Source organism: Bacillus sp. EA-CB0995 (assembly GCF_055814245.1).
The window spans coordinates 3,535,467-3,593,137 of sequence record NZ_CP169269.1; the positions used below are offsets into that span (position 1 = coordinate 3,535,467).

41 protein-coding genes, 1 tRNA gene, 9 pseudogenes and 2 other annotated features (1 of these 53 only partly in view) are annotated in these 57,671 nt (G+C 35.3%); of the genes and pseudogenes, 16 read left to right on the forward strand and 35 right to left on the reverse strand.

The window, feature by feature from the left end; translation table 11 throughout:
* Positions 1–55: 55 nt before the first annotated feature.
* Positions 56–379: a helix-turn-helix domain-containing protein gene (locus ACEWFJ_RS18270; RefSeq protein WP_473689438.1), complete on the forward strand. Its 324-nt coding sequence runs from the start codon at positions 56–58 to the stop codon at positions 377–379.
* A gap of 101 nt (positions 380–480) precedes the next feature.
* Here ACEWFJ_RS18270 and ACEWFJ_RS18275 read toward each other — a convergent pair whose 3' ends face one another.
* The 5 genes and pseudogenes from ACEWFJ_RS18275 to ACEWFJ_RS18295 form a co-directional block, all read right to left on the reverse strand.
* A complete protein-coding gene (locus ACEWFJ_RS18275) occupies positions 481–1,074 on the reverse strand; it encodes a CalY family protein (protein ID WP_098310935.1) in 594 nt (197 codons plus the stop codon).
* Positions 1,075–1,582: 508 nt separating this feature from the next.
* Positions 1,583–2,353 carry a DUF4047 domain-containing protein gene (locus ACEWFJ_RS18280; RefSeq protein WP_473689439.1) on the reverse strand — a complete coding sequence of 257 codons (771 nt, stop codon included), beginning with the start codon at positions 2,351–2,353 and terminating at the stop codon, positions 1,583–1,585.
* Positions 2,354–2,640: 287 nt separating this feature from the next.
* Positions 2,641–3,213 carry a signal peptidase I SipW gene (gene sipW, locus ACEWFJ_RS18285; protein WP_473689440.1) on the reverse strand — a complete coding sequence of 191 codons (573 nt, stop codon included), beginning with the start codon at positions 3,211–3,213 and terminating at the stop codon, positions 2,641–2,643.
* A gap of 81 nt (positions 3,214–3,294) precedes the next feature.
* Positions 3,295–4,592: pseudogene (locus ACEWFJ_RS18290) on the reverse strand (D-alanyl-D-alanine carboxypeptidase family protein).
* 135 nt (positions 4,593–4,727) lie between these two features.
* A complete protein-coding gene (locus tag ACEWFJ_RS18295) occupies positions 4,728–4,952 on the reverse strand; it encodes a hypothetical protein (protein WP_473689441.1) in 225 nt (74 codons plus the stop codon).
* Positions 4,953–5,152: 200 nt separating this feature from the next.
* On the opposite strand from ACEWFJ_RS18295, the gene ACEWFJ_RS18300 reads away from it, so the two are divergent.
* Positions 5,153–5,225, forward strand: a tRNA-Val gene (locus tag ACEWFJ_RS18300).
* 167 nt (positions 5,226–5,392) lie between these two features.
* On the forward strand, positions 5,393–6,412 hold the full coding sequence (locus tag ACEWFJ_RS18305; RefSeq protein ID WP_473689442.1) for a tyrosine-type recombinase/integrase: 1,020 nt from the start codon (positions 5,393–5,395) through the stop codon (positions 6,410–6,412).
* Between the two features lie 356 nt (positions 6,413–6,768).
* On the opposite strand, the gene ACEWFJ_RS18310 is transcribed toward ACEWFJ_RS18305, so the two are convergent.
* The gene (locus tag ACEWFJ_RS18310) at positions 6,769–7,500 is read right to left on the reverse strand and encodes a hypothetical protein (RefSeq protein ID WP_473689443.1); all 732 of its coding nucleotides are present in this window, start codon (positions 7,498–7,500) and stop codon (positions 6,769–6,771) included.
* Positions 7,501–7,865: 365 nt separating this feature from the next.
* Positions 7,866–8,432, reverse strand: coding sequence for a recombinase family protein (locus ACEWFJ_RS18315; RefSeq protein WP_473692584.1), 567 nt, complete (start codon positions 8,430–8,432; stop codon positions 7,866–7,868).
* Between the two features lie 343 nt (positions 8,433–8,775).
* Here ACEWFJ_RS18315 and ACEWFJ_RS18320 point away from each other — a divergent pair, with 343 nt between their 5' ends.
* Both ACEWFJ_RS18320 and ACEWFJ_RS18325 read left to right on the forward strand, forming a co-directional pair.
* On the forward strand, positions 8,776–9,315 hold the full coding sequence (locus ACEWFJ_RS18320) for a hypothetical protein (RefSeq protein ID WP_473689444.1): 540 nt from the start codon (positions 8,776–8,778) through the stop codon (positions 9,313–9,315).
* Positions 9,315–10,274 carry a reverse transcriptase domain-containing protein gene (locus ACEWFJ_RS18325; RefSeq protein ID WP_473692586.1) on the forward strand — a complete coding sequence of 320 codons (960 nt, stop codon included), beginning with the start codon at positions 9,315–9,317 and terminating at the stop codon, positions 10,272–10,274. Before ACEWFJ_RS18320 ends, ACEWFJ_RS18325 begins: the two co-directional genes overlap by 1 nt.
* A 596-nt stretch (positions 10,275–10,870) precedes the next feature.
* Here the strand turns inward: ACEWFJ_RS18325 and ACEWFJ_RS18330 are convergent.
* The 7 genes from ACEWFJ_RS18330 to ACEWFJ_RS18360 form a co-directional block, all read right to left on the reverse strand.
* Positions 10,871–11,476 carry a hypothetical protein gene (locus tag ACEWFJ_RS18330; RefSeq protein ID WP_473689445.1) on the reverse strand — a complete coding sequence of 202 codons (606 nt, stop codon included), beginning with the start codon at positions 11,474–11,476 and terminating at the stop codon, positions 10,871–10,873.
* A gap of 717 nt (positions 11,477–12,193) precedes the next feature.
* A complete protein-coding gene (locus ACEWFJ_RS18335) occupies positions 12,194–13,357 on the reverse strand; it encodes a hypothetical protein (protein ID WP_473689446.1) in 1,164 nt (387 codons plus the stop codon).
* A gap of 479 nt (positions 13,358–13,836) precedes the next feature.
* Positions 13,837–14,430: a recombinase family protein gene (locus ACEWFJ_RS18340; RefSeq protein WP_473689447.1), complete on the reverse strand. Its 594-nt coding sequence runs from the start codon at positions 14,428–14,430 to the stop codon at positions 13,837–13,839.
* 769 nt (positions 14,431–15,199) lie between these two features.
* Complete coding sequence (locus tag ACEWFJ_RS18345) at positions 15,200–16,084, reverse strand: hypothetical protein (protein ID WP_473689448.1); 885 nt, start codon at positions 16,082–16,084, stop codon at positions 15,200–15,202.
* Between the two features lie 370 nt (positions 16,085–16,454).
* Positions 16,455–17,387: a hypothetical protein gene (locus ACEWFJ_RS18350; RefSeq protein ID WP_473689449.1), complete on the reverse strand. Its 933-nt coding sequence runs from the start codon at positions 17,385–17,387 to the stop codon at positions 16,455–16,457.
* Positions 17,388–17,430: 43 nt separating this feature from the next.
* Positions 17,431–17,607, reverse strand: coding sequence for a hypothetical protein (locus ACEWFJ_RS18355; RefSeq protein ID WP_473689450.1), 177 nt, complete (start codon positions 17,605–17,607; stop codon positions 17,431–17,433).
* Positions 17,608–18,473: 866 nt separating this feature from the next.
* A complete protein-coding gene (locus ACEWFJ_RS18360) occupies positions 18,474–19,424 on the reverse strand; it encodes a GIY-YIG nuclease family protein (protein WP_473689451.1) in 951 nt (316 codons plus the stop codon).
* A 557-nt stretch (positions 19,425–19,981) separates the two neighbouring features.
* Between ACEWFJ_RS18360 and ACEWFJ_RS18365 the strand changes: the two genes are divergently transcribed.
* Entirely contained in the window at positions 19,982–20,155 is a 174-nt protein-coding gene (locus ACEWFJ_RS18365; protein ID WP_473689452.1) for a hypothetical protein, read from the forward strand.
* A gap of 149 nt (positions 20,156–20,304) precedes the next feature.
* Here the strand turns inward: ACEWFJ_RS18365 and ACEWFJ_RS18370 are convergent, their stop codons facing one another.
* Positions 20,305–20,850, reverse strand: coding sequence for a dihydrofolate reductase family protein (locus tag ACEWFJ_RS18370; protein WP_473689453.1), 546 nt, complete (start codon positions 20,848–20,850; stop codon positions 20,305–20,307).
* Between the two features lie 1,199 nt (positions 20,851–22,049).
* On the opposite strand from ACEWFJ_RS18370, the gene ACEWFJ_RS18375 reads away from it, so the two are divergent.
* Entirely contained in the window at positions 22,050–22,439 is a 390-nt protein-coding gene (locus ACEWFJ_RS18375; RefSeq protein ID WP_154712467.1) for a DUF1259 domain-containing protein, read from the forward strand.
* 429 nt (positions 22,440–22,868) lie between these two features.
* On the opposite strand, the gene ACEWFJ_RS18380 is transcribed toward ACEWFJ_RS18375, so the two are convergent.
* The gene (locus ACEWFJ_RS18380) at positions 22,869–23,039 is read right to left on the reverse strand and encodes a hypothetical protein (RefSeq protein ID WP_473689454.1); all 171 of its coding nucleotides are present in this window, start codon (positions 23,037–23,039) and stop codon (positions 22,869–22,871) included.
* A 45-nt stretch (positions 23,040–23,084) separates the two neighbouring features.
* Positions 23,085–24,520, reverse strand: a pseudogene (locus ACEWFJ_RS18385) (glycoside hydrolase family 1 protein).
* Positions 24,521–24,788: 268 nt separating this feature from the next.
* Here ACEWFJ_RS18385 and ACEWFJ_RS18390 point away from each other — a divergent pair.
* The gene (locus tag ACEWFJ_RS18390) at positions 24,789–25,514 is read left to right on the forward strand and encodes a MurR/RpiR family transcriptional regulator (protein WP_473689455.1); all 726 of its coding nucleotides are present in this window, start codon (positions 24,789–24,791) and stop codon (positions 25,512–25,514) included.
* Between the two features lie 125 nt (positions 25,515–25,639).
* Here ACEWFJ_RS18390 and sstT read toward each other — a convergent pair whose 3' ends face one another.
* Positions 25,640–26,890, reverse strand: a complete 1,251-nt coding sequence (sstT, locus tag ACEWFJ_RS18395; RefSeq protein ID WP_473689456.1) for a serine/threonine transporter SstT — start codon at positions 26,888–26,890, stop codon at positions 25,640–25,642.
* A 701-nt stretch (positions 26,891–27,591) separates the two neighbouring features.
* Between sstT and ACEWFJ_RS18400 the strand changes: the two genes are divergently transcribed.
* On the forward strand, positions 27,592–28,035 hold the full coding sequence (locus tag ACEWFJ_RS18400) for a helical membrane plugin domain-containing protein (RefSeq protein WP_473689457.1): 444 nt from the start codon (positions 27,592–27,594) through the stop codon (positions 28,033–28,035).
* A gap of 40 nt (positions 28,036–28,075) precedes the next feature.
* Positions 28,076–29,253, forward strand: a pseudogene (locus tag ACEWFJ_RS18405) (NAD(P)/FAD-dependent oxidoreductase).
* Between the two features lie 559 nt (positions 29,254–29,812).
* Here the strand turns inward: ACEWFJ_RS18405 and ACEWFJ_RS18410 are convergent.
* Positions 29,813–30,535 (reverse strand): hypothetical protein, encoded by a 723-nt coding sequence (locus tag ACEWFJ_RS18410; RefSeq protein WP_473689458.1) that lies wholly within the window; start codon positions 30,533–30,535, stop codon positions 29,813–29,815.
* A 565-nt stretch (positions 30,536–31,100) separates the two neighbouring features.
* Here ACEWFJ_RS18410 and ACEWFJ_RS18415 point away from each other — a divergent pair.
* Complete coding sequence (locus ACEWFJ_RS18415) at positions 31,101–31,538, forward strand: BclA C-terminal domain-containing protein (RefSeq protein WP_473689459.1); 438 nt, start codon at positions 31,101–31,103, stop codon at positions 31,536–31,538.
* 153 nt (positions 31,539–31,691) lie between these two features.
* Here the strand turns inward: ACEWFJ_RS18415 and ACEWFJ_RS18420 are convergent.
* Positions 31,692–32,344: pseudogene (locus ACEWFJ_RS18420) on the reverse strand (YdeI/OmpD-associated family protein).
* A 769-nt stretch (positions 32,345–33,113) separates the two neighbouring features.
* Positions 33,114–34,439: an amino acid permease gene (locus ACEWFJ_RS18425; RefSeq protein ID WP_473689460.1), complete on the reverse strand. Its 1,326-nt coding sequence runs from the start codon at positions 34,437–34,439 to the stop codon at positions 33,114–33,116.
* A gap of 105 nt (positions 34,440–34,544) precedes the next feature.
* Positions 34,545–34,772: a binding site (T-box leader), on the reverse strand.
* Between the two features lie 46 nt (positions 34,773–34,818).
* Positions 34,819–35,047 (reverse strand) — a binding site (T-box leader).
* Between the two features lie 333 nt (positions 35,048–35,380).
* On the opposite strand from ACEWFJ_RS18425, the pseudogene ACEWFJ_RS18430 reads away from it, so the two are divergent.
* A pseudogene (locus ACEWFJ_RS18430) lies at positions 35,381–36,267 on the forward strand (DMT family transporter).
* A gap of 338 nt (positions 36,268–36,605) precedes the next feature.
* On the opposite strand, the gene ACEWFJ_RS18435 reads toward ACEWFJ_RS18430, so the two are convergent.
* The 3 genes and pseudogenes from ACEWFJ_RS18435 to ACEWFJ_RS18445 all read right to left on the reverse strand — a co-directional run bounded on the left by ACEWFJ_RS18435 (position 36,606) and on the right by ACEWFJ_RS18445 (position 40,776).
* Positions 36,606–37,238, reverse strand: coding sequence for a VC0807 family protein (locus tag ACEWFJ_RS18435; protein WP_473689461.1), 633 nt, complete (start codon positions 37,236–37,238; stop codon positions 36,606–36,608).
* A 1-nt stretch (position 37,239) separates the two neighbouring features.
* Positions 37,240–38,598, reverse strand: coding sequence for a carotenoid oxygenase family protein (locus ACEWFJ_RS18440; RefSeq protein WP_473689462.1), 1,359 nt, complete (start codon positions 38,596–38,598; stop codon positions 37,240–37,242).
* 676 nt (positions 38,599–39,274) lie between these two features.
* A pseudogene (locus ACEWFJ_RS18445) lies at positions 39,275–40,776 on the reverse strand (malate:quinone oxidoreductase).
* A gap of 1,152 nt (positions 40,777–41,928) precedes the next feature.
* Between ACEWFJ_RS18445 and ACEWFJ_RS18450 the strand changes: the two are divergent.
* Both ACEWFJ_RS18450 and odhB read left to right on the forward strand, forming a co-directional pair.
* The gene (locus ACEWFJ_RS18450; RefSeq protein ID WP_473689463.1) at positions 41,929–44,784 is read left to right on the forward strand and encodes a 2-oxoglutarate dehydrogenase E1 component; all 2,856 of its coding nucleotides are present in this window, start codon (positions 41,929–41,931) and stop codon (positions 44,782–44,784) included.
* 104 nt (positions 44,785–44,888) lie between these two features.
* Complete coding sequence (gene odhB / locus ACEWFJ_RS18455) at positions 44,889–46,136, forward strand: 2-oxoglutarate dehydrogenase complex dihydrolipoyllysine-residue succinyltransferase (protein WP_473689464.1); 1,248 nt, start codon at positions 44,889–44,891, stop codon at positions 46,134–46,136.
* Positions 46,137–46,183: 47 nt separating this feature from the next.
* Here odhB and ACEWFJ_RS18460 read toward each other — a convergent pair whose 3' ends face one another.
* Positions 46,184–46,753, reverse strand: a complete 570-nt coding sequence (locus ACEWFJ_RS18460; RefSeq protein WP_473689465.1) for a helix-turn-helix domain-containing protein — start codon at positions 46,751–46,753, stop codon at positions 46,184–46,186.
* Positions 46,754–46,964: 211 nt separating this feature from the next.
* Here ACEWFJ_RS18460 and ACEWFJ_RS18465 point away from each other — a divergent pair, with 211 nt between their 5' ends.
* Together ACEWFJ_RS18465 and ACEWFJ_RS18470 are read left to right on the forward strand one after the other, a co-directional pair.
* A complete protein-coding gene (locus ACEWFJ_RS18465) occupies positions 46,965–47,891 on the forward strand; it encodes a DMT family transporter (protein WP_473689466.1) in 927 nt (308 codons plus the stop codon).
* 58 nt (positions 47,892–47,949) lie between these two features.
* Positions 47,950–48,771, forward strand: a complete 822-nt coding sequence (locus ACEWFJ_RS18470; protein WP_473689467.1) for a hypothetical protein — start codon at positions 47,950–47,952, stop codon at positions 48,769–48,771.
* A gap of 34 nt (positions 48,772–48,805) precedes the next feature.
* On the opposite strand, the gene ACEWFJ_RS18475 is transcribed toward ACEWFJ_RS18470, so the two are convergent.
* The 10 genes and pseudogenes from ACEWFJ_RS18475 to trpE all read right to left on the reverse strand — a co-directional run.
* A complete protein-coding gene (locus ACEWFJ_RS18475; RefSeq protein ID WP_473689468.1) occupies positions 48,806–50,140 on the reverse strand; it encodes an FAD-dependent oxidoreductase in 1,335 nt (444 codons plus the stop codon).
* A gap of 207 nt (positions 50,141–50,347) precedes the next feature.
* Entirely contained in the window at positions 50,348–50,887 is a 540-nt protein-coding gene (locus tag ACEWFJ_RS18480; protein WP_473689469.1) for a GNAT family N-acetyltransferase, read from the reverse strand.
* A gap of 30 nt (positions 50,888–50,917) precedes the next feature.
* Positions 50,918–52,414 carry an L-lactate permease gene (locus ACEWFJ_RS18485; protein WP_473689470.1) on the reverse strand — a complete coding sequence of 499 codons (1,497 nt, stop codon included), beginning with the start codon at positions 52,412–52,414 and terminating at the stop codon, positions 50,918–50,920.
* Positions 52,415–52,597: 183 nt separating this feature from the next.
* A pseudogene (trpA, locus tag ACEWFJ_RS18490) lies at positions 52,598–53,349 on the reverse strand (tryptophan synthase subunit alpha).
* Between the two features lie 3 nt (positions 53,350–53,352).
* Entirely contained in the window at positions 53,353–54,546 is a 1,194-nt protein-coding gene (gene trpB, locus ACEWFJ_RS18495; protein ID WP_473689471.1) for a tryptophan synthase subunit beta, read from the reverse strand.
* A 2-nt stretch (positions 54,547–54,548) separates the two neighbouring features.
* Positions 54,549–55,150, reverse strand: a pseudogene (locus ACEWFJ_RS18500) (phosphoribosylanthranilate isomerase).
* A pseudogene (trpC, locus tag ACEWFJ_RS18505) lies at positions 55,147–55,907 on the reverse strand (indole-3-glycerol phosphate synthase TrpC). Before trpC ends, ACEWFJ_RS18500 begins: the two co-directional pseudogenes overlap by 4 nt.
* On the reverse strand, positions 55,908–56,933 hold the full coding sequence (trpD, locus tag ACEWFJ_RS18510) for an anthranilate phosphoribosyltransferase (protein WP_473689472.1): 1,026 nt from the start codon (positions 56,931–56,933) through the stop codon (positions 55,908–55,910).
* Positions 56,930–57,517: an anthranilate synthase component II gene (locus ACEWFJ_RS18515; protein WP_473689473.1), complete on the reverse strand. Its 588-nt coding sequence runs from the start codon at positions 57,515–57,517 to the stop codon at positions 56,930–56,932. The genes trpD and ACEWFJ_RS18515 overlap by 4 nt, the downstream gene beginning before the upstream one ends.
* Positions 57,514–57,671, reverse strand: the 3' end of a protein-coding gene (gene trpE, locus ACEWFJ_RS18520; RefSeq protein ID WP_473689474.1) for an anthranilate synthase component I. It continues 1,261 nt past the right edge of the window; 158 of the gene's 1,419 nt are visible here — the last part of the coding sequence; its start codon lies off the right edge, out of view — the gene reads right to left on this strand; its stop codon occupies positions 57,514–57,516. Before trpE ends, ACEWFJ_RS18515 begins: the two co-directional genes overlap by 4 nt.

A 57,671-nucleotide genomic window follows, 5' to 3' on the forward strand; every position in this document is an offset into this window, starting at 1 on the left:
GTTATAATAATTTACATCTTATGTCGACTACATACAGTAAGAAAGGTGCGCTAACATGATTGGAGAACGTATAAAACGACTGCGACTACAAAGAGGTATTTCCTTAACAGAACTTGCTGAAAAAGCAGGCGTTGCAAAATCATACATTAGCTCTATCGAACGAAACTTACAAAAAAATCCTTCAATTCAATTTCTCGAAAAAATTTCCAACGTTCTGCATGTTTCTGTTGATGTTCTTCTTCATGACGAGCCTACAGAAGAACAAGCAATGGACTCAGAATGGATAAATCTTGTTAAAGAAGCCATGCATTCTGGTGTTTCAAAAGAACAATTCCGCGAATTTTTAGAGTTTAATAAGTGGAAACAGCAACAAAAATAATGTTATGTAAGAAGAAGTGCTTTCTATGAAGGCACTCTTTTTTTTATTTGTACTACAAAAACTACAAAAGCGGGGAAGGACCCCCGCTTTTGTTATATCACTTATTTTTCTTCGCCTTCAGTTTGTGAAGCGTTGAATGTCCAGTTTAGTTTCAGTTTATCACCTTGGAATTTATTTTGATCTTGACCATTATCAACAAATTCAAATTCTACCCATAAGTAATCTTCAGATTTTGGAGCAAGTCCGCCTTCCTCAGCCCACTCTGGTGCGAATACGTCTTTACCTACTGCATCGGGGTTTTCTTTCTGTAATTCCGCTAATGTTTTAGAATAGATTGGCTCACTTTGTTTATCCCAGTTCCAGAAGAAGTTTACACGAATATGTTCACCAAGGTCTTCCCCATTGTTATCACCTTTCGCATCTAACACTTCGTATTTAGTTGCTAATTGCACATCTTTAATTGTTAAGGAACCTTTATTTTTCAATACAAATTCTCGCTTCATTGTATCGCCTGGTTTTAAATCCTTTACATCAACCAATACTTTTGGATTAACATTAAGATCTAATGTACCATTCGCAAATGTATTGTTTGTTTCTGCTTTATCACTAAAGAATGCAAACGTTCCTCCACCAATTAAAGATAACCCTAATGCTGCTGATGCTACTCCCATGCCTAACTTTTTCTTAATACCCATTCTAAGTTCCCCCAATTTTCTTTTTATTGTTAGCTCTTATGAAGATAAGAGATATAACTGGTTAAATAATTGCTTCGTTTCGACATAACTTTTGTAAATATACTTCCTCTTTCTCTCTATGTATGCTCTTTAATAAACTTACTTATGGTTCATTATAAAGAACGACAAGTGTATAAATGAAATTGCAAAAACTTCTAAATTTTCTGTTTTTGTTTTATTTTTTCCTGTTTTTCTTTCCTTTTCGCTATCTTTCTTACAAATTCTCTTTTTTTCATGCATATATGATATTTTCTACAAGAAAGGGTAAGGCACCTCTTATTTAATGTAGCAAATAAGAGGTGCCTTACCCTTTCTCTTTATCATCGTTTCTCTCGCTTTTGGTATACAAATAATCCAATAAGCATCATTCCGATTCAAATTGTATTCATAATATATATTCCAAATTCCTCTTGCAATATATTTTTTATATTAGTCTCTATTTATGTAGAAGGCATAACCGAAATATGCATTACTGCTTTGTTTCCACAGCAGTTGATGCTTCTTGCTTTACTTCTTCGTTACTTTTCTCAGATTGTGTAGATGCTAAATCGTCTTCTTGAACTTGTTTTTGTTGTTCTACATTCGCATTATTTTCCTGTTTTTTCTCTTCTTGTTTCGAAGATTGTTGTTCTTGCTGAGAAGGCGTTTTAGGTTGTTCAGACGTTTGTTTCTTTGCTTCGTTTGTTTGCTTCATCTTTTCTTCAGTGATTTGTTTTTCTAATGCTTGAATATGTTCATCGACTTTTTGTAAAATTTCTTGCTTGTCCATATCATTACGAATACTTTGAATTTGTGTAAAACCAGCTTGTACATATTTTAATATTTCTTGTGCTGATTCCCTGTTATTTACCTTTATATCTTCTACTACTTCGTTATAATATGATTCAATCTCAGTATAAATACTTTGCACTGCTGTTATTTCTACCTTGATTACTTCACGGTGTTGCTTCCATACAGCAAGCTTATCTTCTAATTCTGCAACAGTTCCATTTGAGTTTACTGCACTATTTATCACATTGTAATGAGTGAAAATAGCGTCCTTATGCTTCTTTGCTTCCTCTGTTAATTTTTCAATTGTTTTCGGAAAAACAATTGCAGTTGAGAGGTCCGATTGTACTGTTTGTTGATTTGAAAAAGATGCTTCTGTATATGTCACTACTTGAGAACCCATATAAAAGGCTACAGAACATATACACGGTAATATGAGCATTTTTCTTACTTTCTTTGAAAACTTTTTCATAACCACATCTCCCATTGTACACATTTAAGTTCTTTATAAAAAAATTTTTCATTATAATGAAAAGCTCAAAAAAGTGAACCTAAGTAAAAACGAAAGTGCTATGTATTCATGAAGAAATTTTTAGCATATTTTATATAAAACTATCGAAAAAAGTGGCGTTCCTATATATACCGAACTCTACAATCCTTTATATAGAACGAGACTATCTCATAAAGATAGCCTCCTCGTTTATTTCTTACTTATCTGTTCCATCAGTGGAGGATGCCCCCACTGATGAAAGTTTCACTTTATACAGATTGTCCTGCATTAGAAGACTTGTTTTTCTTCTCAGAGTCTATGCTACGTATTGCTCCAAAAATAGAAACTGCAGAGTACCCTAGTAATAAGACACCGGGAATTATTAATAATAATGCTGCTCCTGCTTTAGAATTTGCATAGCTTAGTAGATAACCAACATATGGAACAGTAATATCTGCATATTTTCCAACTACATTTTCAGCAGGAACTGGCTGTAAATCTGGACCATTGTTGTTATCCCCTTTTGTTTCATAGAACACTTTTCCATCTATATTTTGCACATCAATAATGCGGTGAGTAATCAGCTTGTTATCTTCTTTAAACGTGATGACATCACCTTTTTTATATTTTGAACCGTCTTTTGTTGGTTCAATTGCAATAATAGATCCTGTTAAAAATGTAGGTTCCATCGATCCTGATAATACTGTCTTAAATTGATATCCCATCACTGTTGGAGCGCCGCCACTTGCCTTCGATGAAATCGCTACAAACGCTAAGCAAACCATAATAGTAAACAAAACAAACGAAATGATATTACTAAAAATTTTCCAAACTAATTTCATGTGTCTCGCTCCCTTCCTTAGTCTCTATGCGAACGGAAGTAAAAATATTCAAATTTATCATTCTTTTCGAAGAACTCATAATTATATTATAACGAACATTAAAGAACCGCAATAAAAAAAATAGGCAAAATTCGTTTGCCTATTTTTACTGAGACACTGTCCGCTTTTTTTACGCTTCCAAAGAAATATTCCAATACTAATGACAGTAAGAATCCCTACACCAATTCCAACCGCTAGTACATATAAAGGAATTGAATTTGTTATTTTACTTTTTGACGGCTCCTCAAATGCAACATCTTCTTTCGAAAGAACCTTTACACTTTCTAACGTTTCATTATTTTTTTAATATCTACCGTCCCAACAACATCGCCGCGGTGAAGACCCGTTTTATATAATTGTGCTTCATCAATAGGATTTTCCTTAAAAACAGCTTGTACATTTTTTGCTTCACCTTGCTTTAATACAAGTTCAACGCTTCGTTCTAATTCACCATCTACTGATTTATTCAAGTAAGGCATTTCCTTTTTCCAATTGTTTTTATCAAGCACTTGTTGTTTTACAAGTTGAGGAAAAGCATAATCAGCAATTTGCCTCATATCTTCATAAATTTCTGGTTTTTGTGAAGCCATTACGACATTAATAATACGATTTCCATCTTTTTCATTTATTTCTACAAGCGTATTATGAGCTTCATTTGTAAAACCTGTTTTCCCGCCAATACAATTTGGATTTTCAAAATATCTTCCTTTATTAAAAATAGAAACTGTTTGCCTTGACGTTGTAACAGTTGTTCTCTTCGTATTCATTGCCGACATAATTTCTGGATACTTCATCGCACCTCTTGTAATCATTGCCATATCATAAGGTGTTGTATAATGATTTGGATCATGTAAACCATTTGGTGTGACAAAATGACTGTCCTTTGCACCTAACTGCAGCGCTTTCTCGTTCATCATCTTCGCAAAATTTTCTGTACTTCCTGCAACATGCTCAGCAATCGCATACGCCATATCATTTGCGCTCAACACCATTAAAATCATAAGTGCAGTATCTCGATCTACTGTCTCTCCTGGTTGAAATTCAATTTGATAATTACTTTTTTCTTGTTCGAGAGCTGTGGGAGAAAATGCAATTCTCTCTCCTGGCTTCACATGCTCCATCAATAAAATACTTGTTAATATTTTCGTTATACTAGCTGGATAAGCATGCTGATACGCGTTTTTATCATACAAAACATCACCTGTCTTCGCATCAATAGAAACCGCATACTGTCCAAACACATTTGGCGCTGGCGGAGTTTCTGCATAAAATTTAGCGGGGGCAATAAAAAATAAACCGCTTGCAATAATTAAAGCCAAAATTTTCTTTAAATTACCCATACAACTCTCCTTTTTTCTCTCTTTATATCTATATATTAAAATCACAATAAATTAATATATATTTTTTCACTCACTATCCTTCACTATATCATAACTTTATAAAAAAACACAGAACAGCATAAAAAGAAGGAGGAACTACTCCTCCTCCTCATCATCTTCTAATAAATCCATAAAAATTTTTTTAGCCTCCGCTTCTGTTATCTCTTCTGTTATCCCTAAAAATGCCCAGCCCTTTGATTCTAACCATTCTATTAACTCATCTATAAATTCATCATGAGATATATCTACATCAAGAACTGCTCCATTAATAGAAATCGTTCTATATCTTGGTACAAACATTTTAAAATTTTTTCTTACCATATATACCCCTTCATTTATACATTTTTATACAAAATATTACTTTTTCCTTTATATAATATATTAATAGAATCGTAAAAAATTAACACTCATTACGCCCTAAAATATCTAAAAATTAAAAATAATTACATATATTACTTGATTTTACTATAAGACTATCATACAATTAATTGCATACTAGTTTGTGTACATATAAATTTCCTGATCCCGTAGCTCAGCAGGGAGAGCGCCACCTTGACAGGGTGGAGGTCGCTGGTTCGAACCCAGTCGGGATCATTATCTTTTAAGAGACCGTATTCTACAAGGGTTTGTAAGTGTTAAGGTTTTATTCTTTACACACCAAAAATCACCCTAGTGTTGCGGTCATTTACTTTTTAGGGTGCAAGTCATTCACGTCTTCTTATGCGGTAAACCAAATTACCGATATAGGGAGGCGTTTTATTTTGTCCAGAACAGGTAAAAGAGGTAAAGCAAAGTTAGGTCGTACAAGTATTGAAGTTACAACAGTTGAAACTTACACGTTTCAAGAGTTATTCAATATCTATATCTTTGCAAAAGAAGCAGAAGGGCTTGCAAAAAGAACCCTTGAAAATAAGAAGGGATATTTCTTAGTATTTCATCGATATTTAGAAGAACGTCATGAAGACGTAACACCTAATACACTCGATACAAATACCATTAGAGAGTTTTTATATTACTTGAAGAATGATCACATTAAGCATAAAAATAACCATTGTGTAAAAGAAAAATATAAATCCATTGGTGTTTCAGTTTCTTATATAAATACTATCATGAAACATATGAGAGCATTCTATAGCTTCCTCGTTGAAGAGGAATATGTACAATTAAATCCTTTTACAAAAATTAAGTCATTAAAAGAAGCACAAGATAATATAGAAGCATTATCCGTTGATCAATTAAAAACTTTACTTAAACAGCCAAATCAACGAACATACGCAGGATTTAGGGACTATGTATTAATGATGTTACTTGCTGATACAGGTATGCGAATTAGTGAAGCGTTAAACCTTCAACAAGAGGATATTGATTTTAAAACGAATGTGATTGAATTAAAAGGTACTAACACAAAAAACCGTAAAACTCGATATGTACCTATTTCCCAAAAGACTAGTAAGCTACTGCGTGAATTACTAGTTGAAATTGAGGAATTTGATACCCTGCATATATTTGCTACTGTTTATGGAAATACCATTGATCCTGCACGTTTCAGACAGAGATTAAAAATGTATGGTAATAATTCTGGAATTAAAGGAGTAAGAGTCTCTCCTCACACTTTCAGACATACATTTGCAAAGTATTATTTGCTTAATAATGGTGATGTGATGACCCTTCAAAAAATTCTAGGACATTCAACAATTGAGATGGTTAGGAAATATGTCAATATGACGAGTAACGACATTTTAGTTCAACACAATAAATATAGTCCAATTAATAATTTATAATCAATACAATAAATATATCTGTTACTTTTTCAATACAAATAAAAGAAACGTTTAATTATTACTTAATTCATCGTAGAACATCTCCTAAAAAATATTGTACTACTTAAATATTAAAAGGTGACCTTCCTTATGCAGAAATGGTCACCTTTTAGTATTTTCATGCTACACACTTTTACAATTTTGTTAGATAAGAAATGTATTATGAACTAGATTTACATCATTAAGTGATTCAAGACTTCAACCACCCAAAACAAAGTTTTGAATAGTCATTTTATTAATCCGAATATGGCTTTGCCCATTAATTACTAAGCATAACTCTTCACTTCTTCTTTCAACATTCCCCACACAATATAATGCTAATACGTTACCATTATCGAAACTTTTTTCACCACTTCAAACATTGACCCAATATTTCTAGCCGACTTGGCAAAGAAATTTTCTTCAAAATATACTTTTGTTTTTTTATTGTTCTTTTTAAGTAAAATTATTATTCGGTTTTCCTCAATGCTAATTGAAGCTATGTTTTCATGTAATGCTACAGCAGTTCCTAAATCATCTTCAGTTAAAAACGAAATACTATGACGTCTCTTGACACTTGGAGACCTTTTACCCTCCGCTGTTTCATCCGCATCTTTACCAGTAGTAGGTCTAATATCCTCAATTCCATCACCTGTTTTATTTTTATCAACAGTTTTATTTATTTTCTTTTTTCGTTCCCTCTGCTTTTTAAGCCTTAATTCTTTCTCTTCTTCTGTTTCATCAATAGAGTTTATCAAATTTCTAAGAACATTATTTATATGTTTATCAGTCAATCCCATTGAACTATTAGCAAGTTTTTTCCGTCCTTCATTTTTTCGTTCCCTTTCAAAAAAATCAAGACAATCAGGTGAGTGGTTACTCTTCGGCCATGTTTTAAAGTATGCTGCTCTCTTACCTTTTGGTACATATTCAATCTTAGAATTGCAACCTTCAAATGCACAAAATATATTCTTTCTTATGATGTCATAGTCACTTCTGTTTTCAATACCTGCCAAAGTAATTTCTTCTGAAACATCATCGTTTTTATACAATACAACTTCAATTGCCATTTGCACCCCTCCTCACAGCTTAAACACATCCCTCTTTAAACTCAATTACCTTAAATCTATTTATTCAAAACTTAAAATTAATAAATATACTAGAAGAATTTTTCTTTCGAAATTTTCTCCATCTTACTATCCATATTATTACAATTTTTTACCTTTTTCAACATTCTTCTTATTGTTAAATGTTATTTTTTACTGAATTTTAAGCAAATTATATAAACTAGTACAAATATAATGTATACATACGTTTTTTATTTATCCAAAGTGGGGAGCTGATGTGCTCATACATTATTCAATATACAAATCTTCGAAACAGGTGATATGTTCCCCCCTTATCTCTCCACAATAACTTATCTTGGATATAATAATTATTCTGTTTTAGTTTCCCGCCTCCGCACTGCTCTATAAAGAGTCGCCCTACTTATCTTAGTTATCTCTTCAATCTCTTTCACTGTCATCTTATTAGTCGCTCTATTGCAGAATAAATCAAGAGCATATCGTAAACTTCTGTTGTTCTCTGTGTACTTCTTAGATCGTCCTTTATAGACACCTCTTCGCTTAGCTTCTTCAATGCCCTCTAGTTGTCGTTCCTTAATCATGTCTGCTTCAAATTCCGCTATACCAGATAGGATAGTAATCATTAGTTTTCCAATTGCCGTGCTTGTATCAAGCTTATCTCCACCCATGTTCAAGACAATTAGGGAAACACCTTTGCTATTTAAGTATTCAATGGTATTTAAAGCATCTTTTGTACTTCTGGCAAACCTATCTAACTTAGTAACAATAATAGTGTCACCTTCTTGTACTGTTTCAAGGAGCAGATTAAACTGCTCTCTATCTTCTTTCTTCCTACCACTGATCTTTTCTTTAAAAATAGTGTCACATCCTACTTCTTGTAGTTGTTTAATTTGTGTACTTAAATGATATATTTTTATTCATAACTGGTATATTTTCCACCTCCTTTCCACGCAATGTACTTAAAAAGTTTACACTTTAAATTGCTATAAGAACTATAAAATACCATATATCAATAAAAACAACCTTCCATTTAAATAAAGCAATTGTAAAGCTTCAATATTTACATAATATATAAAATATGGTAAAGTAAAATCATGTCATCAGGTGACGAACGGAGGCCATATGGTTCGAATTACATATTCGAAAATGGAGAACGAGGCTACTTCATGCTTAGTTCTAAGTGAGAACTTACTTTTAATTATGGTTTCCGTGGAAAGTCTTGCAAAAAAGCAAGACTTTTTTGTTTAGGGGGAATAAAACATGTTACTCGAAGATATAGAATTACACATAAATCAAATAGCAACTCGTAAAGCTGAAGAATTTCAAAAATATCATAATAACTTAGAATTAATCTACCAGAGGGAACAAAGAAGGATTAAAAACCCTGAGAAAAAAGAAATTAAAATTCCTGAAGAATGGAAAATTGACAAGAAGTATAACCCTTTCTATGTTTTAAAACATCAGAAACAAATTGCTAAGTCCATATTTAATAAGTTGATAAATGGGACTTACAAACCGTTTAAACCGTATTTAAAGCAACTTCCAAAGAAAAACAGCAATAAGACTAGGCCTGTACATATTTTTCAAATTCCAGACGAAGCAGTATCTAATTATTTCTATAATAGATTACTAAGCAAAAATAAACATAGATTTAGCTCCTTTTCCTATGCCTATAGAAACGATAGAAATGTTCATTATGCCATTCAAGACATTGCATTAGATATTAAGGCTAATCCAAGAATGTTTGTTGCTGAGTTTGACTTCAGGGATTTTTTGGCTCAATTAATCATGATTATTTAATTGAGCAACTTAATCAAAACGGCTTTTTAATAAGTGAATTTGAAAAAACAGGAATAAAAGTATTTCTTGATCACTTTCCAAAAGGCATTCCACAAGGTACTTCTATCTCTTTATTTTTAGCAAACATTGCCTGCTGGCGTCTAGATAAGAAATTAGAATTAGAAGGACTTAGATTTGCGAGATATGCTGATGATACCGTTATATGGTCAGAAAGTTACACAAAGATTTGCAAATCATTTGATATTATGCAAGACTTCTCTAGAGAAACAGGTGTTGAAATAAATTTTGATAAATCTCATGGAATAAGCCTACTATCAAAAAAAGGAATGCCTTCTGAATTTCACTCAGATAAAAATTCAATAGAATTTTTAGGTTATCAACTTTCTGGAGATACCGTTAGCATTAAACCAAATTCAGTAAACAAAATAAAGCAACATATTAGTTATCTATTATATAAGAACCTAATTCAACCATTAAATAAAACGCCTTTACAATCTGTAAAAATCCCTAGCGACAATAATGATAGTCACTTCGTTACCGCAATAATGCAAATAAGAAGATACTTATACGGCAATTTAAGTGAGTATATGTTAAAAAATTATTTAAACGGTTCTTATAAACGTTTAAATTTTAAAGGGGTTATGAGTTTTTATCCATTAATTGATGATGAAGAACAGATGAAACAACTTGATAGATGGTTATTATCTACTATTCTAAACTCATTAAACAAGAGAGCTAAACTACTTTTAAAACACGGGTTCAACCGTTACAACCAATTTCCCTTTAATTTAACTAAAAATAATTTAATTGAAGAATGTAAGAATAAAAAAGTTCATGGAAGAAAGGGTTTAGTTGAAATCCCTAGTTTCACAAGAATTTACCAAGCAATTAAAGAAGAAGTTTTAGTTAAGGGAATAGAAAAAACGATGCACCCAAAATCCAATGAGTATAGTTACTAAAAAACACCTTAGGGTGTTTTTTCTAGATATAATTATATTTTCGACGAAAGTTCCCATTCTTCTACACAATCTCTTATACCGTAACTTAAAGTAAAAGTGAAGATACACCTTTATATAATTTAATATTTACCTATTATAAGTTTCAAAAAATCCTCCCCTTATCGGGATTCTGAATATATGACCAATTGGCGGAATAAAAACAAGAAATAATTTATAAACTTTTATAAATTATTTTTTACACTTACAATCAACATGAACACCTAGTTTGATAAGCCTTTAAAGCTATATTTTTTTAAACTAACATTGATACTCTGTTCTTAAAGTAATTTTTGATAATACAAGTCTTATTTCACTTAAATGTATTAGTTTATCAAAGACATTTTTACATTTACTATGGCAAAGAAAAGTATTAAAAGCTCCTGTAAATAAAGGAGTTTTTAATACTTCTTAATTATCCCCTAAGATATTAACCAATTTTGGGATTTAAATAGCACATTCCCAAATAAAATTTAATGCTGAAGTTATATAGTCATCAAGTAGAATAGAATCAATAAAAATCATTCCATTTTCTTGACCTTGAATCTCTATAGTTGCTTTTAAATATTGTTCAAATTCTTTTTTCTCTGATTTGTTTCAATATTCTCTAAATTTCCATCATAATGAACCAATAAGTGTCTAAATTTACCTAATTCCAAAAATAGAGGACTTATTAATTTATTAATATCTCCTTTTGTTTCGTCAAAAAATCCGATAGGTCTTTCATCATACCCTACTAACTTTCTTATATCCTTGCTATAATAACTATCCATTATTACTATACAATAGTCTATATGAAGTATACTTTCATTATGGGGATTTTTATAATCATTCTTTATTGCATTATTAATTACATTTTTAACTTCGGAAAATTTTTTGCCTTCTTTATTTGCAATGTATTCTTTCATGAATGCTTCCATGAGGTTTGATAAATAAACTATCTTCATTTTAATTTCAGCACTATCACTCTGACTAAAAATCTCATATAAGTTTTTAGCATCTGGTTTATTCAGAGATACTTTCAAACTATCAATTTCAGTTATACTTTTAAGATATTCATCGACAATCGGCCTCTTTAAATCAAAAGGCACTGCAAATTCCTCTAATATCCGCTCGTAAAACTTTTTACATATTGGATGATTCAATACTGATTTTGGAGTATCCATATACTTCTCCTTTCATTACTTTGTCTTGTTAATTTTAAAATGAACGATCACCAAATTTCTAATAAAAATTAATGAGACTTTATTGGAAATCTTTACGTATTTAATATAGCACTATCCATCCAATATATAATAGTTGTTTTTACTCGCATAACAATATTAGTCCACTTCACTCATGAACACTTAAATCTCTTCTTTTTCATTTTCAAAATTAAAGAGGGCTCAAGACTATTTTATCAGGCGTTCAAAAATATGATTAATAAATACAATACCAATATTTTAAAGCTAATTATCTTTGTATTTTAAATTACCCCTATCCAGTATTACCTCTAAACACACGTTAAAAATATGTCTATATACTAGATTCTTAGCTTTTCCACACGTAAAAACGGTGTCTATTAACATTATTTTCTTACAATCCATACGGTAACGATTTTTACTCTGATTACACGGGTATCAGTGCTACTACCTCACTTAACATACGCAGTGTTATATTTGGTTGAAAATACCCCCTATATAAAAAGAAGACACCCCTAAAAAGTGCCTACAATTCCCTTTCTATTACCTTTTCCAAAACAATTCGTTTCTCAAACCCACCTCGTTCTTCCTTCTTACTTGCCTTAAAACTTTTCACCTTATCCATATTAAGGTTAAATACCTTTGCTATGCCATCAATTACTTCTAATATATCAGCTAACTCCTCTTCTATCGGTATTACAACTAGTTATTTAAAATCCCATTCTCAAGTACCTTAGATGCTAAAAACTTTATTAAGGCAACCTCTTTATCTAGGACTGCATCATTCAAATTTGGAATAAAGTTGGCATCCTTAGGGGCTTCTTTTGAATGAACTAATGAACATCTGATAAAGTAAACACGTTTTGCAAGCTGTTCTATTAAATCTTCTCCCAAATTAATTGTTACCATAGACGAATACTTATCGTTTGATGTTGTATAGTATCTGTTCTCATCATTAGAATAGAACCATCCTCTAATCTCATCCTCGTTTAACGCTGTATTTAGGATATAATTTACTAAATCTAATTCCTTTATAGATGCTAGTTTGATTTGCTTCCTCGCTCTGATAAAGTAGAACTCTATAACCTGATAATAAGCCAAATATTTATGTCGTCCTATTGAAGTATAATTGGCAAAATTAAAATACTGTAGAGGAGTTCTTTCATAATTATTATCTTCACTTACCTCTAAGGAATATTGATTAGAAAGTCCTACAGTTTTTTGAAAACTGTCAAATTTTGCTCTTTTGAAATTTAAACCTAACTTTACTGAACAATCGTATAATATTTTTTCTACTAACTCTTCCAGTTCATTAATATCTTCAAGATTATCAGACTTCCAAATTTGTAAAGTGAAATCTTGGTCATTATTCCTTGTATGACTTATTCCTCCAAAATCATCTTGAAAGATATATTCATCATAAAAACTGTGCCAAAACAAATCACTCATAGTCCCAATATTTCCAATCACTTCTTCGCCACATGAGATATAGATATTTCCTTTTTCTACGTAGTCAAAACCTTTAATTAAACATTTGTTTGTATAATAGTCAGAAGGCTCAATTAATATTTCATGAAAGTTTGCCACAGAAGCTATGGAAGAACTAGCACGAAAATAACAATTTATCATAAATTGGTTCATGGGTTTAATAAGTGTATCAAAAAAATATCCCTTCTCACCATCCCATCCCCTAGAAGCTAAGGATTTAACTAGTTGAACGTGTTGCCTTAGTACAGTGTCTAAATTCTCATGGCTTCCCTTAATCACCGAAAACACATAATCGACATATCTCTGTTCATCCCAAGCTAATACCCAATCTCGTAGCTTGTTATCATCAATATTTCTATGTCCATATAAACCAATCATAAGCATCCCCCTCTAAAGAATACAGCCATAATCATCCCAAATTTTTGTATGTTCTACAGGATAGTATCGAGTATAGTAATCATACTACTAATTATCCCATTTGACACAAATAAAAGGATAGTCTGTCAACCGACTATCCTTACTGATTCATATTCTTTTATGATCTTGCAAAAGGAGTTCTTCTTAAGCTCTAACATTCCCATAAATTCAACACCTGTAATCTCTTTGCTTTTCCATTTTAAATAGTTTTGTTCAAGTAGTTGACGTTGATGCTTCGATATTCTACTTAGATTTATTTGAGATCTACCCAGATGTTTAGATTGCAGTCCTTTTTCTCACCATTGCAGATTTCTAAATTTCCCCTAAGAGTGTAGGAGCAAATGTGCTTATACACCGTTCAATATATAAATCATTTAAAAAGGTAATATGTAGCCCCCATGTCTCTTTTTCTCGATAGGTAATTCACCTTGGATATATTTTCATTCTACATTGCTTTTCTGTTCCCTTACCGCTCTATAAAGAGTTGCTCTGCTTATCTTGGTTATTTCTTCTATCTCTTTAACCGTCATCTTATTGTTTGCCCTATTGTAGAATAACTCAAGAGCATACTGTAAACCTCTGTTATTCTCTGTATACTTCTTAGGTCTTCCCTTATAGACACCTCTTTTCTTAGCTTCTTCAATTCCCTCTAATTGTCTTTCCTTAATCATATCAGCTTCAAATTCGGCTATACCAGATAGGACAGTAATCATTAACTTACCAATTGCTGTACTTGTATCAATCTTATCTCCACCCATGTTTAAGACAATAAGAGATACGCCTTTGTTATTTAAATGTTCAATGGTGCTTAAAGCATCCTTTGTACTTCTTGCGAACCTGTCTAACTTAGTAACAACAATAGTGTCACCTTCTCGCACTGTCTCAAGGAGCAGGTTGAATTGCTCTCTATCTTCTTTCTTTCTTCCACTAATTTTCTCTTTAAAGATAGTATCACATCCTGCTTCTTGCAGTTGTTTAATTTGTGCGGTTAAATTTTGACTCACCGATGACACACGACCATAACCATACTTCATATCAATCCCGCCTTTTTTTGATACATGTATATGAGACACTTATAACCCAAGTATATCAATCACTTCCTAATGTATCAATAGAGTGTACCTAAATGATACGTTTTTTCAATCATCCTTATAACAGGGATTATTAATTTATCATTTATTTTTAGGCAAGTTAAAAACCGCCTTATTAAAGGCGGTTCAGATTGTTATTTCTTCTGTAACCGAAGCTACTCGCTACACTAAATATAAAGAAGCACACCTTAGAGCTCCCAAGCTCGTTCGGGGCTAAAAAGCTCATATTTCTTTTTCTCAGCACGACAATTCACACGTTGAAAACACGTTTATTAACATTGTTTTCTTCTATGTTTATACGGTAATATTTTCAACTCGGATTGCAGGGGTGTTAGAGCTACTAACTCATCCAATATATACATTGTCAAATGGGATCGAAAGCGTCCCCTATAAAAAAAGAAGACACCATTAAAGAGTGCCTATAATTCCCTCTATATTCCCTTCTCTGAAACAAGGAAACACCTTTACTGTTTAAGACATCCTTGAGCTTCTAGGAAACCTATCTAACTTTGTAATAACAATGATATCACTTTCTTGAACTTTCGCAAAAAGCTGGCTGAATAGCTCTCTGTCTTCTTAATTATTCAGTAACATGGTCTTGAGGGCTATGAAGGAGATTGCAAGCCTTGCCAATCCAAACTACCATGTCAAAACAAATTGTTCCGCTGTTTCACTACCTAAAACCCCATCTAATTTTCCAGAGAAATAGAAATCACTTTTCCCTAAGTAAAGCATCTATCTGTTCTTTAACAGAATCATATTGATGACCAGCTGCCTCAAACAATCTAGTAAGATCTTTTCTAAATTCAGCTTCAATTTTATCACATTTTTTTATTACCCCAATTATTTTCTCAAATGAGTGGTCTAGAGAAAATCCAATTTCTGTTCTTATAATAGCTGCTGCTATATAGTTACGTAAGACAACTTTATGTACTCCTCTTATCTCATACAATTCACCATCATTTTCTAAAATTTGCATTTGAAGCTGTTTATGTTCGTACGTAAATCTCTCTTCTAGTTCTTCTAGTTTTTCCTCAATTAATTCTGTTAATTGTTTATTTGTTGAGTTAATTGCATCTGTTTGATTATCATTAACTCCTTCAATATCACTTACCCTACTTTCTAATTCGCTTTTTGTTGATGTCAATTGTGATAAGAGAGAGTTATTAAAACTATTAATAAGTTCGGTTTGTTGTTTATTTAGTGCTTGAATATTATTATTACTTTCTTCCCTTAGGGTATCTTTAAAGCTATTAAACTTTTGCTCCAACTCTCTTTCAATCTCATTTTTAAAGTCAGTAAATTTCCCTCTATATTCGTTAGCCATCTTATCCATTTCATTCTTACTTGCTCTACTATTAAAAAAGATGTTTACCCCAATAAAAAGTATGATTACTCCCACCATACCACCCAAAGCCCAATATACAGTATCAAGAATTTTACCATTAATTTCTTGAGCATTTTCGTATAACAATTTATACGCTTCCCCACTTTTTAATTCTTCGCTATTAGAAGAACTTGTTGTTGCATAAGAAACTGAATTGAAAAAAACAAAGAATACAAAAGTACATACTACTAAAGATACTACTTTTTTCATGTGAATTACTCCTATTTTCATATATTTAACTTTATTATAATGTATCCCATCACTTATTATCCAAAAAATTAATATACATGATTAATTTATAGAAAGTAATTAATTCATCTCTTATAAATAAAGATTTTTCTTGTTTAATAAAAATCACCTTTTATACAGTTAAAACCCCATCACTTTTAATGGGGTTTTAACTGTATTACTTTATGTTTGAATGCTCGATTAGCATTAAGCTTCTCTATATTCGTTTATGTTATATATGTTTTAGCTTAAGGTTAATCCAAAATCCAAAAATTTTCCTATCTTGAAAATTTCTAACCTACGCTTAATAGCGTTAATTAAACTGACGCTTTTTTTAATTTACAATCTAATATTATAGACTCCCTGTTGTATTATCATCTAAACATTGAGAAACATGAATAACTTTACGCTTCTGATAATTCATTGGTTTGGAAGTAAATCTACTTTTATCTGTATGTACCCAATACGTATTTGGATTTGTTTGATACTCTCCACGTTCAACCACAAAATTCTCAGGTATACAACCGATTAGACCAAATTTTTTAAGTGCATCCAACGCCTTATCTCTTGTTGTATGTCTAATACCTGTTCGGTTACTAATAGTTTCAACAGATACTTCAACTTGTCCACCATTTAAACCACAACGACTTGCCAAATATCCATAGATATAAAACGCTGTACAACCTAATTCTGGATTAGTCATACACTCAATAAACACTTCAAATGGGATTTGATGAGTGTATTCTTTATCATAGAAAGTACCATTGTATTCTGTATCATTAACCTCTCTTGTATTTATCGCAAATAAAGGCTCTTTTATCTGCTTTCTCTTGACGTTTATATTTTTATCTATCACCTTCAAACTATCATTCCTTTCCTTAAAATAAATCCATTCAGGATGACTTGTATCATCTCCCCAAAAGTACCATTCAACAGGTGCTTCTAGGAATGATACTGTTTTAGTGATACCTAATCTATCCAATACACCATTCTTTTTAATAATGTAATTAATTTCTTTGTTTGTCTCTGCTAGACCTAAGATGTATTTAATTCTCTGATCTGTTACATTCTCTAAATCCATCACTCCATACTTAGCATAACGGTATAACCATGTGATGAAATATATGTATGTATAAGCTATTGCAACGTGCGGTGCTTTTGCATTCATTAACTCCTCATCTTGTGGCAAAATATCAAAAATACTATTTGGCATTAACAAATAGCTCTCCTTTTCGTTAAATGTCACCATGTATCTTATTTCTTGTTTACTCAACTTCTTAGCCATCTTCTTTGCTTACTCCTTTGTATTTGTTTATTCTTGTTGTATCTTATACTATCTCTTTTAACGCTTCATCTAATTCTGGTGTTCTCTCGAATAACCAGAACTTCATACCTGTTCTCCCATGTATTGCAGATGTAATGAATGGCATACCTTTGTCATATTTCAAAAATTTCATTGTCTGTTTTGAATAACAAAAGAAATAATATTGATTTTGCTTTTTCATAGTTATCACACTCCTTCAATTTATAATCTTATAGAGATTCGTAAAAGGTATGATATTTGGTGTAATTAAATATATTAATAATATGGAATTACTTAAAAAGGTATATGTATCATAGTGAAATTTACATATATTTATTTACACCGTATTTCATACCTTTTATAAAATGCTATCTATTGTGATTCCTTAAATCTTTGCAACACTTTGTAGGCCCAATTAATTCCTTTTTCAATTCAACTGATTCTTCAAATAACTAAAAGAAATTCATTGTTTTGTCGTGGAAAATAGTGCAAATAAATTTAAAGAAACCCTCTCATAACATAGAAAATCATATAAATTAGTCAAATAGAGGTAGAAGCATTTTTTGTCTTAAATCAACTCCAATCTCCCTTTACCTTGCAACACTTTTTTGTAAACGCTTACATTTTTAGAAACCTTAATTAGTTCCTCCAGAGCTTGTAGTATGATTCTTATTTTAGACAAGCAAATCTCTATGTCTACTAATACATTATAGCATATTCCTTCATTTTTCTCAACTTTTGCACTATATATCTATTGACATTAGAAAGAAAATGTGATTTTAAAAAAGACTACTCTATAGACATAATTACAATTAGACTAGTGAATAAATAGGAAGAGAAAGTCAATAAAAAAATATATTTAATAGAGTAGTTTTTGGTTCTTTCTTAGGAAATATCAATTTTCTTTTCTAATTTGGTGCTTTTTATCCTAAATTTTTAGGTTATCAAAAAAGGAGCAGGGCAACGGAATTACAACAACAAGTAAAATTTCATTCCAAATAGTACAAATAAAAAGCATTATTATTTTACATTCATTAAAGAACTTTTCTTAATTTATAACCCTAAAATTTATTTCTTAACAACAAAGAATGGTGTAAGTTGTGACATTATATCTTTATCAGGGCGAACTTCTTGATAGGGATAACGATTCCTCTTTCCGTCAGGTGGCCTTTTTACATCAGCCACATAATTGCTAGAGACACCAAGAATTTCTGAAATCTGCTTATCCTGGATGTTAATGACCCCTTCTTCCTTTAATCTTAAGATAAACTTTAAGTTCCCCACTTTTCTTTCTTCTTCTGAAATAATATTTATATCGTAATCACGAAGATAATCCCCAATATTATCAGGTACCATTGCAGGAATTTTTACATGTGTTTTCTCCTTTTTAATTGAACTAATATTTGAAGGTGTCATATTAAATAGAGATGCAAGTTGAGTTTGTGGCATTTTTATTACACCTTTATCCAATAACTCCAATATGCATTTAATATATCCTACTTTTTTCTCCTCTTCTGTATAAACTCGTGGGTTATAACGACGTATAATATCATCAATGTTATTTGGTACTTTATGCTGGATTTCAGGATACAACTCATTATTTTCATCGTTGTAAAGATACGATACTAACGAAGAATAGACACCTGTTTCCTCACATACTTCATTATGTGTCATTTTAATAACATTGTGCTTAATTAAAAAGACTAAATATTTAGCTTTAGCAATAGGCTCCTCGTCTATTTTCTCTCCAACCCCGCCCGGCTTTATATTTGTTAAAGGTTGTTCTGCTTCACGGTAGCTAAGTATTAATTGCACCTCTAAATCACTTGCTTCTTGCTCAGTTAAATTATCTCGAACTATTCTATAATCCCATTCAAACTCTTTTTTTATCTTTTCGCATTCTGAATTTCTACTATCAGTAGTAGCCCTCCTCCCCTTTCCCATTCCAACGTAAAAAATTTCTTGCGTATCTTTAATAAAGTATTCGTAAACGTAATACTCCCTTAGCACTGATATCACCTCTGACTGATCCTTTTTACGTTACATTATAACAGTTATTCCTTTACAAAAAATGGAGTATAAAATGATGTTAATATTTTTTTACATATATCTTCATTTTCAAATAATTGACTTAGACTATATACACTTATTATTTCCAGATGAACCAATGCCCTAATATATTATGTTTCCATGTCTCGTAATCTCACACTATTCCTTACCTACTACCTTAGGAACAAAAATATAAATAGGTGTTAGAGATATTGGATAGACAAGTGTTGAGGTTAAAAGTGATTGTACAAACTATTAGAAGTGATGTAAAATACGGGTATATCAATGGTTTAACCGTTATAAGGAACGTGAATAAATTGACCTCGCACCTTGACAGGGTGGAGGTCGCTGGTTCGAACCCAGTCGGGATCATACTAAGGTCGAAAGCCGCGTCAGATTAACGTTTGATGCGGTTTTTTATTTTACGTTGACTTAGCGTTGACTTGACGCACAGTGGCGGTCAGCTAAGGCAGGTAGCTATACGTCTCTCATCTCGTTTTTAATAACGAAATAGGAGGCTTTTTTCTATGACATCTAATAATGAAGAAACAGTTTCAAAATGTAAAGGGAAACGTGTGAAGAAAGAATTACGGACAGTTACGACACAAACACTTGGCGACTTATTTGAGAAGTTCTACCACGCTAAGGTTGCTGAAGGACGAGCTGCACGTACTTTACATCAATATGTCGACAAAACGTAGATATGATTCATTAAAAACGAAAAAGGCAGCTCATTTAAGACTGCCCGTTAGCATAATCAATATTATTGGAAGTCAATGTATTTACTCTATGAAAAAACTCATCAGAATTTGTTCTGACGAGCTGTTTTGTTCACACAATTTATCAATAGTTATTCTTTTCTCTCCGGTTGATAGGAAAGAATAACGACCCCTGAACTGGTCGTCCTTGTTTCTATAAGTTTGAAAGCCTTTGTATCGTTCCCGTTTTTAAAGAGATGCTTTCCGCTCCCCACGATAACAGGATTGACCATAAAGTGATATTCATCAATGAGGTCGTATTGCATCAACGTTTGTATAAGATCACTGCTGCCATAGATTAAAAGATTCTGACCGGGCTGTTCCTTTAGTTTCACTATTTCTTCTGCAATATTACCCTTGATAAGATCTGCATTCCATTCGGTTTCTTCCAAAGTCGTTGAAGCAACAAATTTAAGCATACTGTTCATCTTATCAGCAAAACCCTCTTCATCAGTCATAGAAGGCCAGGCGGCTGCAAAACCTTCATATGTCACTCGTCCAAGTAAAAGAGCATCGCTTGCAAATAGTAGATCAGATTGAAATTTAGCCACTTCTTCATTGAAGTATGGCGCAGTCCAAGCCGGATTTTCCATGACACCATCTAACGATAGGTACATTGCTACAATTACTTTTCTCATTTTTTTCTCCTTTGATTTTAATTGGATTTTTTAGGTGTTATTGGACATAAGTAAAGTCCAAACAAATAATATTTCTTCAAATATAAAGGTGTACCTTCCTCATCTTTTCGACAAAGGTAAAAAACTTTTATATATTGTCAATTTTATTCTATAAGATGCTCTAACTAAACTATGTATTCGTTAGATAACATTGTATATCATATTCATGTGAGGTTAACATAACGTATCATTATCGGCAATGATATACCCAATTCTAGTCTTATCATCTGCAAACTCATCCCGTCTTGTTTTTTTACCGTACGCAGGCTTCTATACATCGTTGCCATAATCGTCTTTATGAGATTGATAGACGATTTGGTTTGTATAAAATCCTGCATACGCCCCTGTTAGTGAATGCCCTTATTTACCTTACGGTGTTGAGGCGAACAACCCGCGTAAAGTATCATCTGGTTTCCCTGATTTTCTAAAGAAGATATATGGATTCAGCCTATAAATTCTGTCTCGTCTGTCATCTTGGCGCGTCGTTTCAGCGATAACCCCTGCTTTACGTAGTTTATCCAACGTCTTAGCTGCCTTCTTTTCTTCCATATCGACCAGTGATGCAATTTACGTTTTGTTCAAGAATTGAATTTCCTCAGGCTTTGAGAACGGATCAGCACAAATCATATTAGTGCCGTAATGTACATAAGGTAACAATTTGTACAAAAATCCTAATTCTGCCGGCTTCAGCTTCAGTTCATCTTTTAGTCGCTTCGCCCCTTTTACCTATCTCTTTATTTATCGAGGGAACTATGTATATTTATTAAAAAAGACCACCAATAATGATGGTCTATCTTATAGAACTAAAGCACTTGATAGTTTAAGTACCATATTTCACAAATTTTCTTATGAAATAAAAGGCGACCTTCACTATGAAAGAAAATTAGGAGTTATTAGTGAATGTTCCGAAAGTAAAGCACTTATGTTATATTCCTATTTCAATAAACCTGGCCCATTGCTTTAAGGTCAACTCACACCATTACAACTGCTTGTTTAATAAATTCACGATTTCTCTATTGCAACTGCCTGTACAACTTTATTTGAATTTTAATAGGATATTATGAAAGAATTATATTTTTTATAGGAGTTAACGTAGTTTGCAAAAAGAAAGAGGAAAGCTGTAAAAAACAAAATACAGTGTAAAGAAGGTGAAAAATAAAATGGTGAACAATGAAGAAACACTTTGTCGTAAGTTTGCAAAAATTATAGGCGGTCAATCAGGATTTGCGGGCGGAAAGTGTGTAGCTACAATATCTCGAGATGAAATAAACGCAACGATTTTGGGAAAGAGATTTGGGGTGACTTCTTCTTTCTCATTCGAATCAATAAATAATTCAAGTGGCGAAGCTTTATGTTTAGGAAGGGTAGCACTTTTACAAAATGAAGTGGAGCCATTTATTACTGTAATTCGTGATCAGGGAATAATAGTTTCATCTATCCACAATGAATGGTTGTTCGATAATCCACGTTTGATTTATGTCAATATCGAATCTGTTGAAGAACCATTGACTTTTGCAAGAAAAGTCAGAAGAGCGTTAAAAGCGATTTGACCATAATCTTTGCACCAATTAAAGGAACCTCATTCTCTTTTCATTTGACGTAAGACCATATGCGACTTACAATGAACACCTCTCAATAAAGCCTAGTTTCCTTATTAGATAATTTAAACGGATAACCCCTATTTGTTCGCATATTAATATGATGCATCTTAAAGTAAGGAGTGTAGGGAAAATATCAAAGACAAATCCACAAACTTACACTGATAGTAAAAAAACAAAATAATTCGATTTAGCCTAATTATTTTAGCTGTTTATCATGTTTCCCTTTTCATTTACAGCATGCATTTCATACAATAATTTCGAATTTCCGCTTTACTATCACTTGTGATACGGTTCATCATAATGTTAGATAAAATAAAATTCAGAGAGAATAAGATTACTTATTCTCTCCTTCTAAAAATTAATTCTCTTTTTTATATTCTAAAATGAAATTTTGGCTTCGATAAATTCTGCTTGAGAAGTTACCCCTGATAATAATCCCCCAAAAGCCTCTGTTTTAAATTCGTATTTTGTAACAGAATCCCATAAAATATTACGCAAAGCATTAACACCTGTTGTCTTTTGAATATAGGCTACCTCAATAGCTCTCAACAAAAATACTCCCTTTGTAAAAAGAAAATTAATATTTATAGATTTTTATAGCCTTTCCCCATTTGTTGCAATTACATCTTTATACCAGAAAAAGGACTTCTTCTTTTTCCGTTCTAATGTTCCACTGCCATCGTCATGTTTATCAACATAAATGAAGCCGTAACGTTTGGAGAACTCACCCGTTGACATACTTACCATATCAATACAGCCCCAACTTGTATAGCCTATTAATTCAACACCATCTTCAATGGCTTCACCCATTGCTTTCACGTGCTCACGAAGATAGTCGATTCGATAGTCATCATTGATTGTGCCATCTTCTTCTATTTTGTCATAGGCTCCTAATCCATTTTCTACAACAAATAGCGGTTTCTGATAGCGATCATATAATTTGTTTAAGCTGATGCGTAATCCTTCAGGGTCGATTTCCCAGCCCCAGTCGCTTGCTTTTAAGAACGGATTTCTTATGCCGCCAATAATGTTCCCTTGCGTTGCTTCCGCATCTGTCTTCACTTTCTTCTCAGTGCGGGACATGTAATAACTAAAGCCAATATAATCAACCGTGCCTTCTTTTATTAATTCCAAGTCACCATCTCGAATCTCTAATTCGATATTATGTTCTTTAAAGTATCTCTTAATAAAAGCTGGATACTCACCTCGTACTTGCACATCTGCGCAATAGTAGTTGAAAAGCTGTTCTTCCTGAAGGGCATACATTACATTTTCAGGATTGGAATCAAAGGCATAGACAGGTGCAAAGAGAATCATACAACCAATTTTGGAGTTAGGAATGATCTCATGACATGCTTTGACGGCAATGGAGCTTGCGACAAATTGATGATGGTATGCTTGGAAGGTAGGCTGGTGTTTATCCTCTTCTTTTTGAATTGAAAAACCAAGACCTTGAATCGGCATTACCAAGCTGCTATTGATTTCATTAAAAGTCATCCAATACTTTACTTTATTTTTATAACGATTGAAAATAGCTTTTACATATCTTTCAAAGAACGTTACCACTTGACGGTTTCTCCAACCACCATATTCTTTTACTAAATGCAGAGGCATTTCATAGTGAGAAATGGTTACAACTGGTTCAATACCGTATTTATGCAATTCATCAAAAACACGATCGTAAAAATCCAACCCTTCTTCATTTGCCTCTAACTCATCGCCGTTTGGAAAAATTCGTGTCCAGGCAATCGACATACGGAATGCCTTGAAACCCATTTCCGCAAACAACGCAATATCTTCTTTATACCGATGATAGAAGTCAATCGCTTCATGATTTGGATAGTAGTATTGATCACCATGGATTTCAAAATCAAAACCTGGATTCATTAATATTTTATACCGCTCTTTTCCCCTGGAAGAACATCGGCAATATTTAGTCCTTTATTCCCTTCATTGAATCCGCCTTCTATTTGATTAGCTGCAGTAGCCCCTCCCCACAAAAAACCTTCAGGGAATTGATATGTTTTCATTTTAATTACCTCCAGAAATTTATGGCATCATTACTATTTATTTTTTGTTTAAATTTATAAATTTCTCTTCCTTATAAGTAACTACAAAAAAATCATAACTACGTTTAACAGGATAGTAAATGAATGAAGCGTATTTAGTTTTTTATAACAGAAAAAGTGATTTGTTACATAAATGTAACGCTATGTTTCTCATGAAAAAGTTGTGTTAGAATGTAGTTATTATTTTTGCTGGCTACAATACTTTTTTACTGAAGGAGAAACTGGATCAATGTTTTCACATGACATAATCGCTTCTTTTAATGAATTAGAAACTTCTTTATACAACTATATTTGTCAAAACGGTGATAAAGTGGCTTATATGCGAATTCGCGAACTAGCAGATGAAACCCATGTATCAACAGCTACGATTTTACGTTTTTGCAGGAAACTACATTGCGAAGGGTTTTCCGAATTTAAGGTAAAGCTTAAAATGCACTTAAAAGAAAATAAAAAGACGGTTATAAAAAGTTCCCAACAGTCAGTAATAGAATTTTTTGAGCGAACGTTAAAAGGTGACTTAGAAGAAAAAATTAAGGAGGTTGCAAGTCTCGTTATCCAAGCAGATAACGTTATTTTTATTGGGATTGGTAGCTCTGGTATTCTCGCTGAGTATGGTGCAAGATATTTCTCAAGCTTAGGTAAATTTTCGTTGTATATTAAAGACCCTCACTTCCCAATTCACTCTAAACTCCGTAATAATAGCGTAACGATTGCTTTATCTGTCTCAGGAGAAAATAATTTTACCGTCACTCATCTTAACCAACTTAAACAAGAAGGAAGTAAAATCGTTAGTATTACAAACCATACACTCTCAACCATTGCAAAAATCTCTGATATAAACATTCCCTATTATGTAACAGAGGAATTTTTTGAAGAATCTAATATTACTACACAAGTACCTGTTGTTTATATTTTAGAATCTATGGCTCGGGAAATACACAAACTTAATCAATAAGCTGATTACTTCTACACCCATAGCATGTGTAACTGTAAATAAAGGTTTCTTTAACTACGACTCAAATTTTTCAACATAAAAAGACAGGAGCTTGTTGCTCACTGTCTTTTAGATTTGCACCAGAACTAGATTTCTTCTTTATGATGCTTTGCGAATATCGATTTTTTCCCTTCTTTACGCCACTCTTTAAATTCAGCTGTTGCTGTGAAAAGTACGTCTGTGGATGAGTTAAGTGCCGTTTCACAAGAGTCTTGTAAAACACCTATGATAAAGCCTACTCCAACTACCTGCATAGCAATCTCAGATGGGATTCCAAATAAACTACATGCTAGAGGAATGAGCAATAAAGATCCACCGGCAACCCCTGAGGCACCACAAGCGCATATAGCTGACAATACGCTGAGGATGATTGCTGTAGGGACGTCCACTTCAATACCAAGTGTATGAACTGCTGCAAGTGTCAAAACAGAAATCGTAACAGCGGCACCACCCATATTGATGGTTGCACCTAATGGAATGGATACTGAATAACTATCCTTATTTAAACCTAGATTTTCACATAATTTCATATTTACAGGAATATTCGCAGCTGAGCTACGTGTAAAGAATGCTGTAATACCACTTTCCTTTAAGCACTTAAAAACAAGTGGGAAAGGATTTTGACGTATAAACACGAACACAATGATTGGATTGACAACCAGCGCTACAAAAACCATACAACCAAGCAAAACTGCAAGTAATTTTCCATAGCTTAGTAACGATTCGATTCCATTTGTAGTAATAGACTCAACTACTAGACCCATGATTCCTAATGGCGCAAACTTAATAACCCATGTAACTACTTTGGATACAACATTTGAAAAATCAGAAATCATTGTTTTTGTCGTATCAGACGCATTTCGTAAAGCCAAACCAAAGAATATCGCCCAAGCTAAAATACCGATATAGTTCGCATTATAAATTGCTTTAACTGGGTTATCAACAATGTTCAGCAGTAACGATTTGAGAACCTCTACAATACCGCCAGGAGCAGTCACACCTTCAGCGCCCTTTGCAAGTGTTAAGCCTACAGGAAAAATAAAACTTACAATAACGGCAGTTAATCCAGCTAAAAATGTTCCTAAAAGGTATAAGAAGATAATGGATTTCATATTTGTTCGTTGACCACTCTTGTGTTGAGCGATGGCCGACATAACCAAGAAAAGTACCAACACAGGTGCAATTGCTTTCAAAGCACCTACAAATAAAGTGCCTAAAATTACAACAGGTTTTGCTGCTTCTGGGATTGTCACAGATAGAATAATACCAATAATCAAACCTACAATGATTTGTTTTACCAGACTCACTTGACTCCACTTTTTCAGTATACTGTTCATAGATATTTTCCCCCATTAGTTTAAGATAAAATTGCAACATTGATACTATGGAGCTATTCATTTCTCACAACCCTACAATAAAATTAAATCTATTCCAATATAGATTCGGTTGAATAATAGATGACTTTTATTAAATATGTACCAATCCCTATCCTAGAGTTGTGCTTTTGATCTTCTCCTTCTGCGTTCCTTCAGAATCTACCCAAATATTAATATAATATAAAAATTCAGATAATTATTTTGATGGATGGGCATTTTTATCACATTCTACTCCATAAAAATAACTATCTTTCCAATAAGTAGTATTATAAAGATTCTTTTCATATATAACAATATTATTTTCTTTATTTTTCAAAATATCTTAATTGTCAAATTTCAAATTCGTATATGTTCTACATGAATCATGCTTTCATAACTAAAAGAAAAAACAGTGCTTTAATTACGTAAAAACACTGCCTATTTCTTTTTAGATCATTTTTATATCCCCCTAAAATTTCACACTGGTTCTAAAGATAGGACATAATTAAGCATTCAATGGCAATGATAAATTTATACAAAAGATTTATTTATATGCTTGTAAATTTTTCAAAATACAAAAATCATCTCAAGCTCTTAAGAGTTTGGGGAATCTTACGGAAGATAGGTCTTTTTCTTTAACCACTAAATTTATGCAATATTGTTTTCGTAAAGGAGAATCGGATATGTCAGAAACAATGGCTCAAACAAAGGCAGGAGAAGAGTTATCGAATTCATCTGCTAACCTAGAACAACTTGATGTACTGAATCAGCTATTAAAACCAGAGGTTCAGCAATCTCTAACTGCCTTAGTGGAGCAGTTGCCAAAATTGACTGAGCTTGTAAGTATATTGACTAAGTCTTATGACTTTGTCCAAGCAGTCGCTACCGATGAGGTATTAAAGAGCGATACCGTTGGAGCGATTCAAGAAATTATGGACCCTGTAACAGACTGCGTGAGAAACATTGCAGCCACTGCTATAGAAGCGAAAGATCGTGCTGAGGAAAGCAATGAGGTAATCGGTCTTTTTACTCTTTTAAGGATGATGAAAGACCCGCAAGTGCAGAAGCTTTTCCGTTTTATAAATGCCTATCTCCAAATTAGCAGAGAACACAATAGACACGAATAAATCTTTTATATTCAAAATCAATAAGGATGGAGGATAAATGATGGTAAAACATATTGTCATCTTAGGCGCTGGTTATGGCGGACTTCTAGCGGCATTAAACGTGCGCGAATACTTAAGCAAGGATGATGCTCAGGTTACTGTAGTAAACCAGTATCCAACACACCAAATCATCACGGAGCTGCACCGTCTTGCGGCAGGCAGCGTTGCTGAGCCAGCCGTATCTATACCACTGGAGAAGCTTTTCAAAGGAAAGGACATCAATCTTAAGATTGAGAAGGTTGATTCTTTTTCAGTAGACAAAAAGAAGTAAAACTTTCGGATGGTTCCACTTTAACATATGATGCTCTCGTTGTCGGTTTAGGAAGTAAAACTGCTTATTTTGGTATTCCAGGACTTGAAGAGAATAGCTTAGTGTTAAAATCGGTGGAGGATGCTAACAACATCCATCAACATATTGAAAAGCGTATTCATGAATATGCAAAGACAAAAAATGAAGCTGATGCTACCATTTTCATCGGCGGCGGCGGATTAACCGGCGTTGAACTGGTCGGTGAAATTGCTGATAAGCTCCCTAACCTTGCTAAAGGCTATGGAGTAAACCCTAAAGAAGTGAAGCTTTTGCTTGTCGAAGCGGGTCCAAAAATTCTTCCTGTTCTACCGGATTCGCTTATTGAACGCGCGCAGGCAAGTCTAGAGGCGCGCGGCGTTCAATTTCTATTAGGTCTTCCTGTAACAAACGTTGCAGAAAATGTCATTGATTTAAAAGATGGTCAGAAGATTGTAGCGAATACTTTCGTTTGGACAGGCGGCGTACAAGGCAACCCTCTAGTAGGTGAATGCGGCCTTGAAGTGAATCGCGGGCGTGCAACCGTTAATAATTACCTTCAATCTACGTCTCATCCAGATGTGTTTGTTGCTGGTGACTGTGCCGTTGTTTTTGGTCCAGATGATCGTCCATACCCGCCTACTGCGCAGATCGCTTGGCAAATGGGAGAATTAATCGGCTACAATTTATTTGCATACCTAGAAAACAAATCATTCGAAGAGTTTAACCCAATCAACTCAGGAACGCTTGCAAGCCTAGGCCGTAAAGATGCTGTTGCCACAATTGGAGCAAGCTCCACTCAGCTCAAAGGAATGCCAGCATCCCTAATGAAGCATGCAAGCAACACTCGTTACTTATCACATATTCATGCGTTGTTTAGCTTGGCTCATTAAACCAAACGGGTATCAAAGTGTAAAACATCCTGTTTATTTAAATGAAAACAGATTTAGATGTAAAAGGAATTCTGTATAATTTACAATATTTTTAGGTATCCTGAGGATGTGAGATGTTATTATTTCACACACAACCCTAAACCAAAAGGCTTCCTCACCCGAAGCCTTTTGGGCATACTCAAAGTGTTCATACATCCATTAATGTTTTTCGTCCTATCCAGAAAAACAGTCAACGACGTTTTGAACCCCAGCCATTTTTTATAACCAGCTTGTTTTGTAAATCCAACGTAATCATACATATACAAATTGAATATTTTAATACCGTACCTCTCCTTTTCATTCGGATAACATATTAACCCATCAAAAAAGAAGCTAATTGTTTCGGACCCAGTCGGGATTATACAAAATAAAAAGCCTCGATCCTTTTATTATGAAGGGATTGGGGCTTTGTTCATTCTGGCTTCAATTTAAACTTGATTCTCCTAATTCATATTAGACTTAGTCTACTTCACCTTAACTTTTCTTTCCAACTAAGTGTAGCCTATCCAGATATAATGTATTACATACTTGGGGAACCACCCATACTCATACCTGGAAAACCGCCCATACCCATACCTGGGGAACCACCCGTACCCATGCCTGGGGAACCACCCATACCCATGCCTGGAGAACCACCCATGCCCATGCCTGGAGAACCACCCATACCCATGCCTGGGAAACCGCCCATGCCCATGCCCATGCCTGGAAAACCACCCATGCCCATGCCTGGAAAACCACCCATGCCCATGCCTGGGGAACCACCCATACCCATGCCTGGGGAACCGCCCATGCCCATGCCTGGGGAACCGCCCATGCCCATGCCTGGGAAACCACCCATACCCATGCCTGGAGAACCACCCATGCCCATACCTGGGAAACCACCCATACCCATGCCTGGGGAACCGCCCATGCCCATGCCTGGGAAACCACCCATACCCATGCCTGGAGAACCACCCATGCCCATGCCTGGAGAACCACCCATGCCCATGCCTGGGAAACCACCCATACCCATGCCTGAAAAACCGCCCATACCCATGCCTGGAGAACCACCCATACCCATGCCTGGGAAACCACCCATACCCATGCCTGGAGAACCACCCATACCCATGCCTGGAAAACCGCCCATGCCTGGGAAACCGCTCTTACCCATGCCTAGGAAACCGCCCTTACCCATGCCTAGTAAGCTGCCTAGTAAGCCGCCTATGCCTGGGAAACCTATAATACGTTGAGAGCCTAATAGCATGTTTTCACCTACTTTTTATAAATATTTCATAGTCTTTTACATGCTATGCTTTTAAAAAACAAAGGAGCTTATTCCCCTTTAAAATTAGGCAGACTAACTACCGTTAAAGATAAGTTATGATGCTATATTATGTATCTTATGTGCTGTATTTTATGCAATTCTAAGTAACCTATATACAAATTTTCAGAATAACAATATCAGTATGTCAAAGATTTAGAGATTACTTGCAATCGCTCTGAAGTTTTTGTACCAGAAAATATACTGTTCGTGTCACCCTTTCATGATGCCGTATTTCGTCCGGTTCCTTCACATTGACGCTTCTTTAGCCCGCTATTCGCAAGCAGTAAGAGCACGATTGGTTCAACTCCATACCCGCCCTACTGTGCAGATGGCGCCGGCTTATGCTAGTAGTTATACGTTTCTTGTCTTCTTTTCACTAACGAAATAGGAGGTGTATTGTTTTATCTTAGGATATACATAACTAATTTTTGTTGGACGAGCATACACTCATTTTTAACTTGATCACATACAATAATAAGAATAGTAAATGAGGAGGTGCGTAATAATGTCGAAGCCAGCATATGGTTATGTTACACTTGTGGGTTCCAAACCTATAGAAGTTAAATCAGGTGCAAACATAAAATTTAATAGAAACGGTCCATTAAATCATATCGTGTTTAACCCGCCTAGTGACACGCTAATAATTCCTGAATCAGGAGACTATAAAATCGAATTTATATTATTAATTGATGGTCCTGCTTCTAGTTCAGTATATGGTTTAATTTTAAATAATTCTTTAGTACCTGGGCAACTTACTAATTATGGTATACAAAGACTAGTAGATGGAGCGAGTCTCATGCTCACCGGACAAGCTATTATCCATATTCCTAAACGTTCAACACTACAACTTAGAAATATAGGATCAACTACAGATGTGTTACTACCAATTCTAAACGGACACAAAGTTAATGCTGCATCATTAACTATTGAGAAGCTTAGCTAGTAAAATTTATTTGTGCAGCTATCGGGATCATGGTTCACGCTAAAATAGCGGGATAAAGCAAAAAGAGCGTCCATTTTGGCGCTCCTTTTGTTTATGAATAGCTGAATAACCGTTACCACCACGGTTATTCAGCTACAGTCATCATCATCTTCTTTACTTCTTCTTCCGACGGAACAAATCGAGTGTTTTGTATCCTTGTGAAAGGATATCAACCATTTGTTGATGGCGCTTATCGCGTGTTTGTTGTTGCTTCGCCGAGAATATGTAACGCGCCCAGTCTTTTTGATATCCTGGTGTTAAGCTTTGATAAAATTTAAGTTCATTTGGATGATCCGCTAATAACGCTTCAACATCCTTCACATTATCCTCATAATCCGCAACGCACTGGCTGGCACTCGATGTTTTCTTTGCTTTCTTTTTTCACGTTTTAAACCAACAACAGTGAAAACTTCATCCATGCTTACCATACGCGCGAACTTGATATCACTATTCCCTACATATCCATCCTCTCCAACATTCATTGCTGGAAACATTTCATCTCTATGAATAAAGGTTTTATAACGAGTATTCCCTTTTTTCGGGTATGCGAAAAACACATAGCCTTTCTCAAGTAAAAGCTGTTCATTGTTAATAATAAATTGTGTATGTGTAACCATCTCATCAATTGTTTCGACAAAAATGAAAATAGCATCATGGTCTTTCGAAAGAGTAGTCATTTGTTCAGTAAAGACATCATAGTCGCTTGGTTGATTGATTACAGCCATATTTGTGAATTTATTTAATTTTAATTTATCGATAATTGTCATAACAGGCTCCCTCGTTTTTATTTTATTACAATTTAAGTTTCATTTATTTTCTATTCAATCATTACACCTGGTCGTTCAGTAACTGATAGTTTAAGTCCAAATAAAGTGTACCTTATTCAAACAAAAATGTCTGTAAAGATGATTACTAATTTATAAACGCTCGTAAATACTTTTTTAAATAAAGGTTATGTAACAAATACTGTTGATATTTGAATGAACCAAATTGAAAACGATAATAATGAAACTTCCCTTAAAATGTATCAAATATAAAAAGAAAAAAATTACAATTCTAAAGGAAAAATCAACAATACTTAATGGTAGTGTAAAATTTCGAATTATTTGCTAAAATTTATTAAAAGGAGGGATTTGTATTGAATAACAAAAAAACGGTTTTACTTTCCATAAATATTGGATTAATTTTCCTAATACTATTACTAATACCTACTGTACACTCACCTCTATTGAGTATATTACTTGGAATAAGCATATTATTAAGTACTATTTCAACTACACTTCTAATCATTTTTTATCGAAACGCCGCAAAGCGATAATAAAGTGAAACTTCCATCAGTGGGAGTTTTCTTTATCCCCCACTGATGGTTAGTTGAACCAATCGGGCTTTTACGGGCAGTTATCCCCCACCTATCTTCTTCGCTTTTCTCTGAGAATCTTGAGGTGGGGATCTTACTGCCCGTTAATGCGGGATAAAAAGGCAGACCGTACAATTAACAGTCTGCCTTTCCGTTTATCTTAAAAATGTAGTATTAATCTATTTTTTCTTTCTGTCTACAAAAACAGAACATAGAATTAAGATTATTAAAATGCCTAAACAAAGAAAAATACTTGCTCGGTTCTGATCACTGAATGCAAATGCCACGCAGCTAATAGTTAACGCTATAGCAGTAAATGAGGTCACATATGGAAATCCCCATACTTTAAAATGCGGCAACTTTGTATATGTTTTGCGAAGCTTAAGTTGTGCTAAACATATGCTGATCCACACCACTGATACCGTAAATCCCGGAATTGCCATCAAATACCCAAAAACACGGTCAGGTGAAAAGTACGCAACAAATGTGCCGCCAATAAGAACAATAGAGCTTAAGATAACACTATATAATGGAACACCGTTCTTAGAAACATATGAAAATAATTTCGGTGCTTCCCCTTCTGCCGCTAAGGAATGCAGCATACGTGTACAGCCATAAATACCAGAGTTTGCAGCGGATAAAACAGCTGTAATAAGGACGAAGTTCATAATATGAGCCGCTCCTTTAAATCCGACTGCAGATAACACTTGCACAAACGGGCTTGCTTGGTTGCCGATTTCATTCCATGGAATTAATCCGCAAATGACAAGGATTGGGAGTGTATAGAATAGTACGATTCTCCAAATTACTCCTTTAATCACTTTAGGCAATACCTTCTCTGCATCCTTCGTTTCTGTTAAAGTCAATCCGATAAGTTCGGAACCACCGTAAGAAAAAATTACGACTAACAATGCGGAAAATACTCCTGACCAGCCGTGCGGGAAGAATCCCTGGTGCTGTACATAGTTTTGCATATAGTCAGTTCCATCGCTCGGGATAATTCCGAATAAAATACCTGCACCTAAAACAAGAAATAGAACAATCATCGTAATTTTAATTCCGGCAAACCAAAATTCAAATTCTCCGTAATTCTTCACATTCATAAAATTAATAACGACAATGAAAATAGCGCTAATAAGGCTTAAAGACCATAAAGACATAGAAGGAAACCAATATTGCAGAAAGCTTCCCGCAGCTATCACTTCAATAACACATACAACTAACCACATGAAACAGTACAGCCATCCAATCACAAAAGACACGTTTGTTCCAAATGCTTTATGAATAAACCCTTTCATATTCACCCCAGGATAAGCGATGGCCATCTCTGCAATTGCACTCATTACAACAAGAAGCAATAATCCGGCAAACAGATAAGAAAAAATAACTGCCGGCCCCGCTATCGATACTGTTTCAGAAGTCCCTTTAAATATACCTGTGCCGATTGCTCCTCCGAGTGCCATCAAACGGATATGCCGTGGCAATAACCTTTTTTGTAATTCCATAAATTTTCCTCCTCATTTTAATAAAAATTTATTTATTCAACAAAAGATTCCATAGAATCAAGTGCAGTTTTTCTTTCAATAAAAAAAATCGTCCCTGTCCTAAATGACAGGGACGATTTACACCGCGGTACCACCCTAATTGCAAACTTAAGTCTGCCTCTTGATTTTGTTAACGATCTTTTGACCGTCCTTCCCTCTATAAAGGTCTCCCCTTATTTCGAAAAAGATGCTCCAGGATTGAAATTCACGCTTATTTATGTACTGATTCGCACCTTCCATCAGCTCTCTGAAACAGGGAAATAAGCATTACTGTATTCCTTTCATTGCATTTCCTATATTATGTTTTCCATATAATAAAAAAGTCCCTACTGATTGTATCAGTAGGGACGAATATATCGCGGTACCACCCTAGTTGCAGACTTAGTCTGCCTCTCGACTTTGTTAACGATCATTTTTGACCGTTTTTCCCTTCATAAAGGTCATCCTTTACTTCGAAAAAAATGCTCCAGGATCGAAATTCATCCTTATCTTTGTACTGATTTTCACCTTCCATCAGCTCTCTAAAACAGTGAGATAAGCACTACTTATATTCCCTTCATTGCTCAATTATATTTCAATTTATATGACGTAATTACGTTCTTCAATAAGTATGTTTTGTATTATAGAGGTTGCATTAATATTCTGTCAATGGTTTTAAGCAATATTTATTTAGGTATGTTTTAGGAATCTATACTCATAGTGTTAAAAGAAAACCCGAATAGGGCCACATATGTGACTCATCAATGAATCTGTGAAGCAATAACTCCCGATAATAATAGGTTATGTTAACTTTACATGAGAGATTTTTATTTTTTTATTTCAAATATTTAGAATTAACATTAAAATAAATAACAGGAGAGAGATTATGGAATTTACAAATTATAAATAACGAGGAGATAGAGATGAAAATACAATTAAAAGCCGATTTAATGCTACTAATGGTTACATTTTTTTGGGGTGCATCCATCTTACTTACAAAGGTTGGCCTCAATTACATAGAAGAATATAATTTAATCGCATTACGTTTTATTATTGCTTTTCTTTTGTCAGGTATAGTATTTTACAAACACTTAATCAAAATTGATTTTAAAACTGTAAAATATGCGTTTATATTAGCTTCTATTTTGTTTGTAGTTTATGTTTTTGCGACTTTTGGCACAAAGTATACAACTGTTTCTAATGCCGGTTTCTTAATGAGTCTCACAGTCATCTTTATTCCAGTGCTATCATCTATATTTTTAAAGCAAAGACCTGAAAAAAAGTTGTATTGGGAATTGTTTTAACCATAGTAGGAATAGGATTATTAACGTTAAATAGCGAATTTAAGATAGCTTCTGGTGATATATTATGTATCTTATGTGCTTTATTTTATGCAGTTCATGTTATCGTTACTGGAACAATGACTAAGCATGTTAATTCAATTGCCCTTGGGATATTACAACTAGGTTTTGTTGGTCTATTTAGTATCATTTTCTCAATGTTTATGGAAACCCCAAAACTTCCTGACACTGTTGAATCATGGTCTTCAATCTTAGCCTTAAGCATATTTTGTACAGCAATAGCTTTCATTGTTCAAGTTATTGCACAGCAATATACCAGTCCTACACATACAGGCCTTATTTTTTCATTAGAACCTGTTTTTTCTGCGGGTTTTGCTTTCTTTTTCACAGGTGAAACCCTTACATTGAAAGGTTACTTAGGTGCAACACTCATATTATTAAGTGTATTAATTGCTGAACTAGATTTTAAAGATTTATTAAAACTAAATTATAGGAAAAATATGGAATAGATATTACACCATAGTAGATAAAGTAAAACTTCCATCAGTGGGGGTCTTACTGCCCAAAAATAGCGGGATAAAAATACAAGCCACGTTGAGAATATTCATTTGTATCATTTTAATTCTCCTAATCTAGATTTACTTCTAGTAACACTGATTATGTGAATGAAAAAGAGCGCCCCCCTTCGATTCGGGCGCTCCTTTCGTTATGAACGGCTAAATAATCGCTTCCACCATGATTTCTTTTCTTCAACTGCAGCTATTAATCGTTTTGTCTCTTATTGTTCACAAATCAACTCCATAAGATGCTTATCATGTTCGTAGAAAGATACACCGTATCTATCATTCTACACTCTTTTGGTTGGATCTATTTTTTGGCGTGATTTTTTGCGATACAGGGCGGTCCAAATGATTGCAAGTCCTATGAATCCATACGTGACCAAATTAGAAATTGCTAAAAACGTAGAAACTGAAAGACTATAAACCAGCACAACTTTCAGCAATGCTTCGCCTAATAAAACAATCCCCCACCCTGCTGTCATGATTCGCAATACTTTACGAAAGTAAGCATTGTTCCACTTATCAGCAAAAGCCGCCTGTTCTTTTTGCGTTTTTCCGACAGTAAATCGTAAGGCGAAATAATAGATTAGGGGTCTTCGAGTGATAAGAGAGCCAAGAAAAATTAATCCCATAACTCCTGTAACAAAGGATTCTCGAACCAAAATAAGTCTTTCGTCTCCGCCAATGAGAGCAGCGAGAATTCCAAGAATAAATCCGACTAACATAAACACTGCAAATGCATCCCATTTTCTATACTTCAGAAAATAGATTATAGTTTCTACTAAAGGAATCATTGTGGCAATTATGAGCGCTGTAATGTTCGACACATGGCCTAATAACAGCTCGTAAACTAAAATGGGCAATGCCGCATTAATAAGTAAAGAAAGGATAATTCCACGTACAATTTGTTTTCGTTCCATGTTACATCCCCTCCTCTGTATAGACCCCATGAAATCCAAATGGAATATGATGAGGAACCTCTGCTCTTCCGATTTCATCCATAGTTTGAGCATCTAAAACCAATAAAAATGAACGTCCTTGAATTCCGCTAAGAACCACTGATAGTAAAAGCCCCTCATCCTCTTTAGTACCGTTAGGTGTAGCCACAAATACTGGTTCACCAGGATAACAATCTTCTTGAGACCAAATCTTATTCTCCCCTGTATGGGTATCAATTTTAATCAACTGATTATCCATATTCTCTGGGTGAAGAAGACTTGTACTTACACCATAAGCGTATCGATAATTTTTTCCATTGTACCTTTGGTAGTGAATCGATGGCAGTTCAATACTTTCTGATGATAAAATCTCTTCCACTGCAGCAGAACGACCTTCCTCTAAAATATAACGCTTAAATTGAGGATGGGATCCGATTTGAGAATCGCCTGTAAGCTGATCAATGGAAAGATTCGTAACAGCTGAAGCTTCTTTTGAAATACACGCATCAATAATAACATCCTTACCTTGCTCAAACGCATTGATTACGTGAAAACCAAAACCCGCTTGACTTTCCACTATGCGATGCAACTTTCCATCTGCTTTACTGACAACGAGAAAACGTAAACCCTGGTCTGGCTTCCAAGTTAAGCTGTCTGTGAAATTCTTACCCTTCATTAACAACATAGGCTGAATTATCAAAGGAAATTCTAACAAAATAATATAATGATTTGTAATCGCAAAACTGTGCATATAACCTGGTCGATCTGTTTCAATACTTCCAATTAATCGACGGCGCGCTGTTACAGGATCGATGGTGTAAATATGGTAGAAAGTTGTTTTTCCAAATTGAATGGTGAAATTGATGAGTTGACCACTATGAGGATCTAGATGAGGATGAGCTGTAGTCATATGAGCTGGAATATTATCTTGGAATTGATAGACACCTATAGTATTTAAAGTTAGCGGATCAAATTCAACCATCCCAGGCGATTCGGTTAAAGCCAGAAAATGATGGTCCATTTTCATAATATTAACGTTAGTGTTATTTTTGCCTCCTGCGGTCCCAGCTGATCCAAAGCCAGCCACTTGTTTTCCCTCTTCCATTACATGATGATAGGCTTCGGTTCGTAGGAAACGATTTGCATATGACACATTTCCATGACGAAACGAAAACTTATGGATCATCGCTAATCCATCGAACCAGTGTCCACCTGTAAAATGGGCAGGACCATTTCGAAACAGACTACCAGACAGCCATATAGGAATCTGTCCTTGAATTGGTAAGCTTCCAATTTCCACTTCTTTATTTAAACTACTTAACCCTTTTTGAAACGTATTCAATTCACATTCCTCCTTAAAATAACATACGTAGTATGCGAATAAAAAAGTCATGCGAGCTTTTTTTGTAAATCTTGATGAAGTATTTGCTGAACGCGTATTCCTTAAGAAAGAACCCTAAAAGCCATAAAATCGATCATCGGTTTAGTTTTATTACACAAACCGCCGGTCGGTTGATCAATGAAAGTTTTCCATCAAATTTCTAACAAGTTAATACTACATTGAATGAAAATTCCCACCACTTATCTCCTTTGAATCTTGAAGTGGTTTTTTTTCATCCCCTACTGATGGTTAGCGGAACCAATCGGGCTTTTACGGGCAGTTATCCCCCACCTCTCTTCCTCGTTTCTCTTTGAATCTTGAGGTGGGGATCTTACTGCCCAAAAATAGCGGGATAAAAATACAGTCACGTTAAAAATATTCATTTGTATCATTTTAATTCACCTAATCTAGATCTATTCTGAATTAAAAAGAGCGCCCATCTTCGGCGCTCTTTTCGTTATGAACGGCTTTACACCAGCGCCAATGTACACGTAGACACTAAATACAGTCCTTTATTATACGTTACCGACTCACAAGAAAAGCGAGCATTTCTGCTCGCCTTTGTTATTATTTCATTCCCATTTGTCCTTTAGAAGACGCCTTACCATAAATACCTTTTGTTTCTACCTCCAAAGAATTAACTACAGACCGGTTCTTTTTCGCTTAGACCAAGCGTCTGCGCTGTTGAAGTATGAATTTCTTGGAAAAGCTCTGGGTTTTCCACTAGTGACACGCCATAAGAAGGAATCATTTCTTTTATTTTCGGTTCCCACTCTTTCATATGTTGCGGGAAGCATTTGTCTAATACCTCCAGCATAACGTGAACGGCAGTAGAAGCACCCGGAGAAGCGCCGAGCAATGCAGCTATCGAGCCATCAGTGGCACTAACAACTTCCGTACCAAATTGAAGTGTTCCTTTACCGCCGGCATCAGTATCTTTGATAACTTGCACACGTTGGCCCGCTACCACTATACCCCAATCCTCACTTTTGGCGTTCGGAATAAACTCGCGTAATTCTTCCATGCGCTTTTCATTCGATAACATAACTTGCTGGATCAGGTATTTTGTCAATGACATCTCTTTTACGCCTGCCGCCAACATAGTGAAGACATTATTCGGTTTTACGGAACCTATCAAATCAAAATTTGAACCAGTTTTTAAGAACTTTGGTGAGAAGCCGGCAAACGGTCCAAACAGCAATGTTTTTTTGTTGTCGATATATCTTGTATCAAGATGCGGAACAGACATTGGAGGAGCACCAACTTTAGCTTTACCGTATACTTTTGCATGATGCTGCGCTACAACTTCCGGATTGTTACATACCATAAATAGTCCGCTTACCGGGAACCCTCCAATATGTTTTGACTCAGGAATACCGGTTTTTTGTAGTAAAGGCAGGCTTCCGCCCCCACCGCCGATAAAGACGAATTTTGCAGTATGGTATTCGATTTTACCGCTATCGATATCATGCACTTTCACTTCCCACGAGCTGTCGCTAGTACGTTTAATATCCTCAACACTATGCTTGTAGTTTATCTCGACGTTTTTACTCTGTAAGTAGTCAAACAACATGCGTGTTAAAGCACCAAAGTTGACATCCGTTCCAGAGTCGATGTTTGTTGCCGCTATCGGTTCATTCGATGTACGGCCTTCCATGATAAGCGGAATCCATTCCTTCAGTTTTCCAGGGTCATCGGAAAATTCCATCCCTTGAAACAGCGGATTGTTTGAAAGCGCTTCAAAACGTTTTTTCAAAAACGTTACATTTTTTCCCCTTGTACTAAACTCATATGAGGTATTGGCATGATAAAGTCCTGCGGATTACGAATCAGATTGCTGTTTACAAGATAAGACCAAAACTGTCTTGAAAGCTGAAACTGTTCATTAATTTTTATAGCTTTGCTAATATCTATAGATCCGTCAGATTTTTCGGATGTATAGTTAAGCTCGCACAATGCAGAATGACCCGTACCCGCGTTATTCCATTCGTTAGAGCTTTCTTCTCCTGCGTTTGCGAGTTTCTCAAACACTTTGATTTCCCATTCAGGTACTAACTCTTTCAGTAATGATCCCAAAGTCGCGCTCATGACTCCGGCACCAATTAAGATAACGTCTGTTTTCTTCTGTATTTTGCTCATTATAACCTTCCCCATCCCCTATATTTGCAAAAAGTGTAGGCGTTCCTGCTTAGATGTCACCAAAAGCAAGGCGACACCTAGACCCCACTTAAGAACACACCTTTTTTGTCTCAATTATAACCATATCATATTCTATTATAATTATTTATAGTTTAAAATATCTACTATTATCTGATAATTATATACCATTTATAGCTGATAAAAAAGTGAAAAGTCCGTCCACAAGACCCTAGAACACAAAAAAACCAAGTCCTTAACTCAGCTTCTTGCAAAGGTTAAGGCTTTGGGTTGCCGTTACCAGTGACCGACACCCTCTAATTTTCGCCATTTCTTGTGGTATGTTTCTCCGCACTTATATAGAGAGTAAAACGTTTAAAAAGGAAACTTTAGTTAGTTTAAATGTATAATACTTTACCTTCTCTCAAAAATATCCATATTACCTATAAGCTCGATCTTCCACAATCTAGCCCTTTAATGGAACAACATATTTGATATTTTCAAACAACTTTATTGTACAAACCAATATGTTGATTAATCTTTTTTATAATCAGTTAAACTTTGTTTTAAACGGTCGAACTTTATTTCAAATCCACATTTCCTCTTTTATTATCTCTATTCATTTACACAACTATTTGTTCAAACTATCATAGAATATTACATCTAAAAAATATAATTTTTTCTATAGACAATTTAACATTTCTCTCCTTTTCATCTAGCACCTACACTCTCTTCTACTAATTTTCATTTCTCAATGAATAAAAAATTAACAATCAATTCTAAATTTTATCTTTTTTCCTATTATACTTTGTTATATTGTTGTATAATATTTTTGAAAGCGTTTATTATTTTAATATACATAATTTAAAACGTTTTTATTTGAACATTCATACATTTCAGACTATTTATGGTTGGTAATTCAATTCCAATTTATCACAATGTATGTAGCGATTTTATCGCACTGATTTACTTAATAATAGGAGTAATCCTCTGGGTGATAAGTAATTGTGAATGTTTTTTTACAAAACAGATAAGTAATAACGTTTTGTATTATGTAAATTATCGTAATAACATAAGAAATATAAAATGAATTGCACTCGTTACTATTTCATTCATATTGAAAGAAACAGCCTAACGAGTAGGAGGTTTTGTCAAATGACGACGAAGAATACAAATACAAACAACCCGTGGGCTAAGTTCCATGGTCCTAACCTTGGCTATGTCATTGAACAGTACGATCGTTATGTAGCTCAGGAAGGTTCTGTTGATCCGGAGTTAGAAGAGCTTTTTGCAAGATGGGGCGCTCCTCCTTTTCATGCAGATTTTACAAATGTAAACAGCAATGTCTCTAATTTTTCTTCTCAAAACAATACAGATATAGAAAAAGTTCTAAAAGCTGCAAAGGTTTTAGAAAATATTCGTTCATACGGTCACCTATCTGCATATATTAATCCGCTGGAGGAAATAGTGGATGGGCAGTTTTCTTTAGAAGGACTAGGCGAAAATGATTTGAAAGCGATTTCAGCGAAAATGGTTTGGGCAAACGCACCTGCGGATGTTCAAACAGCATTTGATGCCGTTAATAGATTAAAAGATGTTTATTCAAAATCTTTAGCTTATGAGTTCGCTCATGTGCACGATAGCGAAGAACGTGCATGGCTGCAAGAAATGGTGGAATCAACTTCTCTGTATCATCCATTATCAAACGAAAAACGAATTGCAGTCTTAAAACGTTTAACAGCAGTCGAAGGTTTCGAGCAATTTTTGCATAAAACATTTGTTGGTCAAAAACGCTTTTCTATAGAAGGCGTTGACATGCTTGTCCCTATGCTTGATGAAATTATTTCTGAAGGCGCTAAGGGCGGCGTGAAAGATATTATGATCGGTATGGCTCACCGCGGACGTCTAAGCGTACTTGCTCATACATTGGAAAAACCTTATAGTCACATGTTTACTGAATTTAAGCATTCCGCACCGATGCAAGGCAAGGATAAGAACAATGTCGGCTGGACGGGAGATGTTAAGTATCATTTAGGTAAAGAGCAATTAATTGACTCTGATGGTTCTCTTACTCGAGTTACATTAGCTAATAACCCAAGTCACTTAGAATTCGTAGACCCAGTTGTTGAAGGTTTTGCACGCGCGGCTCAAGAGAATCGACAACAAGCAGGTTATCCTGAACAAGATGTTTCTAAATCTTTTGCAATTTTAGTGCATGGTGATGCTGCTTTCCCTGGTCAAGGTATCGTACCTGAGACGCTGAACTTAAGCAGACTGAAAGGTTATCAAACAGGCGGCACAATTCATATTATCGCCAATAACGCAGTCGGATTCACAACTGATAGTTCTGATTCCCGTTCTACAAGATATTCTAGTGACCTTGCGAAAGGCTTTGATATTCCGATTGTGCACGTAAATGCTGATGACCCTGAAGCTTGTCTTATTGCAGCTACTCTTGCTTTCCAATACCGTACGCTGTTCAAAAAGGATTTCCTAATTGACTTAATCGGATATCGCCGCTTTGGTCATAACGAAATGGATGATCCAGCAGTTACACAACCGAAAGTATATAAAAAGGTTAGCAAGCATCCTACTGTAAGAGCTTTATACGCTGAGCAATTACAAACAAAAGGAATTCTACATGTAGAAGAAGTTGAAACAATTACGCAATTCGTGCAAGAGCATTTGAAAGCTGAATATGCTCAAGTTTCTTCAGATAAAAAAGAAGTAAGTGCTAATATTCCAGTTCCAGAAGTAGTTGCAAATGGAATTCCACAAATGATGACAGGTATTCCATTAGAAACACTTCAAGAATTAAACACGAGTCTTCTGCAATGGCCGGAAGGTTTTAACGTATATCCAAAGTTGAAAAAAATTCTTGAACGCCGTGAGAGTGCATTTAAAGATGGTGGTAAGCTAGAATGGGCAAATGCCGAGGCGTTAGCGTTTGCTTCGATTTTACAGGACGGTACGCCAATTCGTCTAACAGGACAGGATTCAGAGCGCGGTACATTCGCACAGCGTCACATTGTACTACATGATACAGAAACGAATGAAACATATTCACCAATGCACCGTCTACCACAAGCTCGCGCTTCCTTCGCGGTTCATAATAGTCCGCTTTCAGAAGCTGCTGTTGTAGGATTTGAATATGGCTATAACGTATTTTCTCCTGAAACACTTACAATGTGGGAAGCACAATACGGAGATTTCTCTAACACAGCACAAGCATTGTTCGACCAATTTGTTTCAGCAGGAAGAGCAAAATGGGGACAAAGATCTGGACTTGTCCTACTCCTTCCTCACGGTTATGAGGGTCAAGGTCCTGAGCATTCCAGCGCTCGTCCAGAACGTTTCTTACAGCTTGCTGCAGAGAATAACTGGACAGTTGCAAACTTAACAAGTGCAGCGCAATATTTCCATATCCTGCGCCGCCAAGCAGCAAGTCTTGGAACAGACTTTGTAAGACCATTAGTAATTATGACGCCAAAGAGCTTGTTACGTCATCCACTTACATCTTCACCTGCTTCTGAGCTAAGTGAAGGCAGCTTCCAAACTGTTCTAGAGCAACCGAACCTTGGAACAGATACAAGTAAAGTGAAACGTCTTGTATTAACTACAGGTAAAATGGCAATCGACTTAGCAGTAGATGTTGAATCTAACAAACAAGAGCATACGTTAGATGAAGTGCATATCGTTCGCGTTGAACAACTGTACCCATTCCCTAAAGAGAAAATCCAAGCAATCGCCGAGCGTTATGAAAACTTAGAAGAAATCGTATGGGTACAAGAAGAACCAAGAAATATGGGCGCTTGGCACTATATCGCACCAATTTTATTCGAACTTGCTTCTGGCAATGTGAAAGTGAACTATCTTGGACGTCCGGACCGTTCAAGTCCATCAGGCGGCGATCCACATGTTCATAGAAAAGAGCAAGAGTTAATTATTAATCAAACACTTAATATCAATTTCAAGTTACAAGAAGAACAAGACTTCGTTCACAATAAGTAATAAAGTATTCCCATGAATGGGGGCATTCCCCCATTCATGTTTAGAGAAGATTATCACAAAACATATCAAATCAATTGTTAGGCAAATAGGGGAGGACATTTAAAATGATCGAAATTAAAGTACCTGAGCTTGCAGAATCTATTACAGAAGGAACTATTTCTCAATGGCTTATCAACGTAGGTGAAAAAGTTGAAAAAGGCGCAAGCGTTGTTGAGCTTGAAACAGATAAAGTCAATGTAGAAATCATTGCAGAAGATTCAGGTATTGTATCACAACTACTAGGTGAACCTGGAGATACAGTTGAAATTGGTGCGGTTATTGCAATTTTAGATGCAAACGGAACTGCAGTAAGTACACCTGCTCCAGCAGAGCCAAAACAAGAAGTTACTGAAGCACCAAAAGCTGAGGCTCCAAGTGCGGCGCCAAATAAAGCGCCTTTACAAGGCCTTCCAAATACGGACCGCCCTATCGCATCACCTGCTGCTAGAAAAATGGCACGTGAATTAGGAATCGACTTAAATGAAGTACGCAGCACTGATCCACTTGGCCGTGTAAGACCGCATGATGTACAAGCACATGCTGCTGCGCCAAAAGAACAACCAAAACAAGAAAAAACAAGTCCAAAACCAGCTGCAACTACTGAGTTTGAAAAACCAGTTGAGCGCGTAAAAATGTCCCGCCGCCGCCAAACAATTGCAAAACGTCTTGTAGAAGTTCAACAAACATCTGCAATGTTAACAACATTTAACGAAGTTGATATGACAGCTATCATGGAATTACGTAAAGAACGTAAAGATGCATTTGAAAAGAAACATGATGTTCGTCTTGGCTTCATGTCATTCTTCACAAAAGCAGTTGTAGCAGCACTAAAACAATTCCCATTATTAAATGCTGAAATTCAAGGTGATGAGCTTATCATTAAGAAATTCTATGATATCGGAATCGCTGTAGCAGCTCCAGATGGATTAGTTGTTCCTGTTGTACGTGATGCAAACCAATTAAACTTTGCTGAAATTGAGAGCGAAATTAGCAATCTTGGTAAAAAAGCTCGTGATAACAAACTTACACTGAAAGAACTACAAGGTGGAACATTCACAATTACAAACGGAGGCGTGTTCGGTTCTCTTATGTCAACACCAATCCTAAACAGCCCACAAGTAGGTATTCTCGGTATGCATAAAATCCAAGTAAGACCAGTTGCGATTGATGCAGAACGCATGGAAAATCGTCCAATGATGTACCTTGCTCTATCTTATGACCACCGCATTGTAGATGGAAAAGAGGCTGTTAGCTTCCTTGTTGCGGTTAAAGAAATGCTTGAAGATCCAAAATCACTATTACTAGAAGGTTGATCATTTTATAGATTGTAGAACCCCCTTGCAAATGCAAGGGGGTTTTCTTAATTTCTACTTCCATAAGAAGGTGCCGTTAAAACAAACAAAACATTCACCATATCCTCAGTCTCATTTTTAAACTTGTGCTTCATAAAAGGCGGAATTCGAATGACATCTCCTTCTTGTAAAACATACTCTACTCCCTCAAGTACAACACAAGCTGTCCCTCTCATGATAATAGCAATTTCTTCTTTATTGTGCTTGTAGTGGCTTTCTGTCGTTTGTGAATTTGGATTTAAATCCATCATTAATATTTCTACATTTGCTTTCATAAAATCTGGAGTTAATATATCGTAGACAATATGTTCATTATTCGAACGATACACCTTTTTTCGTTCCTCTTTTCTAACAATCAATGATTCATGGTCAATATCATTTACAAATAATGTGAACAGCGGTACGTTTAACGCTTTTGCAATAATTTTTAATACATTTAATGACGGATTTGCAAGTCCTCTTTCTAATTGACTAATTAAAGATGTACTTATGCCTGTTATTTCCGAAAATTCTCGTATACTATATCCCTTACTTTTTCTATATTCTAAAATTGTATTCCCTAAACTATAGTTTGACATCATACAGCTCCTGATCGATTTTATTATTTTAGTACAAATATACGATTACCGTTTAACATACTAAACATCGTCTTAATATATTGAACGCTACACTCTCTGTTATATATACTATGATTAGTTAATTATAATAAACATTGTACAAAATAATAAACACCACTTTTCTATCATATGACTAAATTTCAAAACTTTTAATAAATAGGAGGACTTCACTTTGAATCAACCACGCACTCTTTTATTTTATTTTTTATTATTTTTCGGAGTTTTTGCTCTTTCAACATCAGCTATATTCGTAAAACTATCTAGTGCTCCTGCACCTGTTATAGCCTTTTATCGGATGCTATTCTCTACTATCCTTATATTACCTATGTTCTATTTTAATAAAAATGCTATGCAGGAAATTAGACATTTAACCAGAAAACAATGGATGCTAGGTAGCCTGTCTGGAGTTTTTCTTGCTATTCATTATATACTTTGGTTTGAATCTTTACGTTTTACCTCTGTAGCAAGCTCAACTGTACTCGTTACACTTCAACCCTTATTCGCTTTCATTGGAGGATACTTCCTTTTTGGAGAAAGATTAAGAGGACTTGCAATTGGAGGCGGAATATTTGCTGTTATTGGTAGTTTTATAATTGGCTGGGGAGATTTCAAAATCGGCGGTACAGCCTTATTCGGCGACATTCTTGCCTTGCTCGGTGCTGCCATGATAACAGCTTATTTCTTAATCGGACAACACTTAAGAAAAAGTTTATCCTTATTCCCTTATACCTTTATCGGTTATGCAACTAGTTCTTTATTCCTATTTGGATATTCATTTACCCTAGGATACCCTCTAACAGGTCACTCATCACATGATTGGCTATGGTTCTTCTGTTTAGCATGTATTTCAACATTACTTGGTCAAACCATTTTTAATTGGCTCATTAAATGGCTCAGTACTTCAACGATTTCAATGAGCATTTTAGGTGAACCAGTTGGGACATGTGTATTAGCTTATTTTATTTTGAATGAGGTAGTTACTTTTCAGCAACTGGTAGGGTCTAGTATTATATTAGTTGGTATCTTTTTATTCTTAATGTACAATACACCTGTAAAGTTAGAAAACAAAACGAGACATACAAAAATAACAGTAGACTAACAATAAGAAATTATCGTAATCTACTATCTATAAACTAACATATAGATAAGGTGACAAAATGGAATTAGGAAACTTCTTTTTTACTATGCTTACCACAACCTTTATACAGTTAGCTTCGTTAGTAGGATGTATTATTTTGGTTGGACTTTTACTAGGGTATTTAGAAAATCGTTCCCGAACATATTGGACAAGAGCTTTCGGAAGAAATGGCTTCCTTTTAACCTCATGGATTGGAACACCCATTCATGAATTTGGGCATGCGTTTATGTGCGTCTTGTTTCGACATAAAATCGTAGATATTCAGTGGTTCCCAACGAATACAAGTAACGGGTATTTAGGATATGTGCAACACGAATATAATCCGAAAAGTATATATCAAAAAATAGGTAATTTTTTTATCGGTATTGCCCCTATTTTTTCAGGAATTGCCGCGCTAGTTGGCTTAATGTATTGTCTTATCCCCCACTCATACTCGGTATTTATGAATAGTATTGAAACAAATATTCAGCCAAACGGTGTCATGAGTGATATGATAAAACATACTGTTTTATCTTCACTCCTATTATTGAAAAGTATTTTTACTATTAGTAATCTATTAAATCCTTATTTTTGGATATTTCTTATCCTGGCAATTTGCATCTCTACGCATATTGCCTTAAGTAAGCCTGACATACAAGGTGCATTAGATGGACTGATCACAATCTTCTTGTTCCTATTTCTCTTCAACGTTATAGGAGGCCTTCTTCACTTTGATAGTCATACAATTATCGCAAATATAGCGAAGTATAATGCTTACTTCCTTGCTTTTTCTAGCATCGCTATTTTATTTTCATGCATTACTGTAGCGATAAGTTATATCCTTTACCGAATGAAACGATGATCTAAATAAAGCATCTCTTGAAAAAAGAGATGCTTTATTCTGCCCTTCTTGCTGCTTGCTGCAACGGATCCCACACACTGTTGTAAGGAGGAGAGTAACTTAAATCTACATCTTCTAAATCATGAATCGACATTTTATGGAACAGTGCTATCGCAAGTACATCTACTCTTTTATCCACGCCCTGCTCTCCTATAAATTGTCCGCCTAACAATTGCTGTGTGTCTGTTCGATACAATAATTTCACGTGCAGTGGTTTCTTACTCGGATAATATCCCGCTATGTTTGTCGCATCAATTTTTACAATTTCATATGGTATTTGTAATTGTTTCGCTTCTTTTTCATTCAAACCTGTTCGTCCTAATGTTATATCCATAAATTTCATAATCGCTGTCCCGACAATCCCTTTAAACGCTCTTCGTTTATCAACCATGTTCAGTCCTGCAATTCGTCCTTGTTTGTTTGCCGTTGTTCCAAGCGGGATATGGTCATGTTTTTCTTTTATAATGTGGTACTGCGTAGCACAGTCTCCTGCCGCATAAATGTCCTCTATATTTGTTTGCATATAAGCGTTAACTTGGATAGCGCCTTTTGGGTTTCTGATTATTTCTGTTCCTTCTAGAAAATCAGTATTTGGTTTGACTCCAACTGATACTAAAACAAGATCTGTTTTGTACGTTCCTTTATCTGTTTCCACAGATTCAACATGCTCTTTTCCTTGAAACGATTTCACATTTTCATTTGTAAGTATCTCAATGTTATGTTTTTTTGCTTCTTCATGAATATATGCTGCCATATCCTCATCGAAAACAGTACCTATATGTTGATTTCTCTCAATCATACGCACTTTTTTACCGAGTTCAACAAATGTTTCTGCCATTTCGAGACCGATTGCCCCGCCGCCAATTATCGTAACATGTTCAACTTTCTGATTATGAAGTGTCTCCATAATTCGCTTTGCATCTGGAATCGTTTTTAATACATGAACCCCTTGTAATTTACTCCCTCTCCAGTCCGGCATAATCGGATGCACTCCAGTTGCAATTAGTAAACGATCATATTCATATTCAAATGGCTCTGATGTTTGCGTATGTATGCCGCACACTTTTTTACTTGCTGGATCTACACGTGTCACTTCATGATACACTTTGGCATCAATGTGGTATTTGTTCCGAAATGTATCAACGTCCCTAGCAATTAGTTTTTCAGTAGAAGCAATAACCCCGCTAATCGCATAAGGAAGGCCGCACTGCGCATACGAATATATGTCGCCTTTTTCTAAAGTTAATACACTTGCTTCTTGGTCATTACGGACAATTTGCATTGCTGCGCTCATTCCTGCTGCATCTCCACCTATAATAACGTACTTCACCGTATCACTCCTTCTCATCATCTATCGTTTACATTTCCCATATTCTGCATTTATCAATCATTTTTTGCATTCATCATTAACATTGTGACCCTTTTTTTAATAGGAATTTATCCCGCATTAACGGGCAGTAAGACCCCCATCTCAAGATTGAGAGAAGCGAAGAAGATAGGTGGGGGATAACTGCCCGTAAAAGCCCGATTGGTTCAGCTAACCATCAGTGGGGGATGAAGCCCCCACTGATAGAAGTTTCACTTTATACAAACATTCACCTTCAATCATTCTTCCTGTATCTTCAAATCCAATATCTTCATACAGTTGTTTTGCAACTAGATTTTTCGGTTCAAAAGATAGAAAAATTTCATTACAATCAGCATCTTTTCTCATCTCTTCGATTACCTGTAATAATGCCGTTTTCCCATACCCTTTTCCTTGGTATTTATGATCGATCATAAGTCTGCATATTTCAAAAAAGTTATGCTGTTCACAGTATCCATACATTGTAAATCCGACCATTGTTTCATCATTGTATATTGCCTTCGTAATCCAACCTTTTTGAACTTTCGACTGCGCTAATGATAAAGCATTTGAAGCAACAAATTCTTCACAAATGAAGTGTTTATCTTCTTTGTTTGTAGTTAAGAATATACATTCTATCCAATTCTCATTCGTAATATCTCGCAAGCTTATACTCATTCCATGCTCACTCTTTCTTCTGTAATCTACAACGTTATATATTTCTACAAACAAAAACACTTCTCCTACAAGAGAAGTGTTTCTTTACATAATAAGATGCCACACCAAAACTTCACCTAACACAATCAAAACAGCTCCAAAAATCATAAGCGTCGTCTTCTTCAATAACTCATTTTCCCGAAATGGAATGTTACATAAATATGCACCAAGCGTAATTCGTGATGGGCATGCAATGGTAGCAAAAGAAGAACTTGTATTTTGCACTGTTGTGACAAATTGCCACGGAAGTCCCACATTCTGCGCTGTCTGCATTTGTAATTTAATAAACATCGCGTTCGACCCGGCATTGCTTCCCGTTAAAAAACCACCAATACCCCCGATAAATGGTGCAACGAAAACAAACATCATTCCAAATGTATGACCAGCTGCTTCCGCTAATAACGTATGCATACCTGATGCACCCATTAGTTCCGAAATGGCAATAAACATTGTCGTTGTAATCGCAAATGGGATCCATTGTTTCACTGTTTGCAGCAATGACTGCCTTATTATAATAGAAGGAATACGGAAGAAAATAATGGTAAATAAACACGTAACCCCAAGCCAAAACCCTGGTGAATACAATAATTCAAGTTTGTAAGAGTATGATGGTAGGTTAATAACAGCATATGATTGCAACATACTATGAAACGATGGAACTAAGCGAGAAAGTAATATACAAACTGTTAAAAATAAATACGGGCTAATAATCTTTACAATAGAAACTTCCTGCTGCTGGGTAGCAGCATGTTCTGAGTACACTTCCTTCTGTTGCCTTGCCGTTATTTTAATGATGATAAATCCAAATGTTATCGTTACAATCGCACTTAAAATCCCAGCTAATTCAACGCTCACATATGCATTAGACAAATAAATAGATAACGAGAATAACAGAAAAAATCCCGTTGCTTCTTTCCATTTTTGTAACACTGCAGACCAGCCACCAACTATATATAAAGAAAGCATGATAAAATACGCAAATATCGGGATACTTAATAGTGCTGTACCAGAGCCAAGTTGTACTAAAGGCATACCAATAAGCCCTGATCCAATAATCGTTCCAGTTGCCATCGCTCCCCATGAGCTTGCTAATAAACCGATAAATGAAAGTAAAACTGCTTGAAACGGTTTATAACCAAGTGAAATAAAAATAGGAGCCGCCACCATAAAACCAATTCCAAAGCCGCTTACCGATTCAATAAGAGGACAAATTCCAAAACATATGAGGAGCATCTGCAATAAACGGTCATGTGTAACATGTTCCATAAAGCGAGCAACTTGATTGATATACCCCATTTTATTCATAAGGTGAAATAAAAAAATACCGAAAAACAAAACATATCCGACGATAAAACAAATTAAACCACCCTTAATCGTTGCATGAACAACTTCCCCCATTCGCAAGCGAAACATCGGTGATAGTAAAACGATTCCGCTACATACAACATATGAAATTAACGAAGCTTTAAGAGATGTTTGCTTGAATACAAATAAACAAATAAAAATCATTACAATCGGAATAAGAGCCAGCAATACCGTCATACAATCATCTCATTTCTTAGAAGATACAATTGTATCCATTATATAATAGAAGAAAGAATTTTCAATTAATTTAAATTCCTTTTTATCAGCAATAATACAAAAAAGAAGCTGCCTTAATAGCAGCCTCTCCCTTCTATCCCGCTATTCGCGGGCAGTAAGATCCCCCATGACGGAAGTTTCACTTTATTTTACTGCAGCAATGAGCTCGCGAATTTCATCTTGCTTTTCATTTTCTAACAGCTCAATCACTTTACTTCCGACCACAACTCCATCACATACTTTAATCATTTCCTCTATTTGCTCCGTTGTTGATATGCCAAATCCTGCAACAACCGGAAGCTGAACATTCGCTTTTACCTTTTCTAAGTAGGTATGCAATTCTTGTTCGAAATCGCGTCGCACTCCGGTTACACCAGCTACTGTAACAGCATATACAAATCCTTGTGATTCACTCGTAATCTTTTGAATTCGTTCAATCGGACTTGTTATCGTTACAAGCGGAATAAGAGCAATCTGTGCCCCGCGCAATAGCGGTGCAATAATATCTTGTTCTTCATATGGAAGATCCGGAACGATAATCCCATCGACACCTGCTTCGATGCATCGCCCGATAAAACGTTCTTTCCCGAACGCTAAAATCGGATTGAAATATGTCATTAATACAAATGGAATTTGCACTTCTTGCCTTACTTCCGCAAGTGCTTGGAAAATTCCTTCAAGCGTTGTTCCGTTTTCTAGTGCTCGTTTTCCTGCCCTTTGAATGGTTGGTCCATCTGCAACTGGGTCAGAAAAAGGAATGCCAATTTCAACAATGCTTGCCCCGGCTTTATCTAAAAAACGAATTTGTTCTTGTAAATCGCCATCTCCCCCATTACGTATGGGATGAATGCTTTTTTTCCATTTTGAAATGCTGCAGTAATTCTTTCTACACTCATCATTTACACCTCTTCCATATAACGTTTTATACTTTCAACATCTTTATCTCCGCGCCCTGATAAACAAATGACAAGCCCTTCATCACTTTTCATAGTTGGTGCCAATTTAAGTGCATACGCCACAGCGTGTGAGCTTTCTAATGCTGGAATAATCCCTTCTTTTTTCGTTAACAATTGAAAAGCATGCAGCGCTTCTTCATCTGTTATCGAATGATAAGATACACGGCCAATGTCTTTTAATAAGCTATGTTCCGGCCCAACCCCTGGGTAATCCAGCCCTGCTGAAATTGAATGGGCTTCTTGAATTTGTCCTTCTTCATTTTGCAGAAGATACATCATAGATCCGTGCAAAACACCAACGCTTCCTTTCGTTAATGTTGCGGCATGCTTCTCTGTATGAATCCCCTTACCTGCTGCTTCTACGCCGTAAAGAGCAACTTCTTCATCTTGTACAAATGGATAAAACATTCCCATCGCATTACTGCCGCCGCCAATACAAGCTACAACTGCTTCTGGTAATTTTCCTTCTAACTCCGCATATTGCTTCTTCGTTTCCTTACCAATTACACTTTGAAAATCACGTACTATTTGTGGAAACGGATGCGGTCCAAGGACAGATCCCATAACGTAGTGCGTATCATGTACATGTGCAACCCAGTAGCGAAGCGCCTCATTTACTGCATCTTTTAGCGTCCCACTTCCTGCTGCGACACTTTCAACTTTCGCACCTAGTAATTCCATCCGAAAAACATTTAGTTTTTGGCGTTTTACATCCTCTTCTCCCATGAAAATAACGCACTCTAAACCAAGCAAGGCACATACAGTTGCTGTTGCTACCCCGTGCTGTCCAGCACCAGTTTCAGCCACAACTTTTTTCTTACCCATTCGCACTGCTAGAAGCGCCTGCCCAATTGTGTTGTTAATTTTATGAGCTCCTGTATGATTTAAATCTTCTCGCTTTAAATAAATTTTTGCTCCGCCGCAATACTTCGTAAGATTTTCTGCAAAATACAGAGGTGTTTCTCTCCCGACATATGTTTGTAAATAATGCTCTAACTCTTCTTGAAATGCTTCATCTTGCATTGCTGCTTTATATGCTGCTTCTAACTCTAAAACAGACTGCATTAACGTTTCTGGGACATAACGTCCTCCATAAATACCGTAATGACCTTTTTCATCTGGATATGCATATTTCATCTTTAACACTCCTTCGCTTTCGTTATGAATCTTTTCATTTTCTCGATATCTTTTTTACCATCTGTTTCAACACCACTGCTCACATCAACCATATATGGTTGAACCATTTCAATGGCTTTTGTAATATTTTCAAGATGTAATCCACCAGCTAATATACATTTTTTTCAATGGTATTTGACCGTAATAACTCCCATGAAAATGTTTTACCATTTCCACCATGAAACTTTTCTTTTGGACTATCAAATAATATAAAATCAGTTTCATATTCTTGTGCTCGTTCTATATCTTCTCTCGAACTTACACCAACCGCTTTTATAGATGGAATATTCAATCTTTTGATGTGGTGATTTTGTTCGTCCCCATGAAACTGTACATGCGTTAAACCACAATACGTTACAATTTTCTGGATCGCTTCGATTGATTCATTTACGAAAACGCCAACTTTCATCACACTCGCCGGAAGCTCTTCAATAATTTGTCTTGCCTGCTCTGGCGTAATTTCTCGTTTACTTTTCGCAAATACAAATCCGATGGCATCAACGCCGTATTCACAGGCGGCTTTTGCTGTTTCGATGTCGGTAATACCGCAAATTTTCACTTTCATATCGTCACCTTCAGCGATTGAAAAAAGTCTCCGACAGACGGTGCTGTCATGAACGCTTCTCCGACAAGAATTCCTTTTGCGCCCGCTTGCTTGACACGTATAATATCTTCTTTTGTATGAATGCCGCTCTCACTAATCCAAAGTACGTTTTGTTCATTTAACCGTTTCCCGAGCTTTTCCGTTGTACTTAAATCAACTTCAAATGTTTTCAAGTTTCGATTGTTTACTCCAACAACGTCAGGATTTAGCTCTAATGCCGTTTCTAGCTCCTCTTCATTATGAATCTCTACAATCGCTTCTAAGCCGAGCTCCTTTACATACGCATATAGTTCGAATAATTTTTCCTTTGTTAATGCAGCAACAATAAGTAAAATCAGATTTGCTCCCGCATCATACGCCCGGTCAATCTGGATTCTATCAATGATAAAATCTTTACATAAAAGCGGTACATTCGTATGTGCTCTTACCGTTTCTAAATCATGAAAAAAGCCCTTAAAAAATTGATTATCTGTTAAAACAGAAATTGCTCCAGCACCGCTTGTTTCATAGATCTGTGCTTGTTTGGCAACATCAACATGTAAGTTGATATCCCCTTTAGACGGTGAGGCACGTTTTATCTCTGCAATCACAGTAAATTGCTGCAGCGCTTCGACAAGAGAATAGGATGTACGAGTTTCCTTCACTGGTGTATACGTTTCATATAACACCGCTACTTCTTTCTTTTTTGCTCGATAATTTTCGTTAAAATGCTTTCCATTTAGTTCACCCTTTCTAGCTTTTTATTACTTGCAGCAATTAATAAATTTAATTTCTCTAACGCCTTACCCGAATCAATACTATGAGCCGCTATGCGAATGCAATCTTCAATTGTTCCTGCTTTTCCATTTGCAAAAAGAGCAAGCCCTGCATTGAATAACACTGTATCACGGTATACGCTATCTTCTCCGCGCAAGACGTTTAATGTAATATTGGCATTTTCCTTTGCATTTCCGCCTCTAATGGCTTCGTTTTTCACACGTGAAAATCCATACTCTTCTGGGGAAATACTTACTTCGATAATCTTGTTATCTTTTAAAAGCGCTGCGTGATTCTCTCCTTGCAAAGATGCTTCATCTAAAAATCCACTCCCATTTACAACAATTGCTTGTTTTCTGCCAAGCTTTTGCAGTACCTTTGCTACTGGGAGTAACATCTCTCGTTTATAAATACCAACGAACTGTGTTTCTAAGTGAATTGGATTTGTAAGTGGTCCAATCAAATTAAAGATTGTTGGAACATTTAATTCTTTTCTTACTTTCATAATGCGGCGCAGTGCTGGATGCATCGCCGGTGCAAATAGAAAGGCAATCCCGACTTTCTCTAACAAATAATCAATTTGCTTTGGCGTACATGCAATATTGACACCGAGTTCCTCTAATAAATCCGCACTTCCCGTTTTACTAGAAACGGCACGGTTGCCATGTTTCGCAACTTTTACACCGGCACCAGCAATCACGAAGGCTGATGTTGTGCTAACATTAAATGTTTGTGCACCATCTCCGCCCGTTCCGCAATTGTCCATCGCACCTACAATATGATTAGAAAATGGCAATGCTTTTTCACGAAGTGCTCGAACAAGACCATATATTTCATCCGCCGTTTCTCCCTTTGCTTTTAACACTGCTAAAAAGGCTGCAATTTCACTCTCTAAAATATCCTCGCTTAATAGCGCAATACCTGCTTCATACATTTCATGTTCCGTTAAATTCTGCCTCTCTACTAATTTTCGAAGATAGCGATTCATACTCTCTCCACCTCTTTCACATTAGATAAAAATGCCTGTATTAATTTCCCGCCTTCTTCAGTTGCAATTGATTCCGGATGAAATTGTAATCCGAAAAGCGGATAATAGTGATGACGAACTGCCATTATTTCTCCGTCATCCATCGCTGTAGCTAATACATCAAAACAATTAGGAAGAGTATGCTGATCTGCTACGAGTGAATGGTAACGCATCGCTGTCAGCGGCTGTTTTGCATACGAGAATATCGATGTGCCATTATGTTTCACAAGTGACGTTTTCCCATGTTTAATCCGCTCTGCTTGAACAATTTCTCCGCCAAAAGCAGTAACAATCGCTTGATGTCCAAGACAAATACCAAGAATCGGAATACTTTTATAAAAATGTTGAATCACTTCAATACAAACCCCTGCATCTTCTGGTCTTCCAGGTCCTGGAGAAAGAATAATTGCTTGCGGCTTCATTTCCTCCAATTCTTGAATCGTCACTTTATCGTTACGTAGTACAACGACGTTCTCTGCGCTGGAACCTAACAATTGATACAAGTTATATGTGAATGAATCATAATTATCAATGAGAACAATCATTTCATTACCTCCAAGAGCGCTTTTGCTTTATTTAATGTTTCTTCATATTCGGCTGCAGGATTCGAATCATACACAATACCAGCCCCTGCCTGTACATATGCTTTTTCATCTTTTACAACCATCGTTCGTATAGCAAGTGCCATATCCATATTCC

Coding starts and splice junctions, on each gene's coding strand:
- odhB (WP_473689464.1), top strand. CDS start 44,889: ATGATCGAAATTAAAGTACCTGAGCTTGCAGAATCTATTACAGAAGGA.
- ACEWFJ_RS18270 (WP_473689438.1), top strand. CDS start 56: ATGATTGGAGAACGTATAAAACGACTGCGACTACAAAGAGGTATTTCC.
- trpB (WP_473689471.1), bottom strand. CDS start 54,546: ATGAAATATGCATATCCAGATGAAAAAGGTCATTACGGTATTTATGGA.
- ACEWFJ_RS18310 (WP_473689443.1), bottom strand. CDS start 7,500: ATGGCAATTGAAGTTGTATTGTATAAAAACGATGATGTTTCAGAAGAA.
- ACEWFJ_RS18275 (WP_098310935.1), bottom strand. CDS start 1,074: ATGGGTATTAAGAAAAAGTTAGGCATGGGAGTAGCATCAGCAGCATTA.
- ACEWFJ_RS18295 (WP_473689441.1), bottom strand. CDS start 4,952: ATGGTAAGAAAAAATTTTAAAATGTTTGTACCAAGATATAGAACGATT.
- ACEWFJ_RS18355 (WP_473689450.1), bottom strand. CDS start 17,607: ATGAAAAAGCAAAATCAATATTATTTCTTTTGTTATTCAAAACAGACA.
- ACEWFJ_RS18515 (WP_473689473.1), bottom strand. CDS start 57,517: ATGATTGTTCTCATTGATAATTATGATTCATTCACATATAACTTGTAT.
- ACEWFJ_RS18335 (WP_473689446.1), bottom strand. CDS start 13,357: ATGATTGGTTTATATGGACATAGAAATATTGATGATAACAAGCTACGA.
- ACEWFJ_RS18375 (WP_154712467.1), top strand. CDS start 22,050: ATGGTGAACAATGAAGAAACACTTTGTCGTAAGTTTGCAAAAATTATA.
- ACEWFJ_RS18340 (WP_473689447.1), bottom strand. CDS start 14,430: ATGAAGTATGGTTATGGTCGTGTGTCATCGGTGAGTCAAAATTTAACC.
- ACEWFJ_RS18450 (WP_473689463.1), top strand. CDS start 41,929: ATGACGACGAAGAATACAAATACAAACAACCCGTGGGCTAAGTTCCAT.
- ACEWFJ_RS18400 (WP_473689457.1), top strand. CDS start 27,592: ATGTCAGAAACAATGGCTCAAACAAAGGCAGGAGAAGAGTTATCGAAT.
- ACEWFJ_RS18485 (WP_473689470.1), bottom strand. CDS start 52,414: ATGACGGTATTGCTGGCTCTTATTCCGATTGTAATGATTTTTATTTGT.
- ACEWFJ_RS18435 (WP_473689461.1), bottom strand. CDS start 37,238: ATGGAACGAAAACAAATTGTACGTGGAATTATCCTTTCTTTACTTATT.
- ACEWFJ_RS18410 (WP_473689458.1), bottom strand. CDS start 30,535: ATGCTATTAGGCTCTCAACGTATTATAGGTTTCCCAGGCATAGGCGGC.
- trpD (WP_473689472.1), bottom strand. CDS start 56,933: ATGAATCGCTATCTTCGAAAATTAGTAGAGAGGCAGAATTTAACGGAA.
- ACEWFJ_RS18365 (WP_473689452.1), top strand. CDS start 19,982: ATGACATCTAATAATGAAGAAACAGTTTCAAAATGTAAAGGGAAACGT.
- ACEWFJ_RS18460 (WP_473689465.1), bottom strand. CDS start 46,753: ATGTCAAACTATAGTTTAGGGAATACAATTTTAGAATATAGAAAAAGT.
- ACEWFJ_RS18390 (WP_473689455.1), top strand. CDS start 24,789: ATGTTTTCACATGACATAATCGCTTCTTTTAATGAATTAGAAACTTCT.
- ACEWFJ_RS18320 (WP_473689444.1), top strand. CDS start 8,776: ATGTTACTCGAAGATATAGAATTACACATAAATCAAATAGCAACTCGT.
- ACEWFJ_RS18370 (WP_473689453.1), bottom strand. CDS start 20,850: ATGAGAAAAGTAATTGTAGCAATGTACCTATCGTTAGATGGTGTCATG.
- ACEWFJ_RS18350 (WP_473689449.1), bottom strand. CDS start 17,387: ATGGCTAAGAAGTTGAGTAAACAAGAAATAAGATACATGGTGACATTT.
- sipW (WP_473689440.1), bottom strand. CDS start 3,213: ATGAAATTAGTTTGGAAAATTTTTAGTAATATCATTTCGTTTGTTTTG.
- ACEWFJ_RS18280 (WP_473689439.1), bottom strand. CDS start 2,353: ATGAAAAAGTTTTCAAAGAAAGTAAGAAAAATGCTCATATTACCGTGT.
- sstT (WP_473689456.1), bottom strand. CDS start 26,890: ATGAACAGTATACTGAAAAAGTGGAGTCAAGTGAGTCTGGTAAAACAA.
- ACEWFJ_RS18415 (WP_473689459.1), top strand. CDS start 31,101: ATGTCGAAGCCAGCATATGGTTATGTTACACTTGTGGGTTCCAAACCT.
- ACEWFJ_RS18425 (WP_473689460.1), bottom strand. CDS start 34,439: ATGGAATTACAAAAAAGGTTATTGCCACGGCATATCCGTTTGATGGCA.
- ACEWFJ_RS18330 (WP_473689445.1), bottom strand. CDS start 11,476: ATGGATACTCCAAAATCAGTATTGAATCATCCAATATGTAAAAAGTTT.
- ACEWFJ_RS18345 (WP_473689448.1), bottom strand. CDS start 16,084: ATGAAAAAAGTAGTATCTTTAGTAGTATGTACTTTTGTATTCTTTGTT.
- ACEWFJ_RS18470 (WP_473689467.1), top strand. CDS start 47,950: ATGGAATTAGGAAACTTCTTTTTTACTATGCTTACCACAACCTTTATA.